This window comes from Aromatoleum buckelii (genome assembly GCF_012910785.2).
Taxonomy (GTDB): domain Bacteria; phylum Pseudomonadota; class Gammaproteobacteria; order Burkholderiales; family Rhodocyclaceae; genus Aromatoleum; species Aromatoleum buckelii.
On the sequence record NZ_WTVH02000008.1, the window covers coordinates 401376 to 458460 of the forward strand.

Annotated in this window: 50 protein-coding genes, 1 tRNA gene and 1 pseudogene (2 of these 52 only partly in view); 36 read left to right on the forward strand and 16 right to left on the reverse strand. The window is 67.6% G+C overall.

Annotation, left to right across the window (positions count from 1 at the left end):
* The 3 genes in view from boxB to GO608_RS03740 are tightly spaced (at most 45 nt apart) and all read right to left on the reverse strand, a layout consistent with a single transcriptional unit that may run on beyond the window.
* On the reverse strand, positions 1-479 hold the 5' portion of the coding sequence (gene boxB, locus GO608_RS03730) for a benzoyl-CoA 2,3-epoxidase subunit BoxB (RefSeq protein ID WP_169198370.1). The gene continues 943 nt to the left of window position 1, outside the view; 479 of the gene's 1422 nt are visible here — the first part of the coding sequence; its start codon is at positions 477-479; the stop codon falls past the left edge of the window.
* A gap of 45 nt (positions 480-524) precedes the next feature.
* Positions 525-2198, reverse strand: a complete 1674-nt coding sequence (boxC, locus tag GO608_RS03735; RefSeq protein WP_169198371.1) for a 2,3-epoxybenzoyl-CoA dihydrolase — start codon at positions 2196-2198, stop codon at positions 525-527.
* Between the two features lie 27 nt (positions 2199-2225).
* On the reverse strand, positions 2226-3128 hold the full coding sequence (locus tag GO608_RS03740) for a helix-turn-helix transcriptional regulator (RefSeq protein WP_169198372.1): 903 nt from the start codon (positions 3126-3128) through the stop codon (positions 2226-2228).
* 332 nt (positions 3129-3460) lie between these two features.
* On the opposite strand from GO608_RS03740, the gene GO608_RS03745 reads away from it, so the two are divergent.
* From GO608_RS03745 to GO608_RS03790, 10 genes are all read left to right on the forward strand, one after another.
* Complete coding sequence (locus tag GO608_RS03745) at positions 3461-5038, forward strand: 3,4-dehydroadipyl-CoA semialdehyde dehydrogenase (RefSeq protein ID WP_169198373.1); 1578 nt, start codon at positions 3461-3463, stop codon at positions 5036-5038.
* 53 nt (positions 5039-5091) lie between these two features.
* Positions 5092-5565 carry a DUF4863 family protein gene (locus GO608_RS03750; RefSeq protein ID WP_169198374.1) on the forward strand — a complete coding sequence of 158 codons (474 nt, stop codon included), beginning with the start codon at positions 5092-5094 and terminating at the stop codon, positions 5563-5565.
* A 147-nt stretch (positions 5566-5712) separates the two neighbouring features.
* Entirely contained in the window at positions 5713-7314 is a 1602-nt protein-coding gene (locus GO608_RS03755) for a benzoate-CoA ligase family protein (protein WP_169198375.1), read from the forward strand.
* A 74-nt stretch (positions 7315-7388) separates the two neighbouring features.
* A complete protein-coding gene (locus GO608_RS03760; protein WP_169198376.1) occupies positions 7389-8576 on the forward strand; it encodes an ABC transporter substrate-binding protein in 1188 nt (395 codons plus the stop codon).
* A gap of 139 nt (positions 8577-8715) precedes the next feature.
* Positions 8716-9489: an alpha/beta fold hydrolase gene (locus GO608_RS03765; RefSeq protein WP_169198377.1), complete on the forward strand. Its 774-nt coding sequence runs from the start codon at positions 8716-8718 to the stop codon at positions 9487-9489.
* A 2-nt stretch (positions 9490-9491) separates the two neighbouring features.
* Positions 9492-9908 (forward strand): benzoyl-CoA thioesterase, encoded by a 417-nt coding sequence (locus tag GO608_RS03770; protein ID WP_169198378.1) that lies wholly within the window; start codon positions 9492-9494, stop codon positions 9906-9908.
* A gap of 95 nt (positions 9909-10003) precedes the next feature.
* Entirely contained in the window at positions 10004-10168 is a 165-nt protein-coding gene (locus GO608_RS03775) for a rubredoxin (RefSeq protein ID WP_082307941.1), read from the forward strand.
* A 48-nt stretch (positions 10169-10216) separates the two neighbouring features.
* Positions 10217-11971, forward strand: a complete 1755-nt coding sequence (locus tag GO608_RS03780) for an NADH-ubiquinone oxidoreductase-F iron-sulfur binding region domain-containing protein (protein ID WP_169198379.1) — start codon at positions 10217-10219, stop codon at positions 11969-11971.
* Positions 11968-14820 carry a formate dehydrogenase subunit alpha gene (fdhF, locus tag GO608_RS03785; RefSeq protein WP_169198380.1) on the forward strand — a complete coding sequence of 951 codons (2853 nt, stop codon included), beginning with the start codon at positions 11968-11970 and terminating at the stop codon, positions 14818-14820. The genes GO608_RS03780 and fdhF overlap by 4 nt, the downstream gene beginning before the upstream one ends.
* Before the next feature lie 97 nt (positions 14821-14917).
* Positions 14918-15463 (forward strand): ProQ/FINO family protein, encoded by a 546-nt coding sequence (locus GO608_RS03790; protein ID WP_247002836.1) that lies wholly within the window; start codon positions 14918-14920, stop codon positions 15461-15463.
* 42 nt (positions 15464-15505) lie between these two features.
* Here the strand turns inward: GO608_RS03790 and GO608_RS03795 are convergent, their stop codons facing one another.
* The 4 genes from GO608_RS03795 to GO608_RS03810 all read right to left on the reverse strand — a co-directional run bounded on the left by GO608_RS03795 (position 15506) and on the right by GO608_RS03810 (position 18623).
* Positions 15506-17149, reverse strand: a complete 1644-nt coding sequence (locus tag GO608_RS03795) for an ATP-binding domain-containing protein (RefSeq protein ID WP_169198382.1) — start codon at positions 17147-17149, stop codon at positions 15506-15508.
* A 63-nt stretch (positions 17150-17212) separates the two neighbouring features.
* Entirely contained in the window at positions 17213-17731 is a 519-nt protein-coding gene (locus tag GO608_RS03800; protein WP_169198383.1) for an Hsp20/alpha crystallin family protein, read from the reverse strand.
* A 34-nt stretch (positions 17732-17765) separates the two neighbouring features.
* Entirely contained in the window at positions 17766-18143 is a 378-nt protein-coding gene (locus GO608_RS03805; protein WP_169198384.1) for an Hsp20/alpha crystallin family protein, read from the reverse strand.
* A gap of 27 nt (positions 18144-18170) precedes the next feature.
* A complete protein-coding gene (locus GO608_RS03810) occupies positions 18171-18623 on the reverse strand; it encodes an Hsp20/alpha crystallin family protein (protein ID WP_169198385.1) in 453 nt (150 codons plus the stop codon).
* A 206-nt stretch (positions 18624-18829) separates the two neighbouring features.
* On the opposite strand from GO608_RS03810, the gene GO608_RS03815 reads away from it, so the two are divergent.
* The 9 genes from GO608_RS03815 to GO608_RS03850 all read left to right on the forward strand — a co-directional run bounded on the left by GO608_RS03815 (position 18830) and on the right by GO608_RS03850 (position 32344).
* Positions 18830-19780, forward strand: a complete 951-nt coding sequence (locus GO608_RS03815) for a DnaJ C-terminal domain-containing protein (RefSeq protein ID WP_169198386.1) — start codon at positions 18830-18832, stop codon at positions 19778-19780.
* Between the two features lie 79 nt (positions 19781-19859).
* The gene (locus tag GO608_RS19495; RefSeq protein WP_281505704.1) at positions 19860-19991 is read left to right on the forward strand and encodes a hypothetical protein; all 132 of its coding nucleotides are present in this window, start codon (positions 19860-19862) and stop codon (positions 19989-19991) included.
* A 160-nt stretch (positions 19992-20151) separates the two neighbouring features.
* Positions 20152-23520 carry an exodeoxyribonuclease V subunit gamma gene (recC, locus tag GO608_RS03820; RefSeq protein WP_169198387.1) on the forward strand — a complete coding sequence of 1123 codons (3369 nt, stop codon included), beginning with the start codon at positions 20152-20154 and terminating at the stop codon, positions 23518-23520.
* A 1-nt stretch (position 23521) separates the two neighbouring features.
* Entirely contained in the window at positions 23522-27208 is a 3687-nt protein-coding gene (recB, locus tag GO608_RS03825; RefSeq protein ID WP_169198388.1) for an exodeoxyribonuclease V subunit beta, read from the forward strand.
* Complete coding sequence (gene recD / locus GO608_RS03830) at positions 27205-29073, forward strand: exodeoxyribonuclease V subunit alpha (RefSeq protein ID WP_211159355.1); 1869 nt, start codon at positions 27205-27207, stop codon at positions 29071-29073. The genes recB and recD overlap by 4 nt, the downstream gene beginning before the upstream one ends.
* Positions 29070-29837, forward strand: a complete 768-nt coding sequence (gene modA / locus GO608_RS03835; protein ID WP_169198389.1) for a molybdate ABC transporter substrate-binding protein — start codon at positions 29070-29072, stop codon at positions 29835-29837. The genes recD and modA overlap by 4 nt, the downstream gene beginning before the upstream one ends.
* Positions 29838-30512 carry a molybdate ABC transporter permease subunit gene (gene modB / locus GO608_RS03840; RefSeq protein WP_011237366.1) on the forward strand — a complete coding sequence of 225 codons (675 nt, stop codon included), beginning with the start codon at positions 29838-29840 and terminating at the stop codon, positions 30510-30512.
* Positions 30509-31645 (forward strand): molybdenum ABC transporter ATP-binding protein, encoded by a 1137-nt coding sequence (gene modC / locus GO608_RS03845; RefSeq protein WP_247002838.1) that lies wholly within the window; start codon positions 30509-30511, stop codon positions 31643-31645. Before modB ends, modC begins: the two co-directional genes overlap by 4 nt.
* 57 nt (positions 31646-31702) lie before the next feature.
* A complete protein-coding gene (locus tag GO608_RS03850; protein WP_169198390.1) occupies positions 31703-32344 on the forward strand; it encodes an MBL fold metallo-hydrolase in 642 nt (213 codons plus the stop codon).
* Between the two features lie 50 nt (positions 32345-32394).
* Here the strand turns inward: GO608_RS03850 and mscL are convergent, their stop codons facing one another.
* Positions 32395-32814, reverse strand: coding sequence for a large conductance mechanosensitive channel protein MscL (gene mscL / locus GO608_RS03855; RefSeq protein WP_169198391.1), 420 nt, complete (start codon positions 32812-32814; stop codon positions 32395-32397).
* A 137-nt stretch (positions 32815-32951) separates the two neighbouring features.
* On the opposite strand from mscL, the gene GO608_RS03860 reads away from it, so the two are divergent.
* Entirely contained in the window at positions 32952-34262 is a 1311-nt protein-coding gene (locus tag GO608_RS03860) for an AsmA family protein (RefSeq protein ID WP_169198392.1), read from the forward strand.
* Here GO608_RS03860 and GO608_RS03865 read toward each other — a convergent pair.
* Entirely contained in the window at positions 34246-34884 is a 639-nt protein-coding gene (locus GO608_RS03865) for a trimeric intracellular cation channel family protein (protein WP_247002840.1), read from the reverse strand. The genes GO608_RS03860 and GO608_RS03865 overlap by 17 nt on opposite strands.
* A gap of 68 nt (positions 34885-34952) precedes the next feature.
* Between GO608_RS03865 and GO608_RS03870 the strand changes: the two genes are divergently transcribed.
* The 4 genes from GO608_RS03870 to GO608_RS03885 all read left to right on the forward strand — a co-directional run bounded on the left by GO608_RS03870 (position 34953) and on the right by GO608_RS03885 (position 41275).
* Entirely contained in the window at positions 34953-35831 is an 879-nt protein-coding gene (locus tag GO608_RS03870) for a branched-chain amino acid ABC transporter permease (RefSeq protein WP_169198394.1), read from the forward strand.
* Entirely contained in the window at positions 35828-36808 is a 981-nt protein-coding gene (locus tag GO608_RS03875; protein ID WP_247002842.1) for a branched-chain amino acid ABC transporter permease, read from the forward strand. The genes GO608_RS03870 and GO608_RS03875 overlap by 4 nt, the downstream gene beginning before the upstream one ends.
* Before the next feature lie 137 nt (positions 36809-36945).
* Complete coding sequence (locus GO608_RS03880; protein ID WP_169198395.1) at positions 36946-40095, forward strand: EAL domain-containing protein; 3150 nt, start codon at positions 36946-36948, stop codon at positions 40093-40095.
* 19 nt (positions 40096-40114) lie between these two features.
* Positions 40115-41275 (forward strand): ABC transporter substrate-binding protein, encoded by a 1161-nt coding sequence (locus GO608_RS03885; RefSeq protein WP_169198396.1) that lies wholly within the window; start codon positions 40115-40117, stop codon positions 41273-41275.
* A 92-nt stretch (positions 41276-41367) separates the two neighbouring features.
* Here the strand turns inward: GO608_RS03885 and mutY are convergent, their stop codons facing one another.
* Positions 41368-42435 carry an A/G-specific adenine glycosylase gene (mutY, locus tag GO608_RS03890; RefSeq protein WP_169198397.1) on the reverse strand — a complete coding sequence of 356 codons (1068 nt, stop codon included), beginning with the start codon at positions 42433-42435 and terminating at the stop codon, positions 41368-41370.
* Between the two features lie 119 nt (positions 42436-42554).
* On the opposite strand from mutY, the gene GO608_RS03895 reads away from it, so the two are divergent.
* A complete protein-coding gene (locus tag GO608_RS03895; protein WP_169198398.1) occupies positions 42555-43055 on the forward strand; it encodes a flavin reductase family protein in 501 nt (166 codons plus the stop codon).
* A gap of 93 nt (positions 43056-43148) precedes the next feature.
* Here GO608_RS03895 and GO608_RS03900 read toward each other — a convergent pair whose 3' ends face one another.
* On the reverse strand, positions 43149-44240 hold the full coding sequence (locus tag GO608_RS03900) for a calcium/sodium antiporter (protein WP_169198399.1): 1092 nt from the start codon (positions 44238-44240) through the stop codon (positions 43149-43151).
* A gap of 93 nt (positions 44241-44333) precedes the next feature.
* On the opposite strand from GO608_RS03900, the gene GO608_RS03905 reads away from it, so the two are divergent.
* Genes GO608_RS03905 through GO608_RS03915 form a run of 3 tightly spaced genes read left to right on the forward strand, consistent with a single transcriptional unit; the run spans position 44334 to position 46341 of the window.
* The gene (locus GO608_RS03905; RefSeq protein ID WP_169198400.1) at positions 44334-44645 is read left to right on the forward strand and encodes a hypothetical protein; all 312 of its coding nucleotides are present in this window, start codon (positions 44334-44336) and stop codon (positions 44643-44645) included.
* Positions 44646-44680: 35 nt separating this feature from the next.
* Entirely contained in the window at positions 44681-45826 is a 1146-nt protein-coding gene (locus GO608_RS03910) for a hypothetical protein (protein ID WP_169198401.1), read from the forward strand.
* Positions 45826-46341 (forward strand): SLOG family protein, encoded by a 516-nt coding sequence (locus GO608_RS03915; RefSeq protein ID WP_169198402.1) that lies wholly within the window; start codon positions 45826-45828, stop codon positions 46339-46341. The genes GO608_RS03910 and GO608_RS03915 overlap by 1 nt, the downstream gene beginning before the upstream one ends.
* Before the next feature lie 28 nt (positions 46342-46369).
* Here GO608_RS03915 and GO608_RS03920 read toward each other — a convergent pair whose 3' ends face one another.
* Positions 46370-47068 (reverse strand): recombinase family protein, encoded by a 699-nt coding sequence (locus GO608_RS03920; RefSeq protein WP_169198403.1) that lies wholly within the window; start codon positions 47066-47068, stop codon positions 46370-46372.
* Between the two features lie 72 nt (positions 47069-47140).
* Between GO608_RS03920 and GO608_RS03925 the strand changes: the two genes are divergently transcribed.
* The 3 genes from GO608_RS03925 (at position 47141) to GO608_RS03935 (ending at position 49840) form a co-directional block, all read left to right on the forward strand.
* Positions 47141-47569: a hypothetical protein gene (locus tag GO608_RS03925; RefSeq protein WP_169198404.1), complete on the forward strand. Its 429-nt coding sequence runs from the start codon at positions 47141-47143 to the stop codon at positions 47567-47569.
* A gap of 763 nt (positions 47570-48332) precedes the next feature.
* Positions 48333-48902 carry a helix-turn-helix domain-containing protein gene (locus GO608_RS03930; RefSeq protein WP_211159356.1) on the forward strand — a complete coding sequence of 190 codons (570 nt, stop codon included), beginning with the start codon at positions 48333-48335 and terminating at the stop codon, positions 48900-48902.
* 185 nt (positions 48903-49087) lie between these two features.
* Positions 49088-49840: an HNH endonuclease gene (locus tag GO608_RS03935; RefSeq protein ID WP_169198406.1), complete on the forward strand. Its 753-nt coding sequence runs from the start codon at positions 49088-49090 to the stop codon at positions 49838-49840.
* Between the two features lie 359 nt (positions 49841-50199).
* On the opposite strand, the gene GO608_RS03940 is transcribed toward GO608_RS03935, so the two are convergent.
* From GO608_RS03940 to GO608_RS03945, 3 genes and pseudogenes are all read right to left on the reverse strand, one after another.
* On the reverse strand, positions 50200-51975 hold the full coding sequence (locus tag GO608_RS03940; protein ID WP_211159357.1) for a site-specific integrase: 1776 nt from the start codon (positions 51973-51975) through the stop codon (positions 50200-50202).
* Positions 51976-51984: 9 nt separating this feature from the next.
* A pseudogene (locus GO608_RS19670) lies at positions 51985-52158 on the reverse strand (DUF6538 domain-containing protein); the annotation flags it as partial.
* An 83-nt stretch (positions 52159-52241) separates the two neighbouring features.
* Positions 52242-52315: transfer RNA gene (locus GO608_RS03945), tRNA-Gly, on the reverse strand.
* Positions 52316-52504: 189 nt separating this feature from the next.
* Between GO608_RS03945 and thiS the strand changes: the two genes are divergently transcribed.
* From thiS to GO608_RS03970, 5 genes are all read left to right on the forward strand, one after another.
* The gene (thiS, locus tag GO608_RS03950; RefSeq protein ID WP_169198408.1) at positions 52505-52708 is read left to right on the forward strand and encodes a sulfur carrier protein ThiS; all 204 of its coding nucleotides are present in this window, start codon (positions 52505-52507) and stop codon (positions 52706-52708) included.
* Between the two features lie 68 nt (positions 52709-52776).
* On the forward strand, positions 52777-53562 hold the full coding sequence (locus GO608_RS03955; RefSeq protein WP_169198409.1) for a thiazole synthase: 786 nt from the start codon (positions 52777-52779) through the stop codon (positions 53560-53562).
* A 107-nt stretch (positions 53563-53669) separates the two neighbouring features.
* Entirely contained in the window at positions 53670-54449 is a 780-nt protein-coding gene (gene trmB / locus GO608_RS03960; RefSeq protein ID WP_247002844.1) for a tRNA (guanosine(46)-N7)-methyltransferase TrmB, read from the forward strand.
* 31 nt (positions 54450-54480) lie between these two features.
* Positions 54481-56322, forward strand: coding sequence for a signal peptide peptidase SppA (gene sppA, locus GO608_RS03965; protein ID WP_169198410.1), 1842 nt, complete (start codon positions 54481-54483; stop codon positions 56320-56322).
* A gap of 14 nt (positions 56323-56336) precedes the next feature.
* Entirely contained in the window at positions 56337-56759 is a 423-nt protein-coding gene (locus GO608_RS03970; RefSeq protein WP_247002846.1) for a hypothetical protein, read from the forward strand.
* A gap of 33 nt (positions 56760-56792) precedes the next feature.
* Here GO608_RS03970 and hemW read toward each other — a convergent pair whose 3' ends face one another.
* Positions 56793-57085: the 3' end of a radical SAM family heme chaperone HemW gene (gene hemW / locus GO608_RS03975; RefSeq protein WP_169198411.1), read on the reverse strand. Its footprint extends 931 nt past the window's final position; only the last 293 of its 1224 coding nucleotides appear in the window; the start codon falls outside the window, past its right edge — the gene reads right to left on this strand; its stop codon occupies positions 56793-56795.

Below are 57085 nucleotides of genomic sequence, written 5' to 3' on the forward strand. Positions count from 1 at the left end.
AGGTAGACCATCGCCCACAGGTGGCGGCCTTCCTCGACGTTCACCTGGAACAGGTTGCGCAGGTCGTACAGCGAGGGCGCGGTGAGGCCGAGGTGGCGCTGCTGCTCGACGGATGCCGGCTCGGTGTCGCCTTGCGTGACGATGATGCGGCGCAGCGTCGAGCGGTATTCGCCCGGCACTTCCTGCCACACGTCCTGGCCCTTGTGCTCGCCGAAAGTGATCTTCTTCTGGCCGTCCTGCGGCGCGAGGAAAATCCCCCAGCGGTAGTCGTGCATCTTGACGTGGCCGAAATCAGCCCAGCCTTTCGGATCGACGCTGACGGCGGTGCGCAGGTAGACCTCGTAGTTCGTCGAGTTCTCCGGGCCCATGTCGTCCCACCAGTTCAGGAACGACGGCTGCCACTGCTCGAGCGCGCGCTGAAGCGTCTTGTTTTCCGACAGGTTGACGTTGTTCGGGATCCGTTCGCTGTAGTTGATCATCTCTGTGCTCCTCGGGGTGTTTTGTAAGTATGGGCTGCGTTGGGTTTACACGCGGTTCCAGTCGAACTGCGCCTTCTTGCCGGAACCGAAGAGCTTCAGCGCGCCGGTCGGGCCGACTGCGTTCGGGCGGTTGAAGATCCAGTTCTGCCATGCCGACAGGCGGCCGAAAATCCGCGTGTTCATCGTCTCGACCGGGCCGAAGCGCAGGTTCGCTTCCAGGCCGGTCAGCGCGTCCGGCGACAGCGCGGCGCGTTCCTCGATCGCGATGCGGATCTCGTCGGCCCAGTCGAGGTCGTCGGGGATCGCGGTCACGAGGCCGAGTTCGAGCGCTTCGGCCGGCGTCAGCAGACTGCCTTCCTTCGCTTTCGCGGCGGCGACTGGCGCTTCTTCCTGATAGAAGCGCGCGTCGATGCGCGACAGGCCGTTGGCCATCGGCAGCGGGCCGAAGTTCATCGCCGACAGACCGATGCGGTTTTCGGCTTCGGCCGCGTCGAGCATGTAGCTGCGGTCGGCGGCGAGCGCGATCTCGAGCAGCGTGCCGGCGAAGCACGATCCCGGCTCGATCAGCGCGTACAGGCTGCGCGACGACACGTCGATCCGCGACAGCGTGCGGCGCAGCATGCCGAGCGTTTCGCGGACGAACCAGTTGTCCTGGTTCTCGATGATCGTCGCGTCGATGTCGAGCACGATCTGGGCGTCGCCCGTCGTGCGCAGCTGCCACAGGCCGATGTCGAGGTGGTTCGTGCGCAGGTTCAGGATCGCGTCGTCGAGTTCGCGCGCCATCTTGAGCGGCCACCAGTTGATGCCTTCGGCTTCGATTTCGGCGGCGGTCTTCGCGGTCACGGCCGACGGGGCGCGCACGGTCAGCGTCACGGTGCGGGCGGCCGCGTCGATCGCGGCGTCGACGAACTCGTAGTGGTAGCCGTTTTCGTCGTCGCTACGCTCGAGGCGCGTGAGCTGCACGCCTTTCGCGTTTGCGGGACGGTCGGACTGCGCGGCGAGCGCTTCGGCGCGCGCCTTGATGTGCTCGGCGAACTGCTGCTGCTTGACGACGTCATCGACGAGGCGCCATTCCTTCGCGCGGTTGCCGCGCACGCCTTCCGAGATCGTGCAGAAGATGTCGGCGTGATCGCGGCGCACACGGCGCTTGTCGGTGACGCGCGTCAGGCCGCCGGTGCCGGGCAGCACGCCCAGGAGCGGCACTTCGGGCAGCGACACCGACGAGTTGCGGTCATCGACGAGCACGATCTCGTCGCAGGCGAGCGCCAGCTCGTAGCCGCCGCCGGCGGTCGTGCCGTTGCACGCGGCAAGGAACTTGAGGCCCGAATACTGGCTGGAATCCTCGATGCCGTTTCTCGTCTCGTTCGTGAATTTGCAGAAATTCACTTTCCATGCGTGGGACGACAGGCCGAGCATGTAGATGTTCGCGCCGGAGCAGAAGATCTTCGGCTTGCCCGACGTGACGACGACGGTGCGCACTTCCGGGTGCTCGAAGCGCACGCGCTGCAGCGCGTCGTGCAGCTCGATGTCGACACCGAGGTCGTACGAGTTGAGCTTCAGCTTGTAGCCCGGCCGGATGCCCGCGTCCTCGTCGATGTTCAGCGTCAGCGTCGCGATCGCGCCGTCGGTCGCGAGCGACCAGTGGCGGTACTTCGACGGCTCGGTACGGTAATCGACGCGCTCGACGGCGGTTTCCTGGTTCTTCGCGACTGCTTCCATCTCTGTCTCCTCTTCTCTCGTGGGGGGTCAGCTCATTACGAGCTGGCGCAACTTCATGAAACTCTGATCGACCGTCTCGCCCGTCGTGTCGAGGACGGTATCCGCTTTCGCATACAGCGGCTCGCGGGCGTCGAGGATGCGCTTGAGGTCATCCATCGCCTCGTCGTTGCCCGCCATCGGCCGCAGGTCGCCCTGGGCCATGACGCGCGCCATGTGTTCTTCCGGTTGTGCCTTGACCCAGATCGTCAGGCAGTTCGACAGCAGCAGCTCGAAAGTCTCGGGCTGCGACACGACGCCGCCGCCGATCGAGATCACCGCCCGCGGATGCTCGCGGATGACGCGTTCGAGCGTGCGCTTCTCGATGCGGCGATACCCCGACTGGCCGTACAGCGCGAAAATCTCGCGCCCCGGGATGCCGGTTTCCTTCTCGATCTCGCGGTCGAGCTCGATGAACGGCATGCCTTCCTCGCGCGCCAGCCGTCCGCCGAGCGTCGACTTGCCGGCGCCGCGCAGGCCGATCAGCGCGATGCGCTTCCTGCGCACCGCTTCGTCGTGGCCGAAGTCGCGCATCAGCCGGAACACCACTTCTTCGAGGCGGTGCTGCGGCAGGCGCTCGAGAAAGCGGCGGATCAGGCGGCGTTCGACCGTGTCTTCGGTCTCCGGCGCGAGCAGGTCGGTCAGCGACACATCCAGCGCACGAGCGATGTTGTCGAGCAGCAAGATCGACACGTTTCCTTCGCCGCCTTCGAGGTGCGCGAGGTGGCGTTCGGAGACGCCCGCCTCGCGGGCCACGAGCTTGCGAGTCATGCCGCGCCGGTCCCGGATCTCGCGCACCCGCCGCCCGAGGGTCGGCAGCAGCGTGGAGGCGCCAGCGACAGTGTCGTCACGGTGCTCCACAGGGTTCGCGTCGGATTCGGTCTTGAAGCTCATCTTGGTTCCTGTCATGCAGTTGCCGGTGCTGTTGGGTTGAACAATAGTGCAGGCTTTAAGCGACGTCAAGAGGTAAAGTGCATTTTGTTTTGAGTGTAGAGGAAGTAGACTGCAGAAAAGTGCCATGCAAGTTAGGGCGTGCTGCTGCTTTGACGAGAAAAAGTGCAGCGTGCAGGCAATCGCCGAGCGAAATAGTGCAGTAAAGTTCTTGACGAAGGATAAGGCGGGTGTATTCTATTTCCACGAGTCGCGCCCGATGCGCGACCGCCCCAACCCGTCATCGACCTTGAGTGTGCGGGGGCGATGCAGAAACAAGAGGACGAGGAGACAACGTGAAACTGGCTAATTACGTATACGGGCAATGGCTCGAAGGCGCCGGCGACGGCATCGCGCTGCAGGATCCGGTCACCGGCGAGGAACTGGTGCGGGTCTCGTCCGAAGGCATCGATACCGGACGGGCCCTGGAATTCGCGCGCAACACCGGCGGGCCGGCGCTGCGCGCGCTCGGCTACGAACAGCGTGCCGCGCTGCTCGGCGCGATCGTCGAAGTGCTGAGCGCGAACCGTGCAGAATATTTCGACATTGCGCTGCGCAATTCCGGCTCGACGGAAGCGGACGCCGCGTTCGACGTCGATGGCGCGATCTTCACGCTGAAAAGCTACGTGCGCGCCGGCAAGGCGCTCGGCCCGGCGCGTCACCTGAAAGAAGGCGCGCGCGTCGCGCTGGCGAAGACCGACGCGTTCCAGGGCCAGCATTTCCTGATGCCGCTCTCCGGCGTCGCGGTGTTCATCAACGCGTTCAACTTCCCGGCGTGGGGATTGTGGGAAAAAGCCGCTCCGGCGCTGCTCGCCGGCGTGCCGGTGCTCGTCAAGCCGGCGACGCCGACCGCGTGGCTGACGCAGCGCATGGTCGAGGACGTCGTCAAGGCCGGCATCCTGCCTGTCGGCGCGCTGTCGATCGTGTGCGGCTCGGCGCGCGACCTGCTCGATCACGTCGGCGAATGCGACGTGGTTTCCTTCACCGGCTCGGCCGACACCGCGGCGCGCATGCGCACGCATCCGAACGTCGTCGCCCGCTCGGTGCGCATCAACATCGAAGCCGACAGCATCAATTGCGCGATCCTGGGGCCCGATGCGCAGCCCGGAACGCCCGAGTTCGATCTCGCGGTGAAGGAGATCGTGCGCGAGATGACGATCAAGACCGGGCAGAAATGCACCGCGATCCGTCGCGTCTTCGCGCCCGCGGCGGCAAGCCGGCCGCTCGCCGACGCGGTTGCCGCGAAGCTCGCCTCGTACCGCGTCGGCAATCCGAAGAGCGAAGGCGTGCGCGTCGGGCCGCTCGTCAGCCGCGCGCAGCAGGCCGCGGCGCTCGAAGGACTGGCAAAGCTGCGCGAGGAATGCGAGACGGTGTTCGGCGGCGACGCGGATTTCGCTCCGGTCGATGCCGATCCGGCCGTCTCGGCGTTCGTGCAGCCGACGCTGCTGTACTGCGACAAGGGACTCGACGCCCGCCACGTCCATGACGTCGAAGTGTTCGGGCCGGTCGCGACGATCGTGCCGTACGCCGACACGGCAGAGGCGATCGCGCTTGCGCGCCGCGGCCGCGGCTCGCTCGTCGCGTCGGTGTATTCGGGCGACGCGGCGTTCCTCGCCGAGCTCGTCCCCGGCATCGCCGAGCTGCATGGGCGCGTGATGGTCGTCGATGCGGCCGTTGGCACGAACCACACCGGCCACGGCAACGTCATGCCGACCTGCCTGCATGGCGGGCCGGGGCGTGCCGGCGGCGGCGAGGAGCTCGGCGGCCTGCGCGCACTGGCGACGTACCACCGGCGCTGCGTCGTCCAGGGCGGCCCGGCGCTACTCGAAGCGCTGTCGCGCGACGCCGCCGACGCCGCGCTGCTCGGCAGCTGAAACCAGCTATAAATAATAAGATTTGCACCCAATCCCGACAGGAGACCCCGACGATGACCGCTGAAAACTTCCGGGCGCTGATTGCGAACGTGACCGAACAGATCCAGGGCCGGCCGCTCGACAAGCAGCTCGAAGCATTCCTCAACGAACGCTTTCCGCCCGGCAGCCCGGAGTTCGACGCGATTGCCGCGGCGTGCCGCGACGCCGTCGCCGCCGGCTGGATGTGCGAGCGCGAGCACGGCGGCATCAAGTTCGGTCGCGTCGTCAAGCCGTGCCCGGAAATCCACGGCTTCAGCGTCGACGTCGTCGAGATGTCGAACGTCGTCGGGCCGCAGCACGCACACCCGAACGGCGAGATCGACATGATCATGCCGCTCGAAGGCGACGCGAAATTCGACGGCCACGGCGCCGGCTGGTTCGTCTATGGGCCGGGCAGCGTGCATCGTCCGACCGTCAGCGGCGGCCGCGCGTACGTGCTGTACCTGCTGCCGCAGGGCGCGATCGAGTTCACGCGCACTGCAGCCTGAATCCGCACATCCGAGCGGCAGCCGCCCCGCATCCACGTTCCGGGAATCGCGGCCGGCGAGGGCTTCGAACCAGCGAAAGCACCGGCGTCAGGACCGGTGACGGACGACACGACCCGGCACGAGCCGGGCAAACGGAGGAAAGACAGAATGCACACGCTCAGCGCGGCGCAGCCCGCCGCGGGTTCGCCGAAAATCACCCTGCCCCGCGACTACAACGCGGCCGACGACCTGATCGGGCGCAACCTGGCCGCCGGGCGCGGCGGCAAGGTCGCGTTCATCGACGACGCCGGCAGCTATACCTATGACGAACTCGCGGCGCGGGTGAACCGCTTCGCCAACGCGCTCGGCGCGCTCGGCATCATGCGCGAGCAGCGCATCCTCGTGTGCGTCCATGACACGATCGACTTCCCGACCGTGTTCCTTGGCGCGATCAAGGCCGGCGTCGTACCGGTCGCGGTCAACACGCTGCTGACGCAGTCGGATTACGAATACATGCTCGGCGACTGCCGCGCGCGCATCGCCGTCGTCTCCGCGCCGCTCGCCGAGACGTTCGCGCCGCTGCTCGACCGCGTGCCGACCCTCGAGCGCCTCGTCATCGCCGGCGCGGAAGCTTCGCAAGCCGCGGATTCGCTCGCCGCGCTGATGGACGGCGCTTCCGACCAGTTCCGCACTGCGCCGACGACCAGCGACGAAGCGTGTTTCTGGCTCTACTCGTCGGGCTCGACCGGCGCGCCGAAAGGCACGGTGCATGTGCATTCGAGCCTGATCCAGACTTACGAGCTGTACGCGAAGCCGATCCTCGGCATCCGCGAGGACGACGTCGTGTTCTCGGCGGCGAAGCTGTTCTTCGCCTACGGTCTCGGCAACGGCCTGACTTTCCCGCTCGCGGCCGGCGCGACCGGAGTGCTGATGGCCGAGCGCCCGACGCCCGAAGCCGCTTTCCGGCGGCTGCGCGAGCACCGTCCGACGATTTTCTACGGCGTGCCGACACTGTACGCGTCGATGCTCGCGAGCCCGGATTGCCCGAAAGGGGGCGAGCTCGCGATCCGTGTCTGCACGTCGGCCGGCGAAGCGCTGCCCGAAGACATCGGCCGGCGCTGGACCGAGCGTTTCGGCGTCGAGATCCTCGACGGCATCGGCTCGACCGAAATGCTGCATATCTTCCTGTCGAACCGCCCGGGCGAAGTCCGCTACGGCACGACCGGCAAGGCCGTGCCGGGCTACGAGCTGCGCCTCATCGACGATGCCGGCTTCGTCATCGACGGCGCGAACGAACCGGGCGAACTGCAGATTTCCGGACCGACCAGCGCCGCGATGTACTGGAACAACCGCGCGAAGAGCCGCGACACGTTCCAGGGGCCGTGGACGCGCAGCGGCGACAAGTATTCGCGCACCGCCGACGGCTACTACGTCTATGCCGGGCGCAACGACGACATGCTCAAGGTGAGCGGCATCTACGTGTCGCCGATCGAAGTCGAATCGTGCCTGATCGAACACGAGGCGGTACTCGAAGCGGCGGTCGTCGGGCACGAAGACGACGACCAGCTGATCAAGCCGAAAGCCTTCATCGTCCTCAAGCCGGGTGTGCGCGGCACGCCGGCGCTCGCCGAATCGATCAAGCAGCACGTCAAGGCGCATCTGGCGCCGTACAAGTATCCGCGCTGGATGGAGTTCGTCGACGAGCTGCCGAAGACCGCCACCGGCAAGATCCAGCGCTTCAAGCTGCGCGCGCTGGGCGCGGCGCGTTGATGGCGCGTTGTCCGGGTCGTAAAGGATAATGGGGCAGCATGGCCCCATTATCCCGATGACAGGAGGAACGATCAGTGAAGCATTCGCAACGACAGTGGCGCAGCCTTGCCGGCGCCGTCGCCGCAGTCAGCATTGCCGGCGCGGCATTGCTGCCGGCGCTCGCGCACGGCGCCGACAAGGTCAAAGTCGGGCTGCTGCTGCCGTACACCGGCACTTACGCGGCGATCGGCAACGCCATCACGAACGGCTTCAAGCAGCATGTCGCCGAGCACGACGGCAAGCTCGGCGGGCGCGAAGTCGAATACTTCTTCGCCGACGACAAGTCGGACCCGGCGACGGCGACGGAGAACGCGAGCAAGCTGATCAAGCGCGACCGGGTCGACGTGCTCGTCGGCACGGTGCATTCGGGGGCCGCGCTGGCGATGGCGAAAGTTGCGCGCGACACCGACACTTTGCTGATCATCCCGACCGCCGGCAACGACGAGCTGACCGGCTCGCTGTGCGCGCCGACCGTGTTCCGCACCTCGATGTCGACGTGGCAGCCGGCATACGCAATGGGCAAGCTTGCTGCCGAGCGCGGCCACAAGAACGTCGTCACGGTGTCGTGGAAGTATTCCTTTGGCGATCAGTCGGCCGCCGGCTTCAAGGAAGCGTTCGAGCAGGCCGGCGGCAAGGTCGCGAAAGAGCTTTTCGTGCCGTTCCCGAGCGTCGACTTCCGGCACCTGCTCGACGAGATCGCGAATCTCAAGCCGGATGCAGTGTTCGCATCCTTCGTCGGCAGCGGCGCGGCGAAGTTCGTCAAGGACTACGACGCCGCCGGGCTGAAGGCGAAAATCCCGCTGTACGGCACGGGCTACCTCACCGAAGGCACGCTCGACGCGATGAACGGCGCGGGCGAAGGCGTGCTGACGACGCTGCACTACGCCGACGGCCTGACGAACGAGAAGGACAAGAGCTTCCGCACCGCGTACCAAGCGGCCTACGACCTGAAACCGGACGTCTATGCGGTGCACGGCTATGACGCAGCGCAGCTCCTGGGCGCAGGCCTCGAAGCGGTCAAGGGCGACAAGCTCGACCAGGCGGCGATGATCAAGGCGATGGAGTCGGCGAAGATCGACAGCCCGCGCGGCGCGTTCACGATGTCGAAAGCGCACAACCCGGTGCAGGACGTCTATCTGCGCGAAGTCGAAGGGCGCGAGAACAAGCTCGTCGGCGTCGCCCAGAAAGCGCTCGCCGATCCCGCGCGCGGCTGCTCGATGTAAGAAGCGCGGCCCGTTTTCATCCCTGTCGATCCGCTTGTTCCGGCGTGCGGCGACGCGCCGGAGGCGGTCCGACGCGTGCCGCGTGCTGCGAAGCGCGGCGGGCAATAATCATCCGTTCAGGAAACATCGGGAGTTTGAAGTGAAACAGGTACAAGTCGGCGATACGCGCCTCGAGTACGTCCGCCTGCCATCGGCGCATCCGCGCGGCGGCGCCCCGGCGATCGTGTTCCTGCACGAAGGCCTCGGTTCGGTCGCGATGTGGCGCGATTTCCCGCAGAAAGTCGCGGATGCGACCGGCTGCGAAGCGGTGGTCTATTCGCGCGCCGGTTACGGCCGATCCGGCCCCGCCCGGCTGCCGCGCGACACGCGCTACATGCACGACGAAGGCTTGCACGTATTGCCGGCGCTGCTCGCCGCGCTGGGGTTAGAGCACCCGATCCTGTTCGGCCATTCCGACGGCGCGTCGATCGCGCTGATCTGCGCCGGCGGCACCGCGACGCCGCTGACCGCCGTCATCGTCATGGCGCCGCACGTGATCGTCGAGGACATCTCGGTGTCGAGCATCGCGCAGGCGAAAGTCGCGTGGCAGACGACCGACCTGCGCACGCGCTTGGCCAAGCACCACGCCGATGTCGACGCCGCTTTCCGGGGCTGGAACGACATCTGGCTGCACCCGGATTTTCGCGCGTGGAACATCGAGGAATACGTCCCGCGCATCCTCTGCCCGGTGCTCGCGATCCAGGGCGAGGACGACGAATACGGCACGATGGCGCAGATCGAGCGCATCGCCGCGCAGGCGCCCGACGTGGAACTCGTCAAGCTCGCCGATTGCCGCCATTCGCCGCACAAGGACCAGCCGGCCGCCGTGATCGACGCGGTCGGCGAATTCGTTTCCCGCATCCTCGAGGACTGAATATGGAATTTGTATGCAAGAAATCCATCCGCTTTCACCACTGCGACCCGGCCGGAATCGTCTTCTATCCGCAGTGCCTGGTATTGTGCAACGAAGTTGTGGAGGACTGGTTCGATGAAGGCATCGGCATCGACTTCTACAAGCTCCACGCCGAAATCCGGCGCGGTGTGCCGATGCGCCACCTCGAAGTCGATTTCATCGCGCCGAGCATGCACGGCGACGATCTGACGTTCACGCTGGTCGTGAACCGCATCGGCAACACGTCGATGGACATCACGACGACTGCCGCGATGGGCGATGAAGTGCGCTTTCGCGCGAAGCAGACCGTCGTCTGGGCCGACCTCGGTGGAGCGCCGCGCGCAACGCCGATCGAAGGCGAATGGCGCGAGCGCTTCAGCCGCTTCCTCGCGCAGTCCTGAGCCCGAACGCAAGCCAGACAAAACAGCAACATCACAAACAGATCCGCCCCCGCACCCAACCCCGAACCCGACCCACAGAGACAAGGACCGACATCATGGCCACGTATCAATGCACCGCGTGCTATTTCCCGTACAACGAAGCCGACGGCCTGCCCGACGAAGGCATCCCCGCCGGCACGAAGTGGGAAGACGTGCCCGCCGACTGGGTGTGCCCGGACTGCGGCACGCCGAAAAGCAACTTTACCGTCGCCGAGGACTGAAAGCCGGCGACGGTTTCGAACGGATCAAGGACCGGATGAGGCGCAATCGTGAGCACGAGCATGATCGATGAGAAGCAGCGCAGCGCGGGCGCACGCCCGGCCAAGGGATCCCGCGAACGATCGGCGGACCGGCCGCGACGGCGCGAGCCGCTGCCGGCGTCGGCTCGGCTCGCCGCATCGGCCGCACTCGCCGGCGAGACGCCGCGCGCCGACCGCCTGATCGAATACCTGCACCGCCTGCAGGACGAGCACGGCGCGCTCCACGTCGACCACCTCGCCGCGCTCGCCGACGCGATGAAGCTCGCCCGCGCCGAAGTCTATGAAGTCGCGAGCTTCTACCATCATTTCGACATCGTCCGCGCAGGTGAAGCCGCGCCGCCGGCGTTGACGGTGCGTGTGTGCGAATCGCTCGGCTGCGCGATGGCCGGCGGCGCCGAACTTGCCGCATCGCTCGGGAGCCGGCTCGGCGCGGACGTGCGCGTGCAGCGCGTGCCGTGTGTCGGGCGCTGCGACAGTGCGCCGGTCGCAGTCGTCGGACAGCGCCCGGTGCTGCACGCCGATGCCGACCGCGTCGCCGCAGTGGTCGCGGGCGGCGAACGTGACGAGCCGCTGCCCGACGCGGTCCGCTTCGATGCGTACCGCGCGGCTGACGGCTACCGCCTGTGGGACGCGGTGCGCAGCGGTGAAATCGCAGGTGATGCGGTCGTTGCCGCGCTCGACGCCGCCGGCCTGCGCGGTCTCGGCGGCGCGGGCTTCCCGGCCGCGCGCAAGTGGCGCACGGTGGCCGCGCAGCCTGCGCCGCGCCTGATGGCAGTCAACATCGACGAAGGCGAACCGGGCACGTTCAAGGACCGCCATTACCTCGAGACCGATCCGCACCGCTTCATCGAAGGCATGCTGATCGCTGCGCACGTCGTCGGCATCGACGGCATCTGGATCTACATCCGCGACGAATACCCGGCGCTGCGCCGTCTGCTCGCGGAGGAACTCGACTGCGTGCGCGCCGCGTGGCCCGATCTGCCGCCGATCGAGATCCGCCGCGGCGCCGGCGCGTATGTCTGCGGCGAAGAGTCGGCGATGATCGAGTCGATCGAAGGCAAGCGCGGCATGCCGCGGCTGCGCCCGCCGTACGTTGCCGAAGTGGGCCTGTTCGGCCGCCCGACGCTCGAACACAACCTCGAGACGTTGTGGTGGGTGCGCGATATCGTCGCGCCCGCAGTCACGGGCGGACCCGACCCGTTCGCGAGCCGCGGCCGCAACGGTCGCAAGGGGCTGCGCAGCTTCTCCGTCAGCGGCCGCGTCGCGAAACCCGGCGTCGTCGTCACCGACGCCGGCATCACGCTGCGTGAACTGGTCGAGGAGCACTGCGGCGGCATGCTGCCAGGCCACGAGCTGTACGGCTATTTCCCCGGCGGCGCGTCCGGCGGCATGCTGCCGGCGCGCCTCGCCGATGTGCCGCTCGACTTCGACACGCTTGGCGAATACGGCTGCTTCATCGGCTCGGCGGCGATCGTCGTGTTCTCGCAGCATGACCGCGCGCGCGTGCTCGCCGAAAACGCGATGGAATTCTTCGCGCACGAATCCTGCGGCCAATGCACGCCGTGCCGTGTCGGCACTGCGAAAGCGGCCGAACTGATGAAACAGCCGGCGTGGGACGCGGCGCTGCTGACCGAACTCGGAACAGTGATGATGGACGCTTCGATCTGCGGCCTCGGCCAGGCCGCGCTGAACCCGATGCAATCGGTGCTGCGCTTCTTCCCGCACGAAGTGGGCGCCACGAAGAAAGAGGAGGGCGCGGCATGAACGCTCGGACGAACCCCGTCCGCTTCGAACTCGACGGGCGCGAAATCGATGCGCAACCCGGCGAGACGATCCTGCTCGCGGCGCGCCGCGCCGGCGTCGACATCCCGCACCTGTGCTACACCGACGGCATGCGCGCCGACGGCAACTGCCGGGCGTGCGTCGTCGAGATCGACGGCGAGCGCGTGCTCGCGCCGTCCTGTTGCCGCGCCCCGAAACCCGGCATGAAGGTGAAAGCGACGAGCGACCGCGCCCGCGCGTCGCAGCGCCTGGTGCTGGAACTCTTGCGCGCCGACGTGCCCGCCGCGGCCGAGAAGCCCGACTCCGAGCTCGCGCACTGGTGCAGTGAGCTGAGTGTGATCGGTTCGCGCTTCGCGCCACGCGCACAGCCCGTGCCCGACCGCAGCCACCCCGGCATCGCGGTCGACCTCGCCGCGTGCATCCAGTGCACGCGCTGCGTGCGCGCATGCCGCGAAGTGCAGGTCAATGACGTCATCGGGCTGGCCCGGCGCGGCGCGGATACCGCGATCGTGTTCGACTTCGACGACCCGATGGGCACGTCCTCGTGCGTCGGGTGCGGCGAATGCGTGCAGGCCTGTCCGACCGGCGCGTTGCTGCCGGCGGCGCTGGCGGATTTCCCGGAGCAGACCGCCGGCACGGCCATGACCGGGCCGGCCGGTCCGTTCGCAACGAAGCCGGAAGCGGTTGCGCCGGCCGTCGAGCCGGCCGCGCCCGCGGCAGAGCCCGCGATGCGCGCGATCGATTCCCTGTGCCCGTACTGCGGCGTCGGCTGCCAGATGACCTATCACGTCGCCGGCGACGGCCCGACGGCGAAAATCATTCACGTCGAAGGCCGTGACGGCCCGGCGAACGCCGCGCGGCTGTGCGTGAAAGGGCGCTACGGCTTCGGCTACCCACGCCACGCGCACCGCTTGACGACACCGCTGATCCGCAAAGCCGGCATGCCGAAATCGGTCGATCTCGACCCCGCGAACCCGCTCGGCGCGTTCCGCGAAGCGACGTGGGACGAAGCGCTCGACGTCGCTGCCGCCGGGCTCGCGCGCATCAAGGCTGCCCACGGCCCGCACGCGCTTGCCGGCTTCGGCTCGGCGAAAGGCAGCAACGAGGAAGCGTATCTGTTCCAGAAGCTCGTGCGCGTGGGCTTCGGCACGCACAACGTCGACCACTGCACGCGGCTGTGCCACGCGTCGTCGGTCGCCGCGCTGCTCGAAGGCATCGGCTCGGGCGCAGTGTCGAACCCAGTGCGCGATGTCGAATTCGCCGACGTCATCGTCGTCATCGGCGCGAACCCGGCGTCGAACCACCCGGTCGCGGCGTCGTTCATGAAGAACGCGGTCGAGCGGGGCGCGAAACTCGTCCTGATGGACCCGCGCGAAACCCCGCTCGCGCGCCACGCGTATCGTTACCTGCAGTTCCGCCCGGACGCCGACGTGACGCTGCTCCTGTCGCTCGCGTGCGTGATCATCGAAGAAGGGCTCACCGATGAAGCGTTCATCGCGGCGCGCACGAGCGGCTTCGACGCGTTCCGCGCCGCGGCACTCGCATACCCGCCCGAGCGCGTCGAAGCGATCACCGGCATTGCCGCCGAGACCGTGCGCGAAGTCGCGCGCCTCTACGCGCGCGGCCCGAACAGCATGATCTTCTGGGGCATGGGCATCTCGCAGCATATCCACGGCACCGACAATTCGCGCTGCCTGATCGCGCTCGCGCTGATGACCGGCCAGATCGGGCGGCGCGGCACCGGGCTGCATCCGCTGCGCGGCCAGAACAACGTGCAGGGTGCCTCCGACGCCGGCCTGATCCCGATGATGTTCCCGGACTATCAGCACGTCGCCGATCCGGCGATCCGCGCGCAGTTCGAGGCGCTGTGGGAGACGCCTTTGTCCGACGTGCCGGGCCTCACCGTCGTCGAGATCATGGACGCCGCGCTCGCGGGCGATATCCGAGGCATGTATATCGAAGGCGAGAACCCGGCGATGTCCGACCCCGACCTCGCGCACGCGCGCGCCGCGCTCGCCGGGCTCGAGCACCTCGTCGTGCAGGACCTGTTCCTCACCGAGACGGCGATGCTCGCCGACGTGATCCTGCCGGCGTCGAGCCTGATGGAAAAGACCGGCAGCTTCACGAACACCGACCGCCTCGTGCAGCTCACGCGCCCGGTGCTGCCGCTGCCCGGCGACGCGCGCCCCGATTGGTGGATCATCCAGCAGGTCGCGCAGCGCCTCGGCCTCGCGTGGGACTACGACGGCCCGCACGAGATCTTCGACGAACTGCGCCGCGCATTGCCGAGCTACGCCGGCATCACGTGGGCTGCGCTCGAAGCCGAAGGGGCGGTCGTCGCGCCGAAGTTCGCTGTGGACGAGCCGTCGCAGCCGGTGCTGTTCGAGACCGATTTCCCCACTTCGAGCGGTCACGCGCGCTTCGTCGCGGTCGGCCCGCTGCCGGCGGCCGAACTGCCCGACGCCGATTACCCGATGGTGCTGACGACCGGGCGCGTGCTCGAGCACTGGCATACCGGTTCGATGACGCGCCGCGCCGATGTCCTCGACGCGCTCGAGCCGCTGCCGTGGTGCTCGGTGCATCCGGACGACCTCGCCGCGCAGGCGCTCGAGTCCGGCGCGCGCGTCCGCGTCGAGACGCGGCGCGGCGCGATCGTGCTCGAAGCGCGCGCCGACGAAGCGGTGCAGCGCGGCTCGGTGTTCATGCCGTTCTGCTACGTCGAAGCGGCGGCGAACCTGCTGACGCAGCCGGCGCTCGACCCGTTCGGCAAGATCCCGGAGTTCAAGTACTGCGCGGTGAAGTTGAGCGCCGCAAGCCGGGCGCAAGCGTGATGCACGAGGATGGCCGCGGCGCGGCGGCGGCTATCCTCCGGTATTTCGTGCGATCATGCGCGCTCCCGTCCGCAGCCGAAGCATTTCCGTCCCCGCAATGACTACCGAAACCCGTTCCGAAGCGCAGCTCGACGAGCAAGCCCCTGAAGTCGCAGCCCAGACCGCCGAAGCGCAGACCGCCGAAGCGACTACAGCTGAAGCGACCGCAGAAGCGCCGCCCGCGGCGAAGCGCCCGCACCTCGACGCGCGCGGCCTGTTGCTGAAGCTGCAGGAAGCCTCGCCGACTTTCCGCGACGTCAAGCCGCTCGCGCTGCGCATCGACAAGGCCATCGCCGCCCGCTTCCCCGACCTCGACCGCAAGGTGATCCGCAGCGCGATGCGCCTGCACACCGCTTCGACGCGCTACCTGAAAGTCATGGAAAAGGCGACGGCGCGCTTCGACCTCGACGGCAAGCCGGAAGGCGAAGTCACCGAAGAGCAGCGCGCGCACGCGAAGCAGACGCTCAAGGAACGCTTCGCCGAGTCCGCGAAGCGCAAGAAAGACGCGCTCGAAGCCGAAAAGGCGAAGCGCGACGCCGAGGAAGCCGAACGCCGCAAGGCCGAGAAGCTGCAGCAGCTGCTTGGGAAGTTCTCGAAAGGCTGAAGGCGCTCGCGTCGCGGACGTGTTCGCGCCGGCGGTCGCGCCTTAACGCCCGTCCGGCGGCTGCGCAAGCAGCTGCGCCGCCCTTTCCGACGCGACCAGGATCAGCTTCATGCTCGCTCGCGTCGCGCCGACGAAGAGCTTGCGCACCGTCAGCTCGTCGAGCGCGTCGAAGTCGATCTCGGTGAAGATCACGCACGGCGCTGCTTGGCCCTTGAAGCGGTACACCGAGTCGATCAGGAAGTCGCCGTCCGAGTAGATCGGGTTGCCGAGCAGGTCGTAGCTGCCGGTGAAAGCTTTCAGCCGGTGTGCGCCGAGCCGCTCGTATGGCGTGAACAGCGAGTGCTCGCGGCCGCGGAACGTGATCGTCGCGATCATGTTGCGGCGAAAGCCGAGGCCGAGCGCACGTGTCATCGCGCGCTTGGTCTGCTCGACAAGCGCGGTTTCATCTTTCCACGTCAGGATCTCGACTCCCGAGCCGCTGAGCGGGCTCGCGGCTTCGAGCGCGCGCGGCAGCGGCAGCGCGCGGTTCAGCATGTCGATGATGTCGGACGGGCTGCGGTAATTGCGCTCGCTCGTGATGCGCACCCATCCGGGCAGCGCGACTTCGGTCCGGCCGTAGAGGTTCTGCAGCGGATCCTCGAGCCACCACGCGCGCCCTCCGGGGCGCAGCAGGCGCAGCAGCGCGTCGCGCCACGCATCGCGGAAGTCCTGGCCTTCGTCGACGATCAACTCGTCGAAACGCCAGTCCTCCCCGGGCTCGAGTTCGCGGAACGCCTGTTCGAGGCGCTCGAACGCATCCGGCTGCGAGAAGTCCGGCACTTTCCCGTGCGCGCGCAGCACGCGGTCGCACAGCTGATGGTAAGTCGCGACGACACCGCCGGACGGCGCGATCAGCGCGATGTGGTCGGCGAGCGGACGGTTGTAGCAGACGTACAGCGGTCGGCGCCCGGCTTCGAGCGCGTAGCGGAACACCGCCATCGCGAGCTGTGTCTTGCCGCTGCCGGCGGTACCGGTTACGCGCAGCCGGAACGGTTCCATGTCGATGCGCCGTGCCCATTCGGCGAGGCCGCCGGCGAGGCGCGTGTACAGCGCTTCGGCTCGGCCGACGAACGCGTTGACGTCCGGCACGAGTTCGAGCTGGTCCGCGAGGAAACGGTGGATGTTGTCGAGCACGACGCGGTCGCGCGGCCCTTCGCGCAACAGGCTCCGCACGATCGAGGCGAGATGTTCGCGGCGCCCGGCGTCGACGATCCGCGCCGGATCGACGCCGGCGCTGCCGGGCTGGCGGACGGTGTAGTCGGGGCAAAACAGCAGCGTGTCGACGTCCGCCCGGTGGCCGTCGAGGAAAGCGGCGAGCCGTTCGCGCAGTCGTCCGGCGCTGCGCGCCATGCCGACGCCGACGTGGCTCTTTTCCTTCGCGTAAGTTCTGACGAGGCCTTGCGGCGTCTCGTCGAGGAAGCCGGATTTCTGCTCGATCAGCAGCAGCCGGCCGGTCGGTCCGACGACGACGAAGTCGATTTCGCCGAACAGCGCATGTTCGCGCTCGACGCGCGTCCAGTGCACGCCGTGATAGACCGCGTAGTCGTCCGGCAGGCCGGCGGCGAGCGTTGCGAGCGTGTCGAGTTCGCGCGCGAGCCTGCCGCTCGCCGGCATCTGCCGCCAGCCTTCCGGGTAAATGCGCGCCATGCGCTCGATCCGTCGCGTGTCCGGCAGCGGACATCGTACTCCCGCCCGCCGCCCCCGTGCGCGTCAGCCGCTCCCGATCTCGATGCGCCGCGTTTTCGCGCGCGCGGCCTTCGGCAGCTCGATCCTGAGCACCCCGTTGCGGTACGTGGCTTTCGCGCCATCGGTCTCGACCGGCGACGGCAGCGGGATCGCGCGGTGGAAGCTGCCGTATGCGCACTGGCGCACGCGGTAGCGGCCTTCGGTCGCCTCGCGCTCGTAGCGCTTTTCGCCCCGAACGACGAGCACGTCGCTGCGCACTTCGAGGTCGAAGTCGTCCTTCTCGAGGCCGGGCGCTTCGACGCGCACGACGAGCTTGTCGTCGTCCTCGAAAACGTCACCGGCGAGCAGCGCCCACGTCGCGGCCGGGAATTGCGCAGATTCCGGGGCGGATTCTGGGGCACGCGCGTCGGCCGCGGATGCGGGTTTTCCGGGGCCGAAATGCGTCAGCGCGCCGGCTGCGCGATCGCGCAGCTGCCGCCATCCGTCGGCGACCGACTGCCATGCCTCCTCGAGACCGTGCTTGAACTCGGCCATCCTGTTCATCGTGACACCTCCTGTCGATCCTCGCGGCCCGCGCTCAGGCGATCTTGACCTCGATCTTGCGCGGCTGCGCGTGCGCGTGCTTCGGGATGCGCAGCGTCAGCACCCCATCCTTGAACTGCGCGTTGACCTTGTCCGTGTCGAGCTCCGAACTCATCGTGAAGGCGCGGCGGTAGCGCGGCAGGCGCAGCTCGGCATAGACCGCCTCCATGTTCGCGGGCGTCTCGGGCGAAATCTCGCCTTCGAGCTGCAGCGTGTCGCCTTCGACGCGCAGCGTCAGCTTGTCCTTCGCGACCCCGGGCAGGTCGGCGAGCAGCGTGATGCCGGTGCCGTCCTCGAAGACGTCGACGCGTGGCAGCAGCGCGGGCGTGTCGCTCTGGCGTTCGGTTTTCGTGACTTCCTGCTTGTCGTTCATCTCAATGTCCTCCGTCCGTTCGATCGTTTACTTGATCTCGACGCGCTTCGGCTGCGCCGATTCGCGTCGCGAAACCGAGATGTGCAGCACGCCGTCGCGATAGTTCGCGGTGACGCGGTCCGGGTCGATGTCCTCGGGCAGGCTCACGGTGCGCCGGAAGCGTCCGGAGAAGCGCTCGGACGCATAGACCGCCTGGCCCTCGTCGCCCGAAGGCAGCGCGCTCGGGCGCTCGCCCGACAGCGTCAGCACGCCGCGGTCGATCTGCACGTCGAGCTTCGACGGGTCGAGGCCGGGCGCGAACGCGTAAATCTCGACCGACGCCGGCGTGCTGCCGACGTTGATCGAAGGAAATGTGCCGCTCGCAACCGCTCGGATGCTGCTCGGCTGGCCGACTGCACCGAATGACTGCTGCAATTCGCGCTGCAGGCGCTCGAAATCGGCGAACAGCCCGCCCGGGAAGTTCAGAAGCGATTCATACATGGCAACCTCCTTGATCCATCCAGGTTCAACTCGGCGCGGATTCTGCGATCCGCCGCAACCGGGCGGCGCCTCCGTCGCCCTGTACTCCCCATATGTGTTCGGAGCGACGGAGTTCAAGAGCCTTTTCAAGCCGTGCCGGTACCCCTATCTTGTAGTCAATATGCGGGGCGATTGCCACGCAGAAAATGATCCGGAGAGCGGAACGCATGGAATTCAGGGACTACTACCAGGTGCTCGGCGTCGATCGCAGCGCGTCCGCCGACGAGATCAAGCGCGCGTATCGCAAGCTCGCACGCAAGTACCACCCGGACGTCAACAAGGCGGCAGACGCCGAGCAGCGCATGAAGGAAGTCAACGAGGCGAACGCGGTGCTGTCCGACCCGGAAAAGCGGGCGGCGTACGACCAGCTCGGCCGCGGCTTCCGAGCCGGCCAGGATTTCCGGCCGCCGCCGGACTGGGATGCCGGCTTCGAGTTCACGCGTGGCGGGCGGGGAGGCGACGCGGGCGACTTCAGCGATTTCTTCTCGAGCCTGTTCGGCCAGATGGGGCACGGCGGCCGCGGCGCGCAGTTCCACTCGCGCGGCTTCCACGCACGCGGCGAGGACCATCATGCGAAAGTCGTCATCGACCTCGACGACGCGTTCCACGGCGCGACGCGCGAGATCCGCCTGCGGGCGCCCGAACTCGACCCGCAGGGGCATGTCACGACGCGAGAACGCACGCTGCAGGTGCGCATTCCGAAAGGCGTGCGCGACGGCCAGCAGATCCGGCTCGCCGGACAGGGACGGCCGGGCGCCGGGGGCGGTCCGGCGGGCGATCTGTTCCTCGAAGTCCATTTTCGCCCGCACCCGCGTTACCGCGTCGACGGCCGCGACGTCTTCGAGACGGTGCCGGTCGCGCCGTGGGAGGCGGCGCTCGGCGCGTCGGTGGACGTGCCGACGCCAGCCGGCAGGGTTTCGGTGCGGATTCCGCCCGGGTCGCAGAACGGTCGCAAGCTGCGGCTGAAAGGGCGCGGCATTCCGGGGACCGAGTCCGGTGACCTGTACCTCGTCCTCGACATCGTGCTGCCCCCGGCCGACACCGACGCGGCGCGGCAGCTCTACGAGCGGATGGCGCGCGAGCTCGCGTTCAATCCGCGCCAGGGTCTCGGAGGCTGAGCGCGGCGCCGGCAGAGCGTCCCCCCATCGGCCTGCTGCTCGACGGGGCAGTGCTGACGCTCGACGAACTCGCGCACGCGTGCGGCGCGTACGCGAGCTCGAACGTGCCTTCGATGCCGACCCCGAACTCGCCGCAATCGTCGCCGACCTCGTCGACGAAGTCGAACAGCTGCGCGCGCGGCTGCGCCGGGCAGGCCTGCCGGCGGATTGAGCCCGGCTTCCGAACGGGCGGAGGTCGCGCAACCCGACGACCGAGGCTCGGGTCGCCTGCTTGCGTGCCCGCTCGGCGGAGGGCTTGGCGGGCACCGGCGCGACGCCGCGGCTGCGCGGAGCGGGTAACATGACGCCCTGATCCGCCACGCCCCGTGCCGATGCTCTCGCTTGCCTTCTCGAACCGCTACGAAGTGCTCCTCGAAACGCTGCTCGCACACCTCGCGGTCGAGCAGCCGGGCCCGTTCGGCGCGCGCGAGATCGTCGTGCCGAGCTCGGCGCTGCGCCGCAGCGTCGAGCTCGCGGTCGCGCGGCGCGAAGGCGTCGCGGCGAACCTGCGCTTCGCGTACCTCGCGCAATGGCTGTGGAGCCAGATCGACAAGGTCGTCCCCGTCGGGGAACAGTCCCCGTTCGCGCCGGCGCTTCTCAGGTGGCGGATTTTCGAGCAGTTCCAGGATGCGGCCTGGACCGCCGCGCACCCGCGCCTCGCGCGTTACCTCGGAACGGCCGACACGACAATGCGCTTCGAGCTTGCCGAACGTGTCGCGCGCGTCTTCGATCACTACCTCACGTACCGCCCGCGCTGGCTCGCCGAATGGTCTGCGGGGAGGACGGTCGTCGGCCTGCCGGACGACGCGCGCGCCGATGAAGCCTGGCAAGCCGGGCTGTGGCGCCGGCTGACGGCGGAACTGGGGACGCGCTGCGAGCATCCGGCGGAAACTTTTTTCCGCGTGATCGCTGCAACCGGCGATGCATTGCCCGGCATCCTGCCGGAGTCGGTGCATGTGTTCTGCCTGCCGGCGATGCCGCCGCTGTACCGCGACGTGCTGCGCGAACTGTCGCAGCGGGTCGACGTGCGCCTGTACGTGCTCAATCCGTGCCGCGAATACTGGTTCGAGATCGTCGAGCCGCGACGCCTCGCCTGGCTCGCAGGTCAACAACAGGATCTTTATTTCGAATCCGGCAACCGGCTGCTCGCCGCGTGGGGACGGCAGACGCAGGCGCACATCGACCTCTTGTTCGAAGGCGACGGCGCGCCGGAAATCGAGGACAGCCTGTTCGTCCCGGCCGGCAGCGCGAGCCTGCTCGCGCAGCTGCACGACGCGGTGCTCGACCTCGTCGACCTCGCGCCGGGCAGTATCGCGCTCGCCGACGACGACCGCAGCGTCGAGGTGCACGTGTGCCATTCAATTACGCGCGAACTCGAAGTGCTGCACGACCGGCTGCTCGCGTTGTTCGCCGCTCCGGACGCGCCGCAGCCCGACGAGATTCTCGTCGTCACGCCCGATCTCGACGCCGCGGCACCGCTGATCGAAGCGGTATTCGGCACCGCGCCGGCGTCGCGCCGCATTCCTTGGACGATCACCGGTCTCGGCCAGACGCGCCTCAACCCGGTCGCGCGCGTGCTCGACGCCGCGCTCGCGCTCGCGGCGAGCCGCTTCCCGGCGAGCCGCGTGTTCGACCTGCTGCAGCAGCCGCCGGTCGCGCGCCGTTTCGGCCTCGACGGCGCGGACCTGGAGCAGGTGCACGAATGGCTGCGCACAGCCGGCGTGCGCTGGGGGCTCGACGGCGCGCATCGCCGCCGGCTCGACCTGCCAAGCGTCGACCGTCACAGCCTCGCCGAAGGCCTGCACCGGCTGTTTCTCGCGTATGCGCTCGGCGATGGAAGCGCAAGCCCCGGCGAGGACGGCGATGGCAGTGGGCCACTGCTGTTCGGCGGGCGCCTCGGCGCCGGCAATCCCGAAGGCGGCGACGCGTTCGCATTGGGGCGCTTGTGGCGCTACGTCGAGACGCTGCAGTGGCTCGAAGCGGCCACGCGCCGCCCTCTCGACGCCGATGGCTGGCGCGCGCTGCTCGTCGAACTGCTCGACCGCCTGGTCCCGCCCGATGCCGAGTGGGCCGACGACCGGCGCGCAGTGCTCGCGGCCAGCGCCGAACTGCACGTGAACATGACGGCTGGCGGGCTGCGCACCCCGGTGCCGCTCGCCCTCGTGCATGACGCGCTCGCCGGGCTGCTCGACGATCCGGCGCGTGGCGGCGTTCCCGGCGGCGCGGTGACGTTCTCGGCGATGACGAGCCTGCGCAGCCTGCCGTACCGCGTCGTGTGCGCGATCGGCCTCGACGACGGCGCGTTCCCCGGCGCCGAGCGGGCCGTCGAGTTCGACCTGATGGCCCGGCACGGCGCGCGCGGAGACCGCCAGCGCCGCAACGACGAGCGCAACCTGTTCCTCGACCTGCTGCTTGCCGCGCGCGACTGCGTGCATCTGTCGTACGCGGGCCGCAGCGTGCGCGACAACAGCGAAAAGCCGCCGTCGGTGCTGGTGGACGAGCTGCTCGACTACGCTGCGCGCGCGTGCGCTGCCGATCCGCTCGACGCGGCGTCGCTCGCCGCGGCGCGGCGCCGGCTGACGGTCGTTCATCCGCTGCAGGCGTTCTCGCGAACCTATTTCATCGCCGATCCAGAGCGCGACCCGCGGCTCGCGAGCTTCAATGCCGAATACTGCGATGCGCTGCGCGCGCGCCTGCAGGCAGCGGCGCGCGCGCTGCCCGCTGCGCGCGCCGTCTCTCGTGACGACGAGCGTGACGAGGAAGATGGCTGCGAATCCGATCGTGCCGGCGAAGCGCCGTTTTTCGCCGCACCGCTGCCGCCGCCGTCCGACGAATGGCGAACGGTCGGGCTCGACCGGCTGATCCGCTTCTTCCGCAATCCCGCCCGCTTCCTGCTGCGCGAACGGCTCGGCGTGACGGTGCCCGAAGGCGACGAGGAGCTCATCGACGACGAAGCGTTCCTGCCGGCATGGCCGGAGCGCCAGGCGCTTGCCGAGCGGCTGCTGCCGGCGCTGCTCGCGGGGCGCGATCCAGACGCGGTGCGCAATCTCGCGAGCGCGGGGGGCGAATTCCCTGCCGGGCCGCTCGGCGAACGCCTGCTCGACCGGGAGTTCGACGTCCTCCAGACGTATGCCGACGGCCTGCGCGCGGCGCTCGCGCCCGACCCGCTGCCGCCGCTGCAGGCGCACTTCGACTTCGACCTCGGCGATGAACGCTGGACGCTCGACGCCTCGTTCGGCGATCTGCGCCCGGCCGGGCTCGTGCGCCACCGCTACGACGAGGCGCGCGCGAACGACTATGTCGCCGGCTGGATCGCGCATCTCGCGCTGTGCGCGGCCGCGCCCGGCGCTCGCGAGCTTTGCACCGAATGGCATTCGCGCGACGGCGTCTATCGCCTGCGGCACTGCGACGACGCACGCGGACAGCTCGCCGCGCTCGTCGCGCTGTACCGCGAAGGCCTGATGCGGCCGCTGCCGTTCTTCCCGAAATCGGCCTGGGCATGGATCGTCAACGACCGCAGCCGCTACAAGGCGGAGCAGAAATGGCGCGGTGGCGGTCGGCCCGGGTTCGGCGAATGCCGCGACGCCGCGATCCGTCTCGCGTTCCGCGGGCTGCCCGATCCGCTCGATGACGCGTTCTACGACCACGCCGCGACGGTGCTGCAGCCGCTCGTCGCGCATCTCGACGACCCGAGGCTGTGACATGATGACGCCCGCGCCCGGCTCTTGCGCCGCCGACGAGCTCGACGTCTTCGGCTGCCCGCTCGACGGCATCCGCCTGATCGAAGCGTCGGCCGGCACCGGCAAGACGTGGAACATCTGCGGCCTGTTCCTGCGCCTGCTCGTCGAGCGCGAGCTGCCGGTCGACGCGATCCTCGTCGTGACATTCACGCGCGCCGCGACCGCCGAACTGAAAAGCCGCGTGCGCGAGCGCATCGTCGGCACGCTCGCGTATCTCGACGGCACCGCTGCCGACGGCGACCCGTTCGTCGCGCAGCTCGTCGCCGCGCTCGAAGCGCGGGCGATCGCGCGCGCGCAGATCCGCGAGCGGCTCGAGCTGGCGCTGCAGACGTTCGACGAAGCGGCGATCTTCACGATCCACGGCTACTGCCAGCGCGCGCTGGCCGACACGCCGTTCGCCGCCGCGCTGCCGTTCGCGCTCGAGCTCGCCGAAGACGACCTCGAGCTGCGCCTCGAAGCGGCGCGCGACTTTTGGCGCCGCGAAATCGCCAGCGACGACTGCCCGGCCGAGCTCGGCGAACTGCTGATCGCGCGCGGCGACAGCCCGGAGCGCTGGGCCGCGCTGCTCGGTCGCTATCTCGCCCGCCCGCTCGCGCAAAAACGCTGGCCCGACGCAGCGGGCGAGGCAAAACCCGATCTGGCCGCCTTCCATGCGGCGTTCGCCGACGCGTGCGCGCTGTGGAACGGCAACGGGCGCGAAGCCCGTGACGCGCTGCTCGCGGGCCTGCCCGGGCTGAACGCGACGAGCTACAAGGCCGACGGCGTCGCGCTGGCGGCGAAGAGCTGGACGAGCTGGCTCGCCGGCGGCGACCCGCTCGCGCCGCTCGACGTGCAGGGGGGCAAGTTCGCGCTGTTTTCGGCGATGCGTCTCAATGAATGCGTGAAAAAGCACTGCAGCGCGCCGCAGCACCCTTTCTTCGACGCCGCGGCGCGCGTGCTCGCGCTGCGTGACGAGGTCATCGCCGCGCTCGACGCCGCGCGCCTCGCGCTGCTGCGGCGCTTTCTCGAAACGGGCTCGGTGCGCTTGCGTGAAACCAAGCGCGAGCGGCGCCGCATCGCGTTCGACGACATCCTGTTCAACGTTCATGAAGCGCTCGCCGGCGCCGACAACCCGTGGCTCGCGGCGGCGCTGCACCAGCGCTACCCGGTCGCGCTGATCGACGAATTCCAGGACACCGATGCGCTGCAGTTCGAGATCTTCCGCAGCATCTACGCCACCGGCGGACGGCACGGCGGGCTCTTCCTCGTCGGCGATCCGAAGCAGGCGATCTACAGCTTCCGCAACGCCGACCTGCACACTTATCTGAGCGCCCGCAGCGCTGCCGACACGCGCTACACGCTGAGCCACAACCAGCGTTCGCTCGGCGGCCTGATCGGCGCGTGCAACGCGCTGTTCACGGCGAACCCCGCAGCGTTCGTACTCGACGGGCTGGCGTACGAGACGGTCAGCGAAGGCGCGAAACCGCGCCGGCGCTTCGTCGACCTGTCGGCGGCGGCGGATCCGGCGTCGCTGCGCGTGTGGTGGATCGCGCCGGACGACGACGGCGAGCTGCCGCTGCGCGCCGCGGTCGTCGCGCGCGCGGCGGCGGCAACTGCGGCGGAGATCGCCCGGCTCGTCGGCGAAGGCGCCGCAGGGCATATCACGATCGACGGGCGCGCGCTCGCTCCGGGCGACATCGCGGTGCTGGTCAAGAGCCACAGCCAAGGCGCGCGGATGCGCGAAGCGCTCGCCGCGCTTGGCGTCGGCAGCGTCGAGCTGTCGCAGCAGAGCGTTTTCCACAGCCCGGACGCCGAGGAGCTCGAACGCGTGCTGCTCGCGATCGCCGAGCCGGCGCACCTGCCGCTGCTGTCGGCCGCGCTCGCGACCGCGCTGATGGGCTTCGACGCTGCCGCGCTCGACGCGCTCGCTGCTGACGAAGCCGAGCTGCTGCGCGTGATCGCCCGCTTCGCCGAACTGCGCGAAGTGTGGCGCGCGCGCGGCCTCGGCGTGATGCTGCGGCGCTGGATCGTGCAGGAGGGCGTCAACGTGCGCCTGCTCGCGCGCGACGATGGCGAGCGGCGGCTGACGAACTTGCTGCATCTGGCCGAATGCCTGCAGGCGGCGGCCACCGAACAGCCGTCGCCGGACGCGCTGCTGCGCTGGTTCGCGAGCCGCCGGCGCGAAGCGGGCGTGAGCGAGGCGACGCAGGTGCGGCTCGAATCCGACCGCAACCTCGTGCAGATCGTGACGATCCATCGCTCGAAAGGGCTCGAATACGGCGTCGTGTTCTGCCCTTTCCTGTGGGACGGCTTTCCCGGTCGCGGCGACGACGGCGAAGGCTGCGTCTATCACGACGCCGATGGTGCGCTGCTGCTCGACTTTCGTCCCGCGGCGCGCGACGACGACGAGGTCAAGGCGCTGATGCGCCGCGAGCGCGACGCCGAGTTCCTGCGCCTCGTCTATGTCGCGATGACGCGCGCGGTTTACCGCTGCTATCTCGTCGCCGGCTGTTACCTGAAGAAGAACGGCAAGGGGGCGTCGCCGACCGAGAGCACGCGCAGCCTGCTGAACTGGCTCGTCGCCGGCGAAGGCACAAGCCACGCGGAATGGCTCCGGCACAAGCTGACGACGGACGACATCGAAACGGCGTGGGCGCGGCTGCTCGAGCGCGCCGAACCGGATCTGGCGATCGTCAACCTGCCGGCCGGTGGCGGCGCGCGGCTCGCGAATCTCGAACCTGCTGCGGACGCGCTGCATGTGCTGCCGCCGCCGGCCCGCCTGCCGTCGGCGTGGCGAATCGGCAGTTTCAGCGCGATGAGCCACGGCGCAGGCCATGAGGCCGCGGCGCAGGACCACGACGCGTGGGTCGATCGCGGCCCGCTGCGCGCCGACGGCGACGGGAAACGCGCTCTGGCCCCGCTCGGCGACGACGACATCCTGTTCTTCCCGCGCGGTCCGGCGGCCGGCGACTGCATCCACGCTGTGTTCGAACGGCTCGATTTCTGCGCGCCGGCGAGCCGTGCGCCGGCGATCGTGGCGGCGCTCGCCGGGCATCCGCAGCGCGGCGCCGGCGTGCCGCTCGCGCGCATGCTCGAGCGCCTCGTCGATGACGTGCTCGCGACGCCGCTGCCGGGCGGCATCGTGCTCGGCGGCGTTCCGCGCAGCCGCAAGCTCGTCGAACTCGGTTTCCATCTGCCTGCGCCGCGGCTGTCCGCCGAAGCGCTGAACGACTGGCTCGCACGCGCGGGCTATCATGTCCCGCGGCTCGCGTTCGGCGCGCTCGCCGGCTACCTGAAAGGCTTCATCGATCTCGTCTTCGAACATGACGGGCGCTTCTACGTGCTCGACTGGAAATCGAACCACCTCGGCTTCACGCCCGAAGACTATGCGCCGGCGCGCCTCGAAGAGGCGATGCGCACGCACGGCTACCATCTCCAGCACCTGCTTTACGCTGTCGCGCTGCACCGCCATCTCGGGCGCACGCTGCCGGGTTACGACGTCGAGCGCCATTTCGGCGGCGCGCTGTATCTTTTCGTGCGCGGCGTGCGCCCCGGCTGGCGGTTCGGCGAAGATCCGGCCGGCGTATATTTCCACCGTCCGGACGCCGCGACCCTCGCGAGCCTCGACCGCCTGATCGGCGGCCTCCCCGCCCCGGAATCCGTGCGATGAACCCTCACGACCTGCGCCCCGATCTGACTGCCGAAGCCGAGCTCGCGCACGGGTTTGCCGCGCATGCCGTGAGCTGGGCGCGCGCTGCCGGCGCGCCGGACGCGTGCCTGCCGCGGCTGCGCACGGCTGCGATGCGCGCGAGCCTTGCCGTCGCCGCGGGGCACGTGTGCGTGCCGCTCGCGGAACTCGTCGCCGAGGACGAGACGGTTGCCGGGCTTCGCGACGTGCTGCTCGCGAGCGGCGTCGTCGGCCGCGCCGCGGTGCACGAGCCGCGGCCGCTGCTGCTCGACGCAGCCGACCGGCTGTACCTGCGCCGCCATTATGACTGGGAACGGCGGCTCGCGACTGCGGTCGTCGCGCGCGCCGCATGCCCGCTGCCGGCGCCGCCGCCGGCCACTGTCGAGCGCCTCGGCGAACTCTTCTCCGCCAACGCGGCGCGGCTCGACGGGCGTGCCGACTGGCAGAAGCTCGCCGTCGCGCTCGCGCTCGAACGGCGCCTGACCGTCATCAGCGGCGGGCCCGGCACCGGCAAGACGACGACGGTCGCGGCGCTGCTGGCGTGCCTGCTGAGCGCCGACCCGCAACTGCGGGTCGCGCTCGCTGCGCCGACCGGCAAGGCCGCCGCGCGCATGCTCGACGCGCTGCGCGCGCGCAGCGGGTCGCTGCCGGAAGACGTGCGCGGGCGCCTGCCGCTAGCTTCGCACACGCTGCACCGCCTGCTCGGCGTGACGCCGCAGCCCGGCCGCTTTCGCCATCACGCCGGCAATCCGCTCGCGCTCGACGTGCTGGTCGTCGATGAGGCATCGATGCTCGATCTGGCGCTCGCGGCGCGGCTCATCGACGCATTGCCGCCGCACGCGCGGCTGATCCTGCTCGGCGACAAGGACCAGCTGGCCGCGGTCGAAGCCGGCGCGGTGTTCGCCGAGCTGTGCGCCGACGCGTCGCTCGATGCTTCGTGCGTCGCGCGGCTTGCGGCGCTGACCGGCACGCCGGCTGGGCGTATCGCGCCGCCGCCGCCGCGCCGCGCAACGCCGCTTGCCGGCAGCGTCGTATGGTTCGCCGAAAGCCACCGCTTTGCCGCCGACTCCGGCATCGGCCGGCTCGCCGCCGGCATCAACGCCGGTGCCGGCGACGAAGTGCTCGCATGGTTGCGCGAAGGCGCGGACTCGTCAGTCGAATGGCTCGCGGACGACGGCGATGCGCCGTCCGCTGCGGTGCTGGCACGGCTGGAGCAGGGTTATGCCGGTTATTTCGACGCGCTGCGCACGTACGACGGCGATCCGGCGCCGGTGTTCGTCGCGTTCGACCGTTTTCGCGTGCTGTGCGCGGTGCATGGCGGGCCGCGCGGCATCGACGCGACGAACGAACGGCTGTCCCGCCACGCGCGAGCTGCACTTGCCGACGCGCCCGGACTCACCGCGTCGCCGTGGTATGCGGGGCGGCCGGTGATCGTGCTGAAGAACGATTACCTGCTGCGGCTCTACAACGGCGACGTCGGCATCTGCCTGGCGGATGCGCACGGCGAGCTGCGCGTCGTGTTCCCTGACCCCGCCGGCGGCTGGCGCGAACTCGCGCCGCTGCGCCTGCCCGCCCACGACACCGCGTTCGCGATGACGGTGCATAAGGCGCAGGGCTCGGAGTTCGCGAAAGTGATGCTGCTGTTGCCGGCGACGCCGATGAAAGTGATGACGCGCGAACTGCTCTACACCGGCGTCACCCGCGCTGCGCGCGAAGTCGTGCTCGCGGGGCCGGAAGCGGTGCTGCTCGCCGCGTGCCGCACGCCGACGGTGCGCGAAAGCGGCCTGATCGACCGCATGGTCGAAGCCGCCGACGCACACCGAGTGCCGCGGGGAGGCCCGCGATGATCGCGACGCTGCGCCGACCTGTCGTGTACGTGCTGCTCGTGCTCGCGCTGCTCGCGTTCGTGCTGTCGGCCCAGGCCGGGGAAGTGCGCGTTGCGGTGGCGTCGAACTTCGCCGCGCCGATGCAGCAGATCGCCGCAGCATTCGAGCGCGACACCGGCCACAGGGCGCTGCTCGCGTTCGGCGCGACCGGCAAGTTCTACGCGCAGATCAGGAACGGCGCGCCGTTCGACGTCTTCCTCGCCGCGGACGCGAAGGCGCCGGCGAAGCTCGAAGAGGAAGGGCTCGCGGTGCGCGGAAGCTGTTTCACGTACGGCATCGGCCGGCTCGTGCTGTGGTCGGCGCAGCCCGGTTTCGTCGATGCGCACGGCGATGTGCTCAAGCGCGGCAGCTTCCGCCATCTCGCCATCGCGAGCCCGAAAACGGCGCCTTATGGCGCGGCCGCGCTCGAAGTGCTGAAGCGGCTCGGGCTCGCCGACGTGCTGCGCGAAAAGCTCGTGACCGGCGAGAACATCGCGCAGACTTACCAGTTCGTCGCGAGCGGCAATGCCGAACTGGGTTTCGTCGCGCTGTCGCAGGTGGCGGCCGACGGCACGATCGGTCGCGGCTCGGCGTGGGTCGTGCCGCCGCAGTTCCACTCGCCGATCCGCCAGGACGGCGTGATCCTCGCCCGCGCGCGGGACAACGCGGCGGCGCATGCGCTGCGCGACTATCTCGCAGGCGACGAGGCCGCGGCGATCGTGCGCGCGTACGGATACGACCGCTGAATGGCGATCGACGCCGCCGGCCTCGCCGCGATCCGCCTGACGCTGGAACTCGCCGCAGTGACGACCGCAGTGCTGCTCGTCGTCGGCACGCCGATCGCATGGTGGCTCGCGCGCACCGGTTCGCGCTGGAAAGGCGTCGTCGGCGCGGTCGTCGCGCTGCCGCTCGTGCTGCCGCCGACGGTGATCGGTTTCTATCTGCTGGTCGCGCTCGGGCCGCACGGTCCGGTCGGCCAGCTCACGCAGGCGCTCGGGCTCGGCCTGCTGCCGTTCACGTTCGCCGGGCTCGTCGTCGGCTCGGTGTTCTACTCGCTGCCGTTCGTCGTGCAGCCGCTGCAGAACGCGTTCGAGGCGATCGGCGAGCGCCCGCTCGAAGTCGCGGCGACTTTGCGCGCCGGCGCGATCGACACGTTCTTCAGCGTCGTGCTGCCGCTCGCGCGGCCCGGCTTCGTCACCGCGACGATCCTCGGCTTCGCGCACACGGTCGGCGAGTTCGGCGTCGTGCTGATGATCGGCGGCAACATCCCGGAGAAGACGCGCGTCGTCTCGGTCCAGATCTACGACCACGTCGAGGCGCTCGAGTACGCCGAGGCGCACTGGCTGTCGGCAGGCATGCTCGTGTTCAGTTTCGTCGTGCTGCTCGCGCTGTACGGGCGGAAAAAGGAAGTGGTGCGGTGAGCGGCGCGGCGCCGTTCGGCCCCGGCGCCGCGCGAACTGGCGCGATCGTCGGCGACGGCGCAGCGATCCGCGCGCGCTTCGGCCTCGGCTGGCCGGGTTTCCGCCTCGACGTCGACCTCGCGTTGCCGGGGCGCGGCGTGATCGCATTGTTCGGTCATTCCGGATCGGGCAAGACGACGCTGCTGCGCTGCCTCGCCGGGCTCGAGCGCGCCGCGGACGGGTATCTCGCGGTGCGCGGCGAGCTGTGGCAGGACGAGTCGCAGCGCCTTTTCGTGCCGACGCACCGCCGCCCGCTCGGCTACGTGTTCCAGGAAGCGAGCCTGTTCGCGCATCTGACGGTGCGGCGCAACCTCGAATTCGGCCTGAAGCGCGTGCCCGCGGCGTCGCGGCGCATCCCGCTCGACCAGGCGATCGCGCTGCTCGGCATCGAGCCGCTGCTCGCGCGCCTGCCCGGGCGCCTGTCCGGCGGCGAGCGCCAGCGCGTCGCGATCGCGCGCGCGCTCGCGACGAGCCCGCGGCTGCTGCTGATGGACGAGCCGCTCGCGGCGCTCGACGTCAAGCGCAAGCAGGAAATCCTGCCGTATCTCGAACGCCTGCACGCCGAGCTCGACATCCCGGTGATCTACGTCAGCCACGCGCCCGAGGAAGTCGCGCGGCTGGCCGACCACGTCGTGCTGCTCGCTGACGGGCGTGCGCTCGCCGCCGGGCCGATCGGCGAAGTGATGGCGCGCCTCGACCTGCCGTTCGCGCACGACGAAGATGCATTCGTTGTCATCGACGCCCGCGTCGCCGCGCATGACGATGCGTACGCGCTGACGCGGCTCGAATTCGCCGGGCTGCCGCTGTGGGTCCCCGGCCTCGGTGCGCCGGTCGCGTCCCGCGTCAGGGCGCGCGTGCTCGCCCGCGACGTCAGCCTCGCGCTGTCCGAGCGCCACGATTCGAGCATCCTCAACGTGCTGCCGGCGCGCGTCGTGTCGCTCGACGAGGCCGATCCGGGACGCACGCTGGTATGTCTCGACGTGGCCGGCACGGCGCTGCTCGCGCGCATCACGCGCCGTTCGGCGGCGCAGCTCGGCATCGTGCCGGGCCGCGACGTGTATGCGCAGGTCAAGGGCGTCGCGCTGCTGCGCTAGCGAAGTGAAATTTACCGGCTAAACTGTTGCGCTGCTCAACCCGGATCCTCGCCTGCCATGATCGACCTGCGCATCGTCCCCGTGACCCCTTTCGAACAGAACTGCAGCATCGTGTGGTGCGACAAGACGCGCAAGGCCGCGGTCGTCGACCCCGGCGGCGACCTCGAGCGCATCCTCGCGAAAGCGAAGGAGCTGGGCGTCACGATCGAGAAGATCCTGATCACGCACGGCCACATCGACCACGCCGGCGGCACCGCGCAGCTCGCGCGCGAACTCGGCGTGCCGGTCGAAGGGCCGGAGAAAGCGGATCTTTTCTGGATTGCCGGCATTCCGCAACAGGCCAAGACGTTCGGCTTTCCCGGCGCCGAGAGCTTCGAGCCCGACCGCTGGCTGCACGACGGCGACACGGTGACAGTCGGCGACGAGACGCTGCGCGTCATCCATGTGCCGGGCCACACCCCCGGCCACGTCGCGTTCTTCCATGCCGATGCGCGGCTCGCGATCGTCGGCGACGTGCTGTTCGCCGGCTCGATCGGCCGCACGGATTTCCCCGAGGGTGACCACGCGACGCTGATCCGCTCGATCCGGCAGAAGCTCTTTCCGCTCGGCGACGACATCACGTTCGTCCCCGGGCACGGGCCGACTTCGACGTTCGGCGAGGAACGCCGCAGCAACCCGTACGTCGGCGACCACGCCTGAAGCCGTGCGAGCGGAGCCGTTCCCGCCGGTGCGCCGACGGCTTCGCCCGTTCAGCCGCGCTTGAGCGCGTCGCGGATTTCGCGCAGCAGCTTCACCTCTTCGAGCTCGACCGGCTCGGGCGGGGGCGGCGGTTCCGAGCGCTTGAGGCGGTTGATCGCCTTGATCGCGAGGAAGATCGCGAGCGCGATGATGAGGAAGTCGATCGTCGTGTTGATGAACTGCCCGTATTTCACCAGGGGCGCCCCGGCTTTCTCGGCGGCTTCCATCGTCTCGTAAGTCTGGTCGCCGAGATTGATGTACAAGTGCCGGAAATCGACGCCGCCGAGCAGCCGTCCGACCACCGGCATCACGATGTCCTTGACGAGGGAATCGACAATCTTGCCGAACGCCGCGCCGATGATGACACCGACTGCCAGGTCGATGACGTTGCCGCGCATCGCGAACTCTTTGAACTCACGCATAAAGCTCATTTCGGATACTCTCCTGTCGTTGTCGGCCCCGGGAGGGCGCCGCGAAACCGATGCCAGGGCCATCTTAGCGCCTGCCGGTGGCGCTGCACAGCGCCGGCGCGCGAGCCGCGTTCGCAGCGCGACGGTGCGTCCGTGACATGACCGGGGCGCTTCGCGCGCGCCGCGTGGCGGTTTTCATCGCGCTGTTCCTCGCGCTGACCGTGATCGTCATCGCCGCCGCCGTGCATTTCGGCGGGGAATGGCTGCGGGCCGAGTTCGAACGCCGCCTGCAGAACCGCATCGTGCCGGCAGTGCGCGTCGACGGCCCTGTTCGCGTGCGGCTGCGGCCGGCCCCGACGCTGGTCGTCAACGGCATACGGATTGGCGGCGACGGCGAAGCCGACATGCTCGAAATCCGTTCTTTGGCGGTCGAGCTCGATCCAGCGCAGCTGCTGCACGGTCGCGTCGCGCTGTCGGCGCTGACGCTCGAAGGGGGCGACATCGCTTTGCGGCGCGGCGACGAAGGAGACTGGAACTTCGCCGGCTTGCTACGCCCCGACCCGGCGGTGCCGAGCAACGACGGCGCCATCGCGATCGGCAGGGTCGTCGTCGCGAACACGGCGCTTCGCCTCGTCGGCGCCCACGGCGAGCCGCTCGCCGAACTGTCGGAGCTGCGCCTCACGTCCGGCCCGTTCGGGCCCGGCATGTCGGGCACGTTCGAGCTGAACGGTCGCGTGACGGTCGATGCCGCGTTCCCTGCGGATCTGCGAATCGCGTCGAGCGGAAACTATCGATTCGACGAAGGCACCGCGATAGCCGAAAACCTGGCGTTCAACGTCCAAGGCATTGCGGCGCAGTGGCGCATCGATCGCGGTGAAGCGCACGTCGCGCGGCTGCGCCGGGAACGCGACGGCACCGTGCGGCTCGGCGACAGTCGGCTCGCGCTCGAACTCGCGGAGGGCGAGAGCGCGCTGGCGGTGCAGGGCAGTCTCGCAGCGCTCGAGACGGTTCCGGTCGGCGGCACCGCCGCCTCCGGGACCGGCGGCACGGCGATCGGCGCGAACTTCGAGGGCGGCACGCTCGAGCTGCCCCACCCGGCAGGCGAGCCGGCGCCGCTGAACGTGTCGTTTTCGGGCGACCTGCGCTTCGACCCGGCAGGGCCATCCGTCCGCGGCACCGTCGCCGGCAGTTTCGACGACAGCCGTTTCGACGGCCGCTGGCGCTTCGAACCGGAGGCAGTGCCGCCGCTCGGTGTCGCGCTGTCGCTCGACCGGCTGGATCTCGATCGCTATCTGCCGCCACCTGCCGCAAAACCCGCACCGGCAGACCTGACGGCGTGGCGCAACTGGCCGGTCGAGGCGGATCTGCGAGTCGGCCGGCTGACGGTCGGCGGGTTCGTCAGCGAGAACGCGCGCCTGCGCTTGGGTGGCGGCCCCGTTGCCGCGAACAGCGCTACAGGCGCGCGCTGAACACCGGCAAGCGCCAGCCGAAGCGCATCGCGCCGAGGCGGACCACGAGCACCAGGACGCCGGCGGCGAGCGCCGACATGCCGGGCGTTGCGCCGGAGGCTTTCATCGCGATCAGCAGCAGCGCGCCGGCCCAGGATGCGGTCGCATACAGTTCGCCGCTGAACACCAGCGGCACCTCGTTGCACAGCACGTCGCGCACGATGCCGCCGAATACGCCGGTGACGACGCCCATCAGGCTCGCGACGAGCCACGGTGTGCCGAGCGCAAGGGCCGCCTGCGTGCCGCTGACGGTGAACAGCGCGAGGCCGACGGCGTCCGGCAGCAGGAAGAGTTTGCCTGGCAGGCGCACGAAGCGCACCAGCGCGAAAGTCGCGAACCCGGCCGTCAAGGCGGTGATCAGGTAGCTCTGATCGGCGATCCAGAACACCGTGCGGTCGAGCAGCAGATCGCGCAACGAGCCGCCGCCAAGCGCTGCCGCGAGCGCGACGATGACGACGCCGAAAAGGTCGAAAGGCTTGCGTCCGGCTTCGAGCACCCCGGCGGCCGCCTGCGCGGCGACGCCGGCGAGGCCGATGCCGTAGACGAGAATGTCGATTGGAATCATGGGGCGCGAGAATAGCATCGCCGCGCCGTGATAGAGTCGCCGCGCGCCCTGTCCGGCGCAGCCTTCGTTCAGCCCGATGCGATGAAATGTCCGGTCTAGCGCTCGTCCAGGTACTCAGCAGCGGCATCGCGACCGGCTGCGTGTATGGGCTCGTCGCGCTGTCCTTCGTGCTGATCTACAAAGCGACCGGCACGGTCAGTTTCATGCAGGGCGAGCTGCTGATGGCGGGCGCGTTCGCGGTGCTTGCGCTGCACCTGGCGGCGGGCTGGCCGCTTGGATGGGCCGCGGCCGGCGGCATCGCCGGGATGTCGGCGTTCGGCGCAGTGCTCGAGCGCACGGTGCTGCGCCGGGCGCTCGGCCAGGCGCACCTGACTGCGCTGCTACTGACTTTCGGTCTCGGCATGATGTTGCGCGGCGCCGTGGGCTCCGTGCCGGCGGCGACGCATTCGATGCATCGCCTGGCGCTGCCGTTCGCCGGTGAGAGGTGGCGCGTCGGCGGCCTGGCGATCGCTGCCGAGCACATTGTCGTGATCGTCGCGACGGGCGTGCTCGCGCTGGCGCTGACGCTGTTTTTTCGTCGCACGCGCGCCGGCATGGCGCTGCGCGCCTGCTCCGAAAACCCTGCCGCGGCCGCGCTGATGGGGGTATCGGTCGCTGGCATGCATACGCTCGCGTGGGCGCTCGGCGCCGGCCTCGCCGCGGCGGCCGGGCTGCTCCTCGCACCGGTCACGTTCGTGCATCCGAACATGGGGCTCGTCGCGCTGAAGGCGTTTCCCGCCGCCGTGCTCGGCGGCATGACGAGCCTGCCCGGCGCGCTGGCCGGCGGAGTGTTCATCGGTGTCGTCGAGGCGCTCGCTGGGTTCGCGTTGCCCGAAGGGGTGAAGGACGTCGTGCCGTATGTGCTGCTGATGCTCGCGCTGCTGCTGTTTCCGCACGGCCTCGCCGGCGGCTTGCGGCAGCGATGAAAGGCGCGGTGATGCCGGCGAGCGGGGTCGTGCGGTGGACGGCGGGCGTCATCGGGCTTGTGGTGCTCGGCGCGCTCGCGCTGCGTTCGCTGGGGCTGGAGTACATGCTGGCGCAGGCGGCGTTCGTGTTCACATACGCGATCGCAGGGCTCGGCGTGGTCCTCGTCGTCGGCCAGTGCGGCCAGATCCCGCTCGGCCAGGGCGCGTTGCTCGGACTCGGCGCGTATGCCGAGACGCTGCTGGCGCTGCGCGGCGTGCCGGCGCCGGTGTCGCTGCCGCTCGCGATCGCGCTCGGCGCCACGGGCGGTTGGCTCGCGAGCCTGCCGGCACGCCGCCTCGGCGGCCTGTATTTCGCGATGAGCACGCTCGCGTTCGCGCTGATCGTCGAGGAAGCGCTGGTGCGCTGGGAGTCGCTGACGGGCGGCGCCGCCGGGCTCGCGGTGCCGGCCCTGGCGCTGGGCAGCTGGTCCGCGGACACTGCGGCGGCGCAGGCGGCGCTGAGCCTCGTCGCACTCGCGCTCGCGGGGTTCGCGTGCCGGCGCTGGGTGGCGTCGCGGCTCGGGCGGGCTTGGCGTGCGGTGCGCGAGGACGAGGACGCCGCAGCGGCAAGCGGCATCGACATCGGTCGTGCGAAAATGCTGGCTTTCGTGCTTGGCGGCGGGCTGGCGGGGCTCGGCGGCGCCCTGTATGCGCACTGGATCGGCTTCGTCAGCCCGGAACAGTTCGGGCTGACGCTGTCGTTCGAACTGCTGATGCTGGTTTTCATCGGCGGCGCGCGCCGTCTTGCCGGCGCGTTGTGGGGCGCGCTGGTCGTGATCGCGATTCCGCAGGCCATTTCGCTCGCGAGCGAAGTGTTGCCGCCCGATCTCGCCGCTGCAGTCGGTCTCGAGACGCTGCTGTTCGGGGCGGTCGTCGTCGCGGTGGTCGTGCTGCGGCCCCAAGGCCTGGCAGGCCGGGGATCGCGCAGCTCAGGGTGAATTGGGGGTGATGGTGAAGTGGTTGGCACAGAAATTTCACAGCGTCGCACTAAAGTGGTGCTCTGCCTGTCAGGGAGCGGGGATGTGAAGGAACTCTTGGTGTCCGATGCGCCCCCTCGAACGGGGCCGGAGTGATCATGGCGAACTGGTCGGAGTCCGTTCGGCAGCGCCGTCCGCTCGTCGTCGGCATCGTCGTTTTCCTTGTCGCGGCGACGGTCTCCTGCCTGCTCGTGCTGGGCTTCGGGCCCGGGGGCGGCATCGGGCTGCCGAGCGTCGAAGGCGACAACCGGGTGCTGTCGCTGAACGTCGGCGTGGCGCTGCTGTTCAGTCTGCTGTTCGCCGGGCTGGCAAGCCAGAGGGCGCAGCTGCGCGCGCACCGCGCCGAGCTTCAGCGACTGGGGGCGGCGCGCAGCGGCGAAGTGCAGGCGCGCGAGGCGGAGCTGGACCGCGCCCAGTCGGTGGCGCACGTCGGCGAACAGCAGCTGCGCAAGCTGTCGACGGCAGTCGAATGGAGTCCGGCCTCGATCGTCATCACCGACCGCAGCGGAACCATCGAGTACGTCAATCCGCAGTTCGAACGCAGCACCGGCTACACCGCACAGGAAGCGCTGGGAAAGAACCCGCGCATCCTCAAGTCTGGCAATCGTTCGGCGGATGAATACGCAGCAATGTGGGCGACGATCACTCACGGGCACGTGTGGCGCGGGGAATTCGAGAACGTGCGCAAGGACGGGGCGCACTACTGGGAGCGCGCCTCGATCGCGCCGATCCGGGAGGTCGACGGGACGATTTCGGGTTTTGTCGCGGTCAAGGAAGACATCACGCTGCAGAAGCGGGCCGAGCGCGAGCTGCGCGATCGCGAAATGAAGCTTGCCGCGCTGATTGCGTCGTTGCCCGACCTGATGTTCGTCATCGACCGAAACCGGCGCATCGCTGAATTCCACGCGCCCGATCCCGGACTGCTGCTGATGCCGCCGGAGTGCTTTCTCGGCCGTCCGTATGCGCGAACGCTGCCGCCGGCAGTGGTCGCGAAATTCGACGCGGCGCTGGAGGAAATTGCCGCGACCGGAGGAATGAAGCAGGTCGAATACACGCTCGACCTGCCGCGCGGCAGGCACCATTTCAGCGCATCGGTCAGTCGCCTCGCCGGCACCGGCCTCGCGCCGGAGGGATTCATCGTGCTCGTGCGCGACCTCACCGAGCGCGTGCGCATGGAACAGGCGCTGATCGAAAGCGAGTTGCGCTACCGCGAGCTGTTTGCGAACAGCCGCGTCGTGATGCTCGTCAGCGATCCCATCGACGGTCGTATCGTCGATGCGAACGCGAAGGCCTGCGAATACTACGGTTACGACCGGGCTTCGCTGACGCGCATGAAGATCGACGACATCAATGTGCCGGGTTACGAGCAGATCCGGTTCGAGACCGTGCAGGCGCGCAAGACTGACGCGTTCCGTTTCCGCCACCGGCTCGCCGGCGGCGACATGCGCGACGTCGAAGTGGCGAGCAGTCCGATCGAGATCGCCGGCAGGAAGCTGCTCTACTCGATCGTCCAGGATGTCACCGAACGCAAGCGCTTCGAGGAGCGCATGCGCCAGGCGATGGTCGTGTTCAAGGCGTGCAGCCAGGGCATCATGACGACCGATGCGCACGGCGTGATCACGTCCATCAATCCCGCGTTCTGCACCATCACCGGCTACCTCGCCGCCGAAGTGATCGGCCGCAAGTCGTCGATGTTCAAGCCCGAATGCCACGAGGCGACGTTCTTCGACGCGATGTGGGCGTCGATCGTCGAGAGCGGCAGCTGGGCCGGTGAAGTGTGGAGCCGGCGCAGGGACGGCGACAGGTATCCGCAGTGGGTCACCATCACCGCCGTGCGCGACACCGACGGCAAGATCGCCGAGTACGTAACGCTGTTCAGCGATATCACCGAGCGCAAGCAGCAGGAAGTCGCGATGTGGCGTCAGGCCAACTTCGACTCGCTCACGGGGTTGGCCAACCGCAGCCTGCTGCAGGACCGCCTCGGTTGCGCGCTCGCCCATGCGCGTCGTCATGCGTGCAAGGTCGGGCTGCTGTTCCTCGACCTCGACGGCTTCAAGTGGATCAACGATTCGCTCGGCCACGACGCCGGCGACGAGCTGCTGGTGGATGTCGCGCGCCGCCTCAACAGCTGCGTGCGCGACGAGGACACGGTCGCGCGCCTGGGCGGCGACGAGTTTACGGTCGTCGTGCACGACCTTGCCGACCGTGCGGACCTCGCCGCGATCGCCGACAAGCTCGTCGCCGTGCTGCGCGAGCCTTTCGCGCCGCGTGGTGCGCGTCACCATATTTCCGGCAGCGTCGGCATCACGGTGTTTCCCGATGACGGCGACGACGTGCAGACGCTGCTGCGCAACGCCGACATCGCGATGTACAAGGCCAAGCAGGCGGGCAAGAACCGCGCCCAGCCCTATGCCCCCCACATGCAGGCCGATGCGCTCGCGCGCGTGCACCTCGAAGCGGACCTGCGCATTGCCGTCGAACAGCGCGCGTTCGAGCTTCATTACCAGCCGATCGTCGAGTGCGCGAGTGGCGCGCTCGTCGGAGCCGAAGCGCTGATCCGCTGGAGGCATCCCGAGCGCGGCATGATCTCGCCGCTCGAATTCATCCCGGTCGCGGAAGAATGCGGGCTGATCGTCCCGATCGGGGAATGGGTGCTAAGCGAAGTCGTGCGCCAGCGGCGCGACTGGCTCGCGCGCGGCTATCCGCTGCTGCGCCTCACGCTGAACGTATCGGGCGTGCAGTTCCGTGAAGCCGGCCTGCCGGAGCTCGTGCGCACGCTGCTCGCGGAAGGCGGCACGGCCCGCGGCTCGCTGGTCTTCGAGATCACCGAATCGGTGCTAATGAGCGGCAACGACGAAAACGTCGAGGCCCGCATGTGCGACATCAAGGAGCAGGGCATCTGCTTCGCGCTCGACGATTTCGGCACCGGTTTCTCGTCGCTGTCCTACCTCAAGCGCTTCCCGGTCGATATCGTCAAGATCGACCGCAGCTTCGTGCGCGACTGCCCGGACGACGGCAACGACGCGAGCCTCGTCGAAGCGATCATCAACATGGCGCACAGCCTCGGGTTGCGCGTCACCGCCGAAGGCGTCGAATCGGCCGAACAGCGCGAATTCCTGCGGGCGCTGGGCTGTGACTACCTGCAAGGCTACCTGATCGGCAAACCGCTGGCGGCCGACGCGTTCGAGGCGATCATGGCGCCGCTGCCAAGCGTGGCCGCGGCGGCGCACTGCACCGAGTCATGCTGATGGCGATCGCTGCGCTGCCATGACGTTCATCCGCCGCTTCTTGGGCGTCGTTGCGCTGGCCGTTTCCTGCACCGCGGCGGCCGAAGCGCCGGGCGTGAGCCGCGACGAGATCGTCGTCGGCAGCATCCAGGACCTGTCCGGCCCGATCGCGCTGCTCGGCGTGCCGGTGCGCGACGGCATGCTGATGCGCTTCGAGGACGCGAATGCGGCCGGCGGCGTGCATGGCCGCAAATTGCGGCTCGTCGTCGAGGATTCCGGCTACGACCCGAAGAAGGCCGTGCTTGCGGCCCGCAAGCTGATCCAGCGCGACCACGTGTTCGCATTCCTCGCGAACCTCGGCACGCCGGTCGTGATGGCGACGATGCCGATCGTCGTCGGCGCCGGGCGGCCCCACCTGTTCCCGTTCTCGCCGCACGAATCGACATACGCGCCGCGCCATCCGCTGAAATTCCAGATGTTCGCGCCGTACCAGGACTACATGGACGCGGCCACGCGCTTCATGGTGCAGACCCGTCGCTACCGGCAGGTCTGTATGCTGTACCAGGACGACGACTACGGCCTGGAAGTCATCAAGGGCGTCGAGCGGGCGTTGGCGGCGCTGAACCAGCCGCTCGCCGCGAAGACCAGCTACAAGCGTGGCGCGACCGACCTGTCGAGCCAGATCGCGCGGCTGCGGGGCACCGGCTGCGACTTCGTCGTCCTCGCGACAGTCGTGCGCGAGACCGTCGCCGCAGTCGCCGAAGCGCGCAAGATCGGCTGGAGCGTCGACATGCTCGTCACCGCGTCCGGCTATTCGGCGCAGACGCACGAGCTCGGCGGCAAGACCGTGGAAGGGTTGTACGGCGTTAGCGTGCTGCCGCACCCTTACGCCGAAGGCGCGAGCCGCCCGCTCGCCGACTGGATCGAACGCTACCGGAAACGCTTCGGCGCTGCGCCGAACGTCTGGAGCGTGATGGGTTACGGCGCTGCCGACCTCTTCGTCAAGGCCGCGGAGCGGGCCGGGCCGGAGCTCAGCGTCGAGCGCTTCGTCGCCGCGATGGAATCGTTGCACACGCCGCGCGACTTCTTCGGCAGCCCGGAATATCGGTTCGGTCCCGACAATCACCTCGGCAACCGTCACGGGCGCATCGCGCAGATCCGCGAGGGCCGCTGGGTGATCCTGACCGACTATCTGAAGTGAGCGCTGCCGGTCGCGCAGCCGTCACTTGGAACGGGCGGCGCTTTCGGCTTTCGGCTGCGCCGAAACTCCGTTTTCCGCCCGACGCAACCGGCTCACGCCCCTCTGGCAAGCGCGTCGAGAATGCGCCGGACCGGCGCCGGCAGCCCGGCCGCATCCAGGTCGGCGAGCGCGAGCCAGCGATGCCCGGCTTCGGCGACGCTGCGCCCTGTGTCCTCGACGTCGAAGCGGATCGGCGTAATCTCGAGCCGGAAATGCGTGAACGCGTGGTTTAGCGGCGCGAGCGGGAGGCTCGCGCGCGGCGCGAGGCCGAAGCGCGTTTGCAGCCAGCGCCCGGCGTCCGGCTCGCTGTCGGGAATTTCCGGCAGCGCGAGCAGCCCGCCCCAGATGCCGGCAGGGGGGCGCTGCTCGAGCAGCACGCGACCTGCCGCATGAATCACCGCGACGCGCACGCGGCGCTGCGGCACCGCTTTGCGCGGGCGCGCCGCAGGCAGCTCGGCGATGCGGTCCTCGCGGTGGGCGACACACGAGTCGGCGAGCGGGCAGCGTGCGCACGCCGGCCGGCTACGCCTGCATATCGTCGCGCCCAGGTCCATCTGCGCCTGGATGTAGGTGGCGACGTCGGTCTGCGGCAGCAGCGATTCGGCCAGCGTCCACAGCCGCGCCTCGACCGCCCGCTCGCCGGGAAAGCCGGCGACGCCGAACGCGCGGCACAGCACCCGCTTGACGTTGCCGTCGAGGATCGCCGCGCGCTTGCCGAACGCGAACGCCGCGATCGCCGCCGCCGTCGAGCGGCCGATGCCGGGTAGCCGGGCGATCGATTCGGCGCATGACGGGAAGTTGCCGCCGTGAAAGTCAGCCACCGCCTGCGCGGCCTTGTGCAGGTTGCGCGCACGGGCGTAGTAGCCGAGCCCGCTCCACAGCGCGAGCACCTCGTCGACCGGCGCCGCGGCAAGCGCCGCGAGGTCCGGGAAGCGCGCCAGAAAGCGCGCGTAGTACGGGATCACGGTGTCGACCTGCGTCTGCTGCAGCATGATTTCCGACAGCCAGATGCGATACGGATCGGGAGCGCCGTCGGACGTGTGCTGCCACGGCAGGTCGTGCCGGCCGTGGCAGCGATGCCAGTCGATGAGCCGTGTGGCGAAAGTCGTGTCTGTATCCATTGCCCGCTCGTTCCCTTCGCCTGCGTTGCCCGATGCTGCCTGCGCAGCGATAATCATCGGCTCCATTCACTTTCAGGGGCGGCAGTCGAGATCCTGCGATCCGCCGCCCGGCCCCGCCCATGTCCCAGCCGCCCGTCACACACCAGGAATTCACCCGCGCGTTCCGCGACACGCTCGGCATGTTCGCGACCGGCATCGCCGTGGTCACGACCCGGGCGGCGAACGGCGAGGCGATCGGCCTGACGGTCAATTCGTTCAACTCCGTCTCGCTCGACCCGCCGCTGATCGTCTGGAGCCTGGCGCGCCACCTCCAGAGTCTGCCGGTGTTCGAAGCCTGCGAATACTACGCGGTCAACGTGCTGTCGGAAGACCAGCAGCACCTGTCGCAGCTCTTCGCGACGCGCTCCGACGAAAAGTTCACCGGCCTGGACATCGACGAGGGCCTGTACGGCGTGCCGCTGCTGCGCGGCTGCTGCGCCCGCTTCGAGTGCCGCAACACCGTGCGCCACGAAGGCGGCGACCACCTCCTGTTCCTGTCGGAAGTCGTCCGCTTCGACCGCGAGGACCATCCGCCGCTGATTTTCCACAGCGGCGCGTACCGGCGGCTCGCAACCGATTGAAGCGGCGCGGCCGGATGTCACCGCGTTCGTCGGTCACCGCGTTCGTCGGTCAGCGTTCGTTGCGATGCACCGGCCACCGGCGTAAATCAACACTCAACGCGTTTTTGCCGTTGGTTGGCGTAGCCAGACCACCACCAAAGTGACAATGGTCAGCGGAACGACAAACCCGAGCATCGTCGCAGAAAACGCTTGCAAGGCGTCGTGCTGCTGAGCGGCAAGGATCAGGTAAGTGACGTAGGCCAGGTAGTAGCCTAGGAACACGGCCCCTTCCCAGCGCGCAATCTCACGCCCGGTGAGAAATACGGGCAAGCAGGCCAGAGCAACAGCCAGCATCACCCAGATGTCAAAATTGAGCAAAGAGGGGGCCAGTGCCAGGCCGCGGCTGCCAGCCACCACGCCGCTCAGCCCCACGCAGCCCAGAATGTTGAACGTGTTGCTCCCGACCACATTGCCGACCGCAATGTCGCGCTCGCCCTTGAGTGCCGCGGTCAGTGAGGTGGCCACTTCCGGCATCGAAGTGCCCGCCGCGACGATGGTGAGGCCGATGACAAGATCGCTGACCCCGAACGCCCTGGCAAACGCGACAGACGAATTCACCAGCCAGTCCGATCCGAGGACCAGCAGTGCCAGTCCCGCGAGGATCAAGCCGACCTGGACCGCCCAAGACGCATCCCAGCCGCCTTGTTGGGCGGGTTGGATTTTTTCATTGAATTCGGCCGCCTGCTGCGCGCTCTCTTTGCGCGACTGAATCACCAGAAACGCCGTGTAAGCGAGCATCAGGACCAGCAAGAGCGCGCCCTCCCACGGTTTGATGCTGCCGTCGAGCGCCAGAGCCAGCAGCAGCAACGACGCTCCCAGCATGATCGGAATCTCTTGCCGAATCAGCTGAATGTGCACCACCAAGGGTACGATCAGCGCGCTGGCTCCCAAGATGAACAGCACGTTGAAAATATTGCTTCCCACCACGTTTCCTACCGCGATATCGCCCTGCCCATCGAGCACCGCGCCTGTGGATACGGCCATTTCGGGGGCGCTTGTTCCAAAAGCGACGATGGTCAACCCGACCACCAGTGGTGACAAACCCACCGACAACGCCAGCTTCGATGCACCGCGAACGAGAGAGTTGGCGCCTGCTATCAAAGCCACCAACCCCGCTGCGAACCACAAAGACTGTAACCAGAGCATGGCGTCAATATCCTGAGTGAGGAAAAACGTCGGACGTCGCTTGTTGGATCAGGTTCGCTTCACGCAGCCGGGCGAGCGATGGTGGCCCACTCGATGGCAGAGCTTGATCCGACTTGGTCTACCGGTGACCCAGACAACAAAAAAGCCAACCTCTGCAGGGTGGCTTTTTGCTGGCAGATCGACGACCTGCCTGTATTCGATTTGGAGCGGGCGATGGGAATCGAACCCGACCGTATGTCCATCCGCAAGTATTTGATCATTAAGCCAATCCGAGCGGGCGAATCGCTCGGTCGCACTACGCTTTTGGTGCACTTTACCAACTCGGGCGGAATGCGTCACCTTGATCCACGACAGGAGCGGCGGCGGCCCTACCTGGTTCTCGGTATACTCAGCTCGTTGTCGTAAATACAATCGGTCATCATGTCGCTCCGGAAAATGCCATGCTGATCGTACTCACTAGCCCCCATGCCGTCGCCCCTCTGGGCGCACCCAAACTGGACGTGGTAGCTGCCCTGATCGCCGCAACTACTAAAGGTCACCCCGTCGCAATCGTGTCAAACCACGCCGAGCCGAAGTGGTTTCAGGGTGCCTTTGGCGGGTCCAACGTTCAGTTTCTGCAAGCGCCGGGACGACAGAATGGCCAAGTCGTCACGGTAAATGTTGAGCAATTTGGCGTCCGTCCGCACGACGCAGTGGTACTCCTCGGCAAAGCTGAGGACATCATGATGGCCAAGAACGGCGGCGCGCTCATGCTCGCCGCTGGTTGGGTGAACGACAAGCAGGTGAAGGGCCTCGGGGTGCAGGTGCAGGACGGCAAAGAACTTCTCGAGGTTCTTGACCTGACGGACAAGTGGTCAGGAGCGTGGTGGTTCTCCGGAAATGGGGGGGCCGGCGGCTATTCGGTAAGGGCGTTGGCAGATCTGTCCTCGATGTACTGGCAGCCGGACGCTCAGCAGATCTTCGCGGGGAAGTTGAAAACGACTGTAAAGAACGGGGGCGCACGCCTTACAGCGCTCCTCACGGTCACGGCACGATCGCTTCTCACCGAGGGTCTCGGCGTCAGTCGCGAGTCGCTCTGGGGGATCTATCCTTCGTCAAGCAGCAAGAACAACGACTCTGATGTGCTGAGTGACTTCGTGCATCGTCTCCGCACTGTCACTTCTCGCGTTCGATTCGCCGAACGAGGACAGCCGCTCTTCATCCGGCACACCCCTTCCGCTAAGAGGTCATCCGGAGCGGGGGGCAACCGAATGGACCCGTCCGGCCAAGTGGAGACGCTCCACATCAATCCGCATTACAAGAAGGGCCGTCTGGTAGGACGGGATGTGATACTGCTGGACGACTGTACTACCTACGGCGTTTCGTTTGGAGTCGCTGCCGCGCTCCTCCGCAAGGCAGGGGCGGCCTCCGTGACTGGAGTGGCTCTCGGAAAGTTTGGCAATCGGCTCGCAAGCTACCGCATTGACATCAACTCGGACCCCTTCTCGCACGTGAAAAAGGCCAGCTACATGGCTCACCCCCCTCTGCCGTTGCTCGGCGTAAACAACGAAGCCGCGAAGACGATGCTGCAGTCGTTGATCCCGTAATGAGAGTGATCATCGCCGGTTCACGAAACGCCAGTCAGCGCGACGTTCTTGCCGCGCTCGAAAGGTGTTCGTGGACCGGGTTCGCAACGTGCATCGTCTGTGGGGGGGCGAAGGGTGCGGACGAGCACGGTGCGGAGTGGGGCAAACAGCAGGGGCTAGAGGTCAAGAACTACCCAGCCGACTGGAAAAAGTATGGCAAGCGCGCAGGTCCTGTACGAAACCGGGAGATGGCAGAGAACGCAGAAGGGCTGATCGCGGTGTGGGATGGGTCGAGCCGAGGTACCGCCAACATGATCGAAACGGCGGAGCAAGCAGGACTGCGGATTTTCATACTCCGGACCGACATCAACGGCACCAAAAGCGTATCCGCCACCGGGCGGCTCGAAGGGCAGTGGGAATTCGCTGAAGAAAGAGCGGCAATGATGGAGTTTTCGGCGGGTATCGACCGAACCGTTGCGGAGCGGTTAGCAGGAAGGACCGCTAGAAGCCTTGATGACGACGCAGCCATGCAGTAACTCGCCAGCCGCAGCCCATTGAGTCAGACTACCAGAGCCCATAGTTGTCGGGAGCCGGCGTGGATGGTAACCGCTTCAACACCCGTTGGAGTTGCACCAGAGACCACTCTCCACTTCTCGCGGTCCGTATACCCAGTCTGTTTAGCTGATCAACCATCATCCGCTGTGACATCCCGGCGGCCCTGAATCCTCGCAGGACACCGGCCAACTTTGCGGCAAATGCGTCAGCGGCGCTCCTACGTTCCTCGATATTCCGCTTGAGATTGGCTGGGCCAGTGGTGCCGAGCCTGACACCACGAGCCTTCGCTGCCGCCAGCGCCGCCTTCGTGCGTGCACTGATCTGATCGCGCTCCCACTCGCTCATGACTGCGTGCATCTGAATCATCACCTTGTTCGCCTGAGGCATGTCAGCGGCCACGAAGTCCACACCGGTTTCGAGCAGGCCCGAAACGAAATGGACGTTCCGGGCCAAGCGGTCGAGCTTCGCGATGATGAGGGTTGCTCCATGCTTCCGGCAGGTTTCGAGGGCAGCCCGCAACTGCGGGCGCCTGGCAAGCGCATTGGCTCCCTTGCCGGTTTCCACCTCCTGAAATTCGCCGACTAACTCCCACGCTCCGCCGTTGAGGTATGCAGCGACGGCAGCTCTCTGCGCCTCAAGGCCAAGACCGCTCTGCCCCTGCCTCTGAGTGCTTACGCGGAAATATGCGACGTATTTACCGTTTGCCATGCTTCCTTCTCCGACGACTACATGCAAGAGCGCACGTTCAATGTGTAGTCAGCATAACACGATACCTGTCTCTTGCGCATAGTCACTCGTTATGGTAAAGTCAGCCGCATGAAAATGACAACAGACAACCTCTCGTCTGACCTGCCCCCGCTTCAGCGCGGCCGGCAGGTGGGCGATCGCCCAATGACAGCCACTGAGCGGCAGCGGCGAAGCCGGAGCCTCAAACGCAAGGCCGGCGCCCGCGAATTTCTCGTACGGGTTGAGAAAACTCACCTCGCCGTCATTGAAGAATTGGCTGAAGCGCAGGGCAAGGGCGTGGCCGCTACGCTCAAGGAAGTATTGACAATGTCGCTCGATCGGTTCGCAGCCGTCTTTGCGCGCGCAGACGAAATGCGTGCCCAGGGTGCGACCGACGATGAGATCATCATGCACTTCCAGCGAGAACTTGGCATGGAGCTTCCGGCTCCTCGCCGGCGCGAGGCGGAAGGCGATGCCGACTAAGATTTACCCGTCAAATGAAGTCGCATTTGCACTGCGGATAGCGCTTGGGCCGCTCAGAGCCTGGGACGACTGCCTCACGGATATGCGACGGGGCGTCACGGACGTCTATGGAGCCATTCTCCTTCCCGTCTGTCAGATAAACGACGGGCGCGCGTGGCGACCGGGCTACGCAGCGGAGGACATCGTGACCTTCGTCAACGCGGTCCGCGCGGCCAACCCTAAAGCCATCGGACGCGTGCCCCTGCGGTTCAAGTTGCTAGACCTTGACCCGGCTGATAGACGGAGCTGGCGGGCGAAAAAGCTGGATGAGGGCGTGAGGCACGCGCGTTCTACTAGCCACGTAATGCGTGCGGCGAGCAGCTCGCGAACGCATGCTAGCGCGTAGGAGGTTGCAGGCCAATTGATTCGTTTCTTCGTGCTTTTATCGGCATCCAGACGTTTCGGGCACGAGTGAGCGGCAGCGAGTGCCGCACGGGATAGAAAGGAACTGGCAGATCCCAACGGTGGAGTTGGCCCAAAAGGTCGCCGCAGGCCGTGCCAGTGAGCGTGATACGACGAGCGCCGGACCTCAACCTAGTCGATCGCGCAACACATAGCTGCGGCTACGGTTGAGGACGAAACGTGAACCCAGGGCGACCGGGGGTATCGTGAGACGCGCGCCACCTAGCCCGATCCGTTACGGTGGGGTTAGGGGGAGCTTTGCGTCTCACAGCCCCCAGGGTCATATAAAAAGAATGAGGCCATTGGTGCGTCCGCTGGCCTGATGCCGAAAAATACGATGGCAAGAAAATCACTTTCGCTCGAACAGATTGCTGATGCCTTGGCGCTCCGTGAGGCCGGCTACACCGTGCTTGCCATCAGTCAGCGACTCGGAATCCCAACGCGCACACTAGAGCGCCACTTCGCCAAGCACGGCGCACAAAAAGGCGTGCTGAAGAAAGAAGCGATTGAGGCCGCCCGGGCGGAAATACTCCAGCACATCATGGCAGACGACACGATCCGGGCCGAAGCCGCCAAGATGATCGCGGACGATCTTGCGCACGCCCGCCACGTTCGGACGATTATCCTCAATGCTGCAGAGCAGTTGAAGGCCGCCTCACTTCAGGAGGCTGCGTTGGTCATGCGTGCCGCAGCGGCGTACAGCACAGCGATCAAGAACACGTCCGACATGGTTCGCCACTCACTGAGGCCGGACAGAGGGGGTGTCGAGTCGCGAGCGCTCCCGGAACTCGTGATAGAAGAGATCACGGCGGCGGAGTTGGAGCGTATCCGCAAGGCGCCAACCTCCAGCGGGGAACCCTCTGCCGTCAGTGAAGACGACGTCTTGGCGTAACGATGGCGGAAACGACTGGCAGTCATACCCTTAGAAAATCGGCGGTCGTGGCGGGAGTGCGTTACAACAAGGAGACCGCAAATTCAAGAATCAAGGCCGGATGCTGGGGGAAATGTTCGTGATTGCATGCACCCGCCGTACGGTCTTATGCTATACGCAACGAGACCACTAACCGACCGCATCGCATGTTGAACGCCGGCGCCACGTACACAAGAGCACAAGTCTTACATCTGCTCGGCTTGGCCGACCCTGGCGGAGGGGCCTGGTATACGGGCCTCACTCGTCACAATGACGATCACTACATCTTCTGCGGTGTTGGCGTAGCCGGGCGCACTGGCCACGATTATGCGAACCACTTTGACGGCCCGGATCTTGTCTGGCATGGCCGGACGGGATCGGCGAAGGATCAGCCGTCTATCAAGGCGTTGCTGGCCGGCGGCACCGTTCATGTCTTCTTTCGAGACGACAACCGCGCCCCGTTCACCTATGCAGGAAAGGCACGGCCGCTGTCCGTAAAGGATGTAGTTCCTGTCGAGATCCGATGGTCGTTCCGCCTTGATGATGGTCCGCATCCGGAATTTCTTCCCGACGAGGTCGAGGATGCGACAACCGTGATCGAGGGAGCCAAGCGCACTGTGACGGTCAACATCTATGAACGCGATCCGTCCGCGCGAGCGCGATGCCTCACACGTTGGGGCACTCGATGCTCGGTATGCTCGTTCGACTTTGCAAAGGAGTACGGCGATATCGGGGACGGGTACATCCACGTCCATCATCTACGCCCGCTCGCCGAGATCGGAAACGAGTACGTGCTCGACCCGGAAAACGATCTTCGACCCGTCTGCCCGAACTGTCACGCAATGCTCCATCGAACCAGGCCAGCGCTTTCGCTTGAAGAACTTGCGGCAAGAAGACACAGTGTCAAAGGCTCGATCTAACGGCACCGCACACCCTTCGCTGCCCGCGTCGCTTCCACCCCCGACGCGCAGCCTCGTCGCGACGCGCCTACTTATTCATCCAGGTGATTGAGAAGTAGCCGCGGTCATCTTCCTTCCACTGATACCCAAGCGCAACAAGCAGTGTCCGTAGCTCTGACACCGAGTAGCCCCCCGGTAAGAGCATGTCTTGACAGTCGAGCGAGTGCCACCCCATGCGCGCAGCAGCTTCGATCTGAAGGAACAACGGCCTCCACTTGTCCGACCTGCTGGTTTTCGCCAACGATCTTGCTTGATCGGCTGTCAGCATTTCGCGATCCCCTCTCCTCAAAGTTCCCAGTGTCGCGCAGTACGGCGGAAATTCAAGAATCGGCTCCGGCGCTGACCTGCTCCCCGCTCTTGCGCCGCGCCACCCTCGCTTTCAGCTGTTTGGAACATTCCAGCGCCCTCAACGCAGCCTGCACGTCGAACCCTCGAATACCGGCTAAACAAGGGAAGCTCAGCCGCTCTATGATCGGCTTCAGCTCGTTCGCTTTCCGGTCCTTGGCATATCTCGTGCCCCCCTGCGTCGCGCCGCGCTCATGCCCCAGGAGCTGCGCCATGACCCGCTCCGGCACGTCCAATCGCTCGATGGCGGTGGCGAAGTTGTGGCGGAACGAATGAAAGGTTTTCCGCCCGTCACGCGGCATCCTGAGTTGCCTCCCGAGTAGCCGCTCGTTGAACCACGAGCCGGCCGGTTTGCCGTAGCCCTTCACCCGGTCCCGCGTAAGCTCAGGAAACAATCTTGTGTGCCCCGCCTCATGCAAAGCTGAGACGTACTGGGGCAGGCCGGCGTCGATTACGGCGCGATGCAGCGGCACCACGCGAATGGCGTTGACCGTCTTCAGTGACTTATTCGGTCCTGAGCTATCTGCGTCGAGCTTGTCCGACTGATCCAGATTGAAGTCGATGTACCAAACGGAGGATTCATCGTCGGACTGCCGGATGTCGTCCAAGTGCAGCTGTGCCAGTTCATTGAGCCGCCCGCCGGTCACCAAAGCCAGCAGCGGCAGCCAATAGTAGGATGGCCGCCAGCCGGTCGAGCCCTTTTCCGTGAACGCACCGCTGCCCGTTGCGAACCAAGGGCGCGTGAAGATCTCGGCCAGCTCGTCCGGCGCGAACGCATCCCTGTCGTCCTGGCTGCGGGCGCGCTTCGTAGCACCCCACCCGCGTTTGAAGCCTGCCGCTGGATTTACCCTCAACAAGCCGGCGGGAGAGACGCCGAAGTTGAGCACTTCGGCGAGCCTACCGACGTGTCCCTGGATAGTCTTCATGTTCTTGAGAGGCAGCGACTCGCGGTCCGCGATCTCCATCAGCTCGGGAAGCGGTTGAATCTTATAACGACGACGCGTGCGGTAGATGTCGGTGGGCAAGCGCGCGAGTCGTGCCGCGTACTCTTGCACCATCTCCACGTCGATCCTGGCTACAAGAGGGTCGTCCATTAGCTCTGCGAACAAGCCCGCCTCATGTGCCATCCGTCGCGCCTGATCCTCGCCCCACGCCCGATGCTTGCGATACATCGTGAACAGCTCGGAAAATCGCTTGGCGCTTTGCCGCACCGTTGGCGGGTCTTCAGCGGCCGGTGGCGCAAGAGCGGGGCCAGGAGCAACTGCAACGGGCGAAACGACCGCGATAGGTACCGCAGCGGCCAGGCGATGCCGGACCGCCTCTACGGCCCTTTTTGGCGCCATCCATGCGGCTAGCGGCACGGGCGTCGGGGAATCTAGCCAGAACGCTTCTCGTCCTTTCAGCCGGAGCACCTCTTCCACGCTGATGCCAGTGCTCAGCAGGGCAGCAAGGGTCGCGGCAGAGCTGTGCGCGCGGACGGGGGCGGAAAGTACCCGGCTCGTTCCTTTTGTTTCGACATCGTTGATGATGTAAGTGCGATCCGAGTCACGATCGATGGCGTCGAGGTCCAGTACATGAAATCCGCGCCAACCCTGTGCCCAGGTGAACACTTCGACCCCCCGGTTGAGAAGTTCGGTAAGCAAGCTACCGACCGAGAGACCGATGATGGCGGCCGCCTCGGGGATCGAAATGAGACCGCCCCCCGCGAGCAAGGGGTTTGCGGTGACAAGCTTTTCGATGTCCAGCGTCATGAACCGCTCTCGCCATCCGAGTTGGATTTTCAGGGCCGAGAGTTTAGCTGCGTTCCAGTCGCGAAGGCCCGTCGAAACGTGGATCTCACCGCGACCGACTAACCCGCGCAGGCGAGCGGGCACGACGAGACGGACGACGTAGATGCCGCTGGAGCGGCGATACAGACAGGGAACCCCCGGCATGACGCTACCTCTGTAGTAGTCTTGCGGAGGGCACGTCCGCTCGCTCGGAGACTGCCTTGTATTTCAAGCAGTTGAACGAGGGGTGGAGCGGGCGATGGGAATCGAACCCACGGCTCTAGCTTGGGAAGCTAGGGTATTACCATTATACGACGCCCGCGATTCAGCCAGATTTGCACTGAACAGGGCTGCCATTCTAATGGCGGGCGCGGCGGCGCGCAATGCGTGAGTGATGCATGTCAGTGAGGCATGTGCCTGGCGCCGGGGCTGCGCGGAAACCGGTGACCGGGCAAGCGTCCGCGGGGGGCGTGGTAAGATTTCGGTTCATTGCACCATCGACAGCTTCAACATGATTGAGCTCATCATCAATGGCAAACCCGAGCGCCTCGACGAGGCGCCGACGGTGCTCGCGCTGCTCGAAGGCAGGCAGCTTGCCGGCAAGCGTCTCGCAGTCGAACGCAACGGCGAGATCGTGCCGAAAGGGCAGCACGCGCACACGCTGCTCACCGACGGCGACCGGCTCGAGATCGTCGTCGCGGTCGGCGGCGGCTGAAGCCTTCGCCGCCCGGCGTGGTGCTCGCTGACCCGCGCCTTCATCAACCCGATTCCTACAGGCCGAACATGAACGACTCCCTGATGATCGCAGGCAAGTCCTACCGCTCCCGTTTGCTGGTGGGCACCGGAAAATACAAGGATTTCGCCGAGACGCGCGCCGCGATCGACGCGAGCGGCGCCGAGATCGTCACCGTCGCGATCCGCCGCACGAACATCGGCCAGAACGCCGGTGAGCCGAACCTGCTCGACGTGCTGCCGCCCGAGCGCTTCACGATCCTGCCGAATACGGCCGGCTGCTACACGGCGGACGACGCGGTGCGCACGCTGCGGCTCGCGCGCGAGCTGCTCGATGGTCACGCGCTGGTGAAGCTCGAAGTGCTCGGCGATCCGGTGAGCCTGTTCCCGAACATGCCCGAGACGCTGAAGGCGGCCGAAATCCTCGTCAAGGACGGCTTCGAGGTGATGGTGTACTGTGCCGACGACCCGATCCAGGCGAAGATGCTCGAAGAGATCGGCTGCGTCGCGGTGATGCCGCTGGCGTCCTTGATCGGCTCCGGGATGGGCATCCTCAATCCGTGGAACCTGCGGCTGATCATCGACCAGGCGAAAGTGCCGGTGCTCGTCGATGCTGGCGTCGGCACTGCGTCCGACGCGGCGATCGCGATGGAGCTCGGCTGCGACGGCGTGCTGATGAACACTGCGATCGCGCACGCGAAGGACCCCGTGCTGATGGCGTCGGCGATGAAAAAAGCGGTCGAGGCCGGGCGCGAGGCATTTCTTGCCGGACGCATGCCGCGCAAGCATTATTCGGCCGATCCGAGCTCGCCGACGAGCGGCCTGATCGGCTCCTGAACGAACGTCGCCCGCGCCGCCTGCAAGCTGGACCGCGCGCGTCGACCCTTTTCGCCGTGCCGGCACGCGCGCCGGTACGGACTCGCACGACGTTACGATCCTCGACGATGACTTTTCCCCCCCAGAACCCGCCGGAAACCGGACATCCGTCCGCAACTCCGGACGAAGCGCTCCTGCCCGTAGAAGCCCACGTGCCGGGTGATCCGGAAGCGCGTTTTTCGAGCCGCTCGATCCGCAGTTTCGTGCTGCGCCAGGGACGCATGTCGGTCGCGCAGCAGCGCCACCTCGACGAGACGCTGCCGAAAGTCGGCATTCCCTACCGCGTCGCGCCGCTCGATCTCGACGCGGCGTTCGGACGCGCGGCGCCGAAAATCGTCGAGATCGGTTTCGGCATGGGCGAGACGACCGCGAAAATCGCCGCTGCGCTGCCCGACAAGGATTTCCTCGCGATCGAAGTGCACGGGCCGGGAGTCGGCAGCCTGTGCAAGCTGATCGCTGAAGGCGAACTGGACAACTTGCGCATCGTCCAGCACGACGCGGTCGAAGTGCTGCGCGACATGATCCCCGAGCGGGCATTGGCCGGCGTCCATGTGTTCTTTCCCGACCCGTGGCACAAGAAGCGTCATCACAAGCGGCGCATCATTCAGCCCGACTTCGTCGCGCTGATCGCGTCCCGGCTCGCGCCCGGCGCTTACCTGCACTGCGCGACCGACTGGGAGGAGTACGCCCAGTGGATGCTCGAGGTGCTCGCCGCCGAGCCAGCGCTGGAGAATACTGCCGACAGCTACGCCCCGCGTCCCGCTTACCGCCCCCTGACGAAATTCGAAAACCGCGGTCTGAAGCTCGGGCACGGCGTCTGGGACTTGGTGTTCAGGCGGCGCGGTTGAACGAAGCACGCGTCGAAGGGAGATCTGAACGATGGTGAAACGCCTCTTTGCCTTTCTCGGCGCGATTCTCGCGGGATTCTGGCGCACGATCGACGTGCTGCGGCGCGTGGTCCTCAACGCGGTCTTCCTGTTGTTGCTCGCCTTTGTCGTGGTGCTGCTGTGGCGGGCGCTGCCGGCGGTGCCGGACGGCGCCGCGCTGGTGCTGCGCCCGGCCGGTCCGCTCGTCGAGCAGACAACGTTCGAGACTCCGCTCGATTTGCTGCGCAATGGCGGCGTCGCGCCTTCCCAAACGGCGCTGCACGATCTGCTCGAAGCAGTGGAGGCGGCGCGCGACGACACGCGGATCAAGGCGCTCGTCATCGAAACCGACCGTCTCGGCCCGACCGGCCTGTCGAAACTCGCCGAACTGCGCGCCGCGATCGTGGCCTTCCGGCAGAGCGGAAAGCCGGTGTTCGCCCGCGGCGAGCGCTTCACGCAGGGGCAGTACTACCTCGCCAGCGTCGCCGACGAAGTCCATGTCGGGCCCGACGGCTTCGTGCTGCTGCAAGGGCTCGCGCGCTACATCAGCTATTTCGCCGCAGCGCTCGACAAGCTCGGCGTCAAGATGCACGTGTTTCGCGTCGGCGAATACAAGGCGTTCAGCGAGCCTTTCACGCGCAACGACATGTCGGAGGCCGACCGCGAAGCGTCGCGCGATCTGCTCGAAGGGCTGTGGACCAACGTGCGCGAGGACCTCATCGCGAGCCGCCGCCTCATCCCCGAGAAGCTCGACGCTTACGTCAACGCTTACCCCGACGCGCTCGCGGCGACCGGTGGTGATGCGGTGAGCGCGGCGCGCGATGCCGGCCTGATCGATCGCGCGAGCACGCGCGACGAGTGGCGCGAGCTGCTCAAGGCGCGCGTCGGTGTCAGCGAGGACGGCAAGGATTTCCGCCGCGTCGAGGCCGACGACTATCTCGCCGTGGTGCGCGCCACGCGGCCCGAGCAGGACGATCAAGTCGCGGTGCTGGTCGCGCAGGGAGCGATCATCGACGGCAGCGACACGCAGTCGGCGGTCGGCGGTGACAGCCTCGCGCACCTGATCCGCACGGCGCGCGAGGACGATCGGGTGAAGGCGCTGGTGCTGCGCGTCGACAGCCCCGGCGGCAGCGCGTGGGCGTCGGAAGTGATCCGGCGCGAGTTGGAACTGACGCGCGAGGCGGGCAAACCGGTCGTCGCGTCGATGAGTTCGGTCGCCGCGTCCGGGGGCTACTGGATCGCGACCGGGGCCGAAGAGATTTTTGCGAGCCCCGCTTCGCTGACCGGGTCGATCGGGATTTTCGCGCTGTTCCCGGAGCTCGCCGGATCGCTCGACAAGCTCGGCGTGAATACCGACGGCGTCGCGACCAGTCCGCTCGCCGGCGCCTTCGATCCGCGCCGCCCGCTCGAGCCGGCGGCGGCGAAAACGATCCAGCTCGGCATCGAACACGGTTACCGGCGCTTCCTCCAAACCGTCGCCAAGGCGCGTGACATGAGCGCTCCCGAAGTCGACACTGTCGCGCGCGGACGCGTCTGGACCGGCGAGGCGGCGACCAAGCTCGGCCTCGTCGACCAGCTCGGCGGCCTGGAGGCGGCGGTTGCGGCGGCCGCGGCTCGCGCCGGCCTGAAGCGCTACGAGACGGTCTGGCCGAGAGCGGACGTCGGCCCCGGCCAGCGCCTCCTGCAGCGCTTCGTCGCCACGTTCGCGCCCGTCGCCGGTCTTTCCGGTCTTTCCGGCCTTTCCGCGTCGCCCTTCGCCGTCGTCATCAACGGTTTGCAGCAGGATGCCAATGAGCTGCTACGCTGGAATGATCCGCGCCACCTCTACACGCATTGTCTTTGCGAAGCGCTCTAGCCGAGGACCGTCCCATGCCGAATCCCGATTTGCCCCGCGCTGCCGTGCTGTCGCCGCGCTGCGCTCTGGTTGTCGTGCTGTTGCCGCTGCTGCTCGCCGCGTGCGCCGGTACACGCGACACGCCGCGCGAAGCGGATCTCTCCCCGGCAACGCGCGTCGGGCCGGATCAGCAGCTGTATTTCGAGCTCGCGAGCGGCGACTACGATTGCGAACTCGGCGTGAAGGTGCGCGTCAGCCGCGACCTGCGCGACGCCAATCATCTTGAATTGGGCTGGGCCGGCCGCTCGTTCGACCTGCAGCGCGACGTGTCGTCGTCCGGCCTGCCGCGCTTCGAGGCGCGCGACGCGGGACTGGTGTGGATCGACCTGCCGTGGAAGAGCATGCTGCTCGATTCCCGCGAGGACCGGCCGCTCGCGACGGAGTGCCGGCCCGCCTGACGCGCGCGGGGCACCTCGCCCCGCCAGACCCGCTCAGTCGCGCAGGAACAGCGTCAGCAGATCGTTGAGGAAATGCCGGCCGCGTTCGGTCGGGCGGATGACGTCCGGCGTGACCTCGACCAAGCCTTGCTCGCGCGCCGTCTTCAGCTCGTCTTCGATCACCGCGAGCGGCAGACCGGTGCGCTCGACAAACAGCCGGGGCGGGACGCCCCCGGTCAGGCGCAGCGCATTCATCATGAATTCGAACGGCAACTCGGCGACGCCGACCGAGCGGCGTTCCTGCACGAAATCGCGGCTCTTCGCCGCGTCGAGGTAGCGCCCGGGGT

Excerpts from the sequence above, each read along its gene's own strand:
- boxC (WP_169198371.1), bottom strand. The coding sequence starts at position 2,198 with ATGGAAGCAGTCGCGAAGAACCAGGAAACCGCCGTCGAGCGCGTCGAT.
- GO608_RS03740 (WP_169198372.1), bottom strand. The coding sequence starts at position 3,128 with ATGAGCTTCAAGACCGAATCCGACGCGAACCCTGTGGAGCACCGTGAC.
- GO608_RS03750 (WP_169198374.1), top strand. The coding sequence starts at position 5,092 with ATGACCGCTGAAAACTTCCGGGCGCTGATTGCGAACGTGACCGAACAG.
- GO608_RS03755 (WP_169198375.1), top strand. The coding sequence starts at position 5,713 with ATGCACACGCTCAGCGCGGCGCAGCCCGCCGCGGGTTCGCCGAAAATC.
- GO608_RS03770 (WP_169198378.1), top strand. The coding sequence starts at position 9,492 with ATGGAATTTGTATGCAAGAAATCCATCCGCTTTCACCACTGCGACCCG.
- GO608_RS03775 (WP_082307941.1), top strand. The coding sequence starts at position 10,004 with ATGGCCACGTATCAATGCACCGCGTGCTATTTCCCGTACAACGAAGCC.
- fdhF (WP_169198380.1), top strand. The coding sequence starts at position 11,968 with ATGAACGCTCGGACGAACCCCGTCCGCTTCGAACTCGACGGGCGCGAA.
- GO608_RS03790 (WP_247002836.1), top strand. The coding sequence starts at position 14,918 with ATGACTACCGAAACCCGTTCCGAAGCGCAGCTCGACGAGCAAGCCCCT.
- GO608_RS03795 (WP_169198382.1), bottom strand. The coding sequence starts at position 17,149 with ATGGCGCGCATTTACCCGGAAGGCTGGCGGCAGATGCCGGCGAGCGGC.
- GO608_RS03800 (WP_169198383.1), bottom strand. The coding sequence starts at position 17,731 with ATGAACAGGATGGCCGAGTTCAAGCACGGTCTCGAGGAGGCATGGCAG.
- GO608_RS03805 (WP_169198384.1), bottom strand. The coding sequence starts at position 18,143 with ATGAACGACAAGCAGGAAGTCACGAAAACCGAACGCCAGAGCGACACG.
- GO608_RS03810 (WP_169198385.1), bottom strand. The coding sequence starts at position 18,623 with ATGTATGAATCGCTTCTGAACTTCCCGGGCGGGCTGTTCGCCGATTTC.
- GO608_RS03815 (WP_169198386.1), top strand. The coding sequence starts at position 18,830 with ATGGAATTCAGGGACTACTACCAGGTGCTCGGCGTCGATCGCAGCGCG.
- recC (WP_169198387.1), top strand. The coding sequence starts at position 20,152 with ATGCTCTCGCTTGCCTTCTCGAACCGCTACGAAGTGCTCCTCGAAACG.
- recB (WP_169198388.1), top strand. The coding sequence starts at position 23,522 with ATGATGACGCCCGCGCCCGGCTCTTGCGCCGCCGACGAGCTCGACGTC.
- recD (WP_211159355.1), top strand. The coding sequence starts at position 27,205 with ATGAACCCTCACGACCTGCGCCCCGATCTGACTGCCGAAGCCGAGCTC.
- modA (WP_169198389.1), top strand. The coding sequence starts at position 29,070 with ATGATCGCGACGCTGCGCCGACCTGTCGTGTACGTGCTGCTCGTGCTC.
- modB (WP_011237366.1), top strand. The coding sequence starts at position 29,838 with ATGGCGATCGACGCCGCCGGCCTCGCCGCGATCCGCCTGACGCTGGAA.
- GO608_RS03850 (WP_169198390.1), top strand. The coding sequence starts at position 31,703 with ATGATCGACCTGCGCATCGTCCCCGTGACCCCTTTCGAACAGAACTGC.
- mscL (WP_169198391.1), bottom strand. The coding sequence starts at position 32,814 with ATGAGCTTTATGCGTGAGTTCAAAGAGTTCGCGATGCGCGGCAACGTC.
- GO608_RS03860 (WP_169198392.1), top strand. The coding sequence starts at position 32,952 with ATGACCGGGGCGCTTCGCGCGCGCCGCGTGGCGGTTTTCATCGCGCTG.
- GO608_RS03865 (WP_247002840.1), bottom strand. The coding sequence starts at position 34,884 with ATGCTATTCTCGCGCCCCATGATTCCAATCGACATTCTCGTCTACGGC.
- GO608_RS03870 (WP_169198394.1), top strand. The coding sequence starts at position 34,953 with ATGTCCGGTCTAGCGCTCGTCCAGGTACTCAGCAGCGGCATCGCGACC.
- GO608_RS03875 (WP_247002842.1), top strand. The coding sequence starts at position 35,828 with ATGAAAGGCGCGGTGATGCCGGCGAGCGGGGTCGTGCGGTGGACGGCG.
- GO608_RS03880 (WP_169198395.1), top strand. The coding sequence starts at position 36,946 with ATGGCGAACTGGTCGGAGTCCGTTCGGCAGCGCCGTCCGCTCGTCGTC.
- GO608_RS03885 (WP_169198396.1), top strand. The coding sequence starts at position 40,115 with ATGACGTTCATCCGCCGCTTCTTGGGCGTCGTTGCGCTGGCCGTTTCC.
- mutY (WP_169198397.1), bottom strand. The coding sequence starts at position 42,435 with ATGGATACAGACACGACTTTCGCCACACGGCTCATCGACTGGCATCGC.
- GO608_RS03895 (WP_169198398.1), top strand. The coding sequence starts at position 42,555 with ATGTCCCAGCCGCCCGTCACACACCAGGAATTCACCCGCGCGTTCCGC.
- GO608_RS03900 (WP_169198399.1), bottom strand. The coding sequence starts at position 44,240 with ATGCTCTGGTTACAGTCTTTGTGGTTCGCAGCGGGGTTGGTGGCTTTG.
- GO608_RS03905 (WP_169198400.1), top strand. The coding sequence starts at position 44,334 with ATGGCAGAGCTTGATCCGACTTGGTCTACCGGTGACCCAGACAACAAA.
- GO608_RS03910 (WP_169198401.1), top strand. The coding sequence starts at position 44,681 with ATGCTGATCGTACTCACTAGCCCCCATGCCGTCGCCCCTCTGGGCGCA.
- GO608_RS03915 (WP_169198402.1), top strand. The coding sequence starts at position 45,826 with ATGAGAGTGATCATCGCCGGTTCACGAAACGCCAGTCAGCGCGACGTT.
- GO608_RS03920 (WP_169198403.1), bottom strand. The coding sequence starts at position 47,068 with ATGGCAAACGGTAAATACGTCGCATATTTCCGCGTAAGCACTCAGAGG.
- GO608_RS03930 (WP_211159356.1), top strand. The coding sequence starts at position 48,333 with ATGCCGAAAAATACGATGGCAAGAAAATCACTTTCGCTCGAACAGATT.
- GO608_RS03935 (WP_169198406.1), top strand. The coding sequence starts at position 49,088 with ATGTTGAACGCCGGCGCCACGTACACAAGAGCACAAGTCTTACATCTG.
- GO608_RS03940 (WP_211159357.1), bottom strand. The coding sequence starts at position 51,975 with ATGACGCTGGACATCGAAAAGCTTGTCACCGCAAACCCCTTGCTCGCG.
- thiS (WP_169198408.1), top strand. The coding sequence starts at position 52,505 with ATGATTGAGCTCATCATCAATGGCAAACCCGAGCGCCTCGACGAGGCG.
- GO608_RS03955 (WP_169198409.1), top strand. The coding sequence starts at position 52,777 with ATGAACGACTCCCTGATGATCGCAGGCAAGTCCTACCGCTCCCGTTTG.
- trmB (WP_247002844.1), top strand. The coding sequence starts at position 53,670 with ATGACTTTTCCCCCCCAGAACCCGCCGGAAACCGGACATCCGTCCGCA.
- sppA (WP_169198410.1), top strand. The coding sequence starts at position 54,481 with ATGGTGAAACGCCTCTTTGCCTTTCTCGGCGCGATTCTCGCGGGATTC.
- GO608_RS03970 (WP_247002846.1), top strand. The coding sequence starts at position 56,337 with ATGCCGAATCCCGATTTGCCCCGCGCTGCCGTGCTGTCGCCGCGCTGC.